Below are 57,671 nucleotides of genomic sequence, written 5' to 3' on the forward strand. Positions count from 1 at the left end.
GATCACGCAGACCCGAGTTGACGATCGCGTCGGCCATCTGCTTGATCAGCGACTCACTGATGTTGCAGCCGAAGGTGTTCCAGCTGTTCCACCCCATCGGCGGCGTACGCGCCACACCGTTCTCCAGCGCCTGCGCCGGGGCGGCGGCGGTCACCGCCGCGACGCTCGACGCGAGGACCAGGGCCGCGGTGGCGGCGGGGGCCAGAATGGCGCGTATTCGTTTGCTGTTCAATGAGCGCTCCTCGGGGGGTGGGGCGGCCGGTTCCCGCCGACGGGCCGGACGGGGGCCGCACCGGACCAGCGACTTCTCGGTTGTTAGCGCTAACAACCAGACGCGCGGGCGTGGGTGGTCCAGTGGACCTTGCTTCGGTCCCGGACCTGTGTCAAGCATGGATCAAGCCGTGATCATGCGAGCTGCGCCGACGCCGCACCGCGGCTGAAAATTACAGTGAGGACCCGCGGTGTGCTCGGGACCGCCGCGGCCCGCCGGCGTCGCGGGCTCAAGGCGCGACCGCGCTCCCCGCCCTGACCGCCGGCCCGATGCTCCGCCGGCGGCGGCCGGGAACGGCTCAGCGCTCCGGCAGAGGGGCTCAGTACTCCGGGAGGGGAAGGTACTCGAACCAGTCGAAGTCGGCGACGTTGCCGGTGGGGTGGCCTTCGCCGCTGAGGTACATGCCTATGTAGGCGCCGATGAAGCCGCCCGCGAGGGTGGTGCTCAGGACGCGGCCGTCGACCGGCTCGCCGAGCAGGCGCCACTCCCCCGGCCGGGTGCCGTAGAGCATCTGGTACTCCTGCCCGTGTGCCTCCACGCCGAGCCACAGCCGGCCGGGAGGTACATCGGCCTGGACCAGGGTGTGGTCCACGCCGTCCTCCCTCCTGATCACCGTCAGGCCGCCCGTGGTCATGACGAGCAGGATGTGGAAGTCGTCGTTCTGCAGCAGGACCAGGCCGGCGCGTTCGCGGTTCTCGGGGATGAACTCCATCGAGGCGTGCACGGCGAAGTGCACGTGCTCCTGGCGGCGGGCGATGAGGCTGGGGTTGGCCCGTTCGGTGATCGACTCCGGGCGGCCGCGCAGCCGCAGGAAGCCGGGGCGCTCGGTGAGGGTCCAGTACGGCTCGCGCGGTGTGCGCAGGTGGTTCCATTGGGGCAGCAGGCGCACGGTGTCGAAGTCGTCGCAGGCGGGCGGGGTGGGCCACCGGCACGTGGCGAGGGCGGGGGCCTCGCCGGACGGCTGGACGAGGCCGGCGACCGGCCAGCCGTCCTCCCAGTGCACCGGGGTCAGGAAGGTCTCCCTGCCGAGGTTGTAGTGGTATCCGCCGCCGTAGGGCCGCATGGCCAGCAGCACCATCCACCAGTCGCCGGCGGGCGTGCGCACGAGGTCGCCGTGGCCGGTGCCGACGATCGGGTGGTCGCGGCCGAGGTTGCGGTGGGTGAGGATGGGGTTGCGGGAGCTGCCGGTGTAGGGGCCGGTGACCCGCTTGGCGCGGGCGACGCTGATGGCGTGGTCGTGCTCGGTGCCGCCCTCGGACACCAGCAGGTAGTAGGTCCCGTCCGCCTTGTAGATGTGCGGCCCCTCGGCCCAGACGGCCCCCTTGACGGCGCCGTCCCACAGCACGTGCTCCTCGCCGGCGGGCTTCATGCCGTTCAGGTCCAGCTCGCGGAGCCACACCTCGGTGTGGCCCTCGAACTGCGGCTGCCGGGCGGGGCGCGCGCCGTGCACCCACGCCCGGCCGTCGTCGTCGAAGAACAGCGACGGGTCGAAGCCCTCGGTCTCGGGCAGCCAGTAGGGGTCGCTCCACGGCCCGGCCGGGTCGGCGGCGGTGACGATGAAGTTGCCCGACTCCATCAGCCCGTCGACGAGCGTGGTGATCATGTAGAAGAGGCCGTTGTGGTGCCGCAGCGTGGGCGCGTAGACGCCGCCGCTCGGCCGCACGCCGTCGAGAGGCAGCTGCGAGGCCCGGTCGAGCACGTGCCCGAGCTGCCGCCAGTGGACCAGATCCTTGCTGTGGAAGATCGGCACACCGGGGAACCACTCGAAGCTCGACGTCACCAGGTAGTAGTCCTCGCCCACCCGGCAGATCGAGGGGTCCGGATGGAACCCCGGCAGGATCGGGTTGCTGAAGCGCACCACATACGGCCTTTCTACTTACGGACGGCACGATCCGCACTACCTGCCCAGTTCGAGCACTCCCCATCCGGCCGTGCTCACATAGGAGCGGCCGGAGGAGTCGTTCCACGTGACGGCGCCGGTGCGGGCGGCGCCCGTCGCGTCGTTGACCTGGACGTCGAACCCGAGCAGGCCGCCCTGGGCGGGGGTGATCGTCGGCAGCGCGATGGACGCCTCGACGACGTACCCGCCCGGCACGACCTTGGCCGCGCTCACCAGGTTGTCCTTGACCCCGGCGGCGTCGAAGGTGCCGCCGACCGTCTGCTCGCCCGCGAACGAGACGCGGTACTGCCCGTCGTCATCGTCGTATCCCTTGGTCTTGCCGTTGCCGGGGTCGACGAAGATCTCGACGGAGTCCCGCTCCCACGCGTTCTGCGACTCCTCGCTGAGGGCGGCGTCGGTGACGCGCGCGAGGACGTACAGGTGGCCGGCGTCCCACAGGGCGCGCACCTTGGCCGTCGCGCCCGGGCCGCCCTGGATCCAGGTGGCGGTGGTGACCTCGGGCGCCTTGGACCAGGCAGCGTCGGCGACTCCGTCGATGACCGGGGCGCCCTTGGCGGCCGTGGTCAGCCTGACCGGCGCGGTCAGCGTCAGCTCGCCCTTCCAGGACACGTCCTTGCCGCTCTTGCCGTCGTGGACGACCAGCTCGAAGGGCAGCCTGCCGCCGAGCGCCGCGGAGGCCGGAAGCAGGGCCTCGGCCCGGTACCCGTTCTTGACGGCCGCGGTGCGGTACCAGGGGGCGTGGCCGTCCCGCCTCATCACGCGGTCGGCGCCGCCGAGCCGCACCGTCGCGGTGTCGGCCTTGTCGCACGTCCGGTCGTCCACCTCGGCCCAGACGGCCAGCCCCGCGGGCGACCAGCGGGCCTGGAAGCGGGCGGCCAGGTCGCCCACCCGGGCGATCGGCGTGTCGGGCAGCAGGTCCCACTGCTGCTCGCGCTCGGCGTCGACCTTCACGGTGGCCTTCGGCGCGTCGAGGCGGCGGGTCAGCGGCGGCAGCCTGGCCGGGTCGACGACGCCCCAGTACGCCGGCTTGGCCTGCAGCTCGTCGTCGAACAGCAGCGGCGGGTTGAGCCGGGTGATCGGGAAGGTCGACAGCCAGGTGTCGTCGTCGGCCAGGCCCCACACGGTGACCGAGGACAGCCGGGCGGCCTGGCGGCGGAAGACGTCGAAGATCTCCTTGTAGCGGTGTCCCTGCTCGGCGAGCACCGCCTCGGGCACGGTGGTGTAGGAGGAGACGAAGTCGGTGTAGACGCTCACGTCCAGCTCGGTGACCTGCTGGTCCACGCCGAGCGCCGCGAACGTCTCGATGGTCTTCTCGATCTCCGAGGCGGGGGGCCGCTCGATGTTGACGTGGAGCTGGTGGCCGACCGCGTCGATCGGCACCCCTTCCGCCTTGAGCTTCCTGACCAGGTTGTACAGCGCCTGCCGCTTGCGCGGGAACTCGGTGTTGTAGTCGTTGATCACGAGCTTGGCCGCCGGGTCGACCTCGCGGGCGACGCGGAAGGCCGTGCGGATGAAGTCGTATCCGGTGACCTGGAACCAGGGGCTGCGGCGCATGCCGTCCGGCTGGTTCTCGTCCACGACCTCGTTGACGACGTCCCAGGTCTGGATCCTGCCCTTGTAGCGGCCGGCCACGGTCCTGATGTGGTTCTCCAGCCGCCCGAGCAGCAGCGCCTTGTCCGCGGGGGTGGCGGTGAGGTCGCGGTCGCCGTCCTTGAAGACCCAGGCGGGGGTCTGGCTGTGCCAGGCGAGGGTGTGGCCGCGGAACCTCAGGCCGTGGTCGGCGGCGTAGGCGACCAGGTGGTCGGCTTCGTCGAAGGTGAACTCGCCCTCGCGCGGCTCGGTGGCGTCCCACTTCAGCGCGTTGCCCGGGGTGACGCTGTCGAAGTGCCTGGTCAGCAGTTCCCCGTGCCCGCCGATGGTCTGGGCCCTGGAGATCGCGGCGCCGACCTGGAACGGCAGCGTGTCCTTCACCGGCGGGATGTCGGTCTGGACGGGCTTGGCGGGCACGTACGACAGTGTGAAGTCGTCGATGTAGAACGGGAAGGTCCCGCTCGGCGACTCTACGTACACGCTGAGGAAGTCCACGTCGTAGGCCAGTGTGTATGAACCTTTCAGCTGCGTCCAGCCGCCCGCGGTGATCGCGGTGGGCGCGGCCACCCGGTCGTAGGCCGCCGTCCCGTTCAGCCCGCGCTCGACCGACAGGCCGAGGTCGCCCGAGGTCGTGTCCGGCCCGAGCCGCACCCACACCGACAGCGCGTACTTCGATCCCTTGGTCATCTTGCCGAGGACGCGCAGCGCGGGGCCGTCCCAGGAGGCGCTCCTGGCGGTGGAGAGCAGGCTGGCGGCGCCGCCGTGGGCCTGGCCGGCGACGACGGTCAGCGAGGCGGAGGCGCGCGGCGCCCATCCCTGGGCGGTGCCGGTCTCGAAGTCGCTGGTGACGCCGGACGTGCCGGGGTCGGTGTCGGCCGTGATGGTGATGTCGTCGAGGTAGAAGGCCGCGGTCGCCTCCGAGCTCTCGGCGTAGAGCTGCAGGTCGGGCGAGTCGGCGGTGAAGGAGTAGGTGCCGCTGATCTCGACCCAGGCGGCGTCGGTGACCGTGCCCGCGCCGACCCGCTCGTAGGTCGTCGTGCCGCCGTCGGGGGTGCGCTGCACGGTGAGCGCGACCGTGTTGGCGGGCGTCCCCTGCGCCAGGCGCGCGTGGGCGGTGATCGAGTACGTCACCCCCTTCTCCAGGGGCGGGGTGATGGAGGCGCCGTGCCAGGTCTCCGTGCGGCCGGTGGTCAGCAGGGACGCGCCGCCCGAGTGGGCGGCGTCCCGCGCGGCCGCGACCGACACTCCGGAGCCGCGCGGCGTCCACCCCTGGGCGGTGCCGTCCTCGAAGTCGTAGGCCGCTATCGGCACGGGCGCCGCCGCCCGCGCCGTCCCCGCCGCCACGGGCGACAGGACGGTCAGGACGGCCAGTGGAAGGCATGACGCGGCGGCCGCCGCCCACGAACGCGGGAAGCGCATGCTGGTCTCCTCAAGGTCAGGTCGAGCGAATCCAGGTGCGAAAGAGCCCGGTCAACAGCGATCGCCGGGACCGGGCACGGTCCCGGCGATCACGCGCCGGACGTTCGGGCGGGCCGTCCGCCTGCGGGTCCTCCGAGGTCAGGTGCCGGAGGCCGGACGGGGGGCCGGTCCCCGGCATGAGGCGCCGGAGGAGCGGACCAGGTTGCGGCGAAGGCCCGGGGACGTCGTCGTTCTCGGAGGCGGCCGGCCTCGCCGTCAGGCGGCGCCGGAGGTGAGGTTGGAGGTGAGCAGTTCGATGAGCGGGTCGCGCCGCACGCAGGCGCCGAGCGCGAAGGAGTCGGCCAGGGCGAGCAGCTCGCCGTCGTCCAGGCCGCCGAGCAGCGCGGCGTACTCCGGCACCAGCGCCTGGGCGATGAGGATGTGCCGCAGGAGGTCGTCGGTCTGGTAGCGGGCGCCCCACGGGTAGGGGTCCCAGTGGGGGAACTCCTCCTCGACGAGCCGGTGCAGCGGCGCGAGCTCGTCGGCGGACTCCTCCATCGTCGAGCCCCACCGGTCGGCGCCCAGCCGCTTCTTCTTGGCGACGAAGTCGCCGAAGCGCCGCATGTAGGGCCCGTCGGGGTCGGCGTGCACCAGGCCCTGGAGCCCGACGTCCTTGTAGGTCCACAGCGACCAGCCGGCCTGGTAGCCGTCGAAGATCTCCAGCTGGTCGGCGAGGATCTGGTAGCGCTGCCGGTCGATCGCCGGGTCGCCGGTGTAGACCGGGCCGAACTCGCCGACCCACAGCGGGGTGCCGGTCTGCCGCTGGAAGGCGGACCGCTCCTCGAAGGCGCGCTCCAGCTGGCCGCGGTCGACCCATTCGCCCCGCGTGTACCCCGGGTACGGGCCGCCGTGGGCGAAGCCGGCGAGCGCGTAGTCGTGGCACACGAAGACCGTGTTCTCGTACACCTCTCGGAAGATGGAGAAGTCGGTGGAGTAGGTGTTGCCGTCGAGGAACAGGACGTGGCCGGGGTCCACGGCGCGCAGCGCCTTGACCAGGCGGTCGTAGAACGGCCCGATGACCCGTCCGCCGACGTCGCCCGGCTCGTTCATAGGGTTGTACCCGGCGACCCACGGGTTGTCCTTGTAGCGGTCGGCGATCACCTCCCACAGGTGGACGGCGCGGTCCTGGAAGTGCCGGTGCTGCCAGAACGACGCCACGTGGGTGGGGTTGTCGGAGTGCCAGTGCTGATTCTGCGCGCCGGGCAGGGCGTGCAGGTCGATGACGCTGTAGATGCGCTGCTCGGCCAGCAGCGCGATCACGCGGTCGAGGTGGCGGAAGCCGTCCTCGATCACCTCCAGCGGCCGGTCGTCGGACTCGAAGTGCCGGTAGTTCACCGGAATGCGCACGCAGTTGGCTCCCATGGCGGCGAGCAACGCGGCGTCCTCCGGTCCGAAGAAGGAGGTGAGCAGCCGGTCGAAGAACAGCGCGGCCCGATCCTCCCCCAGCACCTCTCGAACGGCGCCGCGCATGGCCGACTCGTTGGCGGGGTAGCCGGTGATGAAGTTCTCCATGTTCATCCAGCCCCCCAGACCCACTCCGCGCAGCCGTACCGGGGTACCGTCGGCGGCGACAAGATTGGATCCGGACACACGCAGGGTCATCAGCGCTCCTTCGGGGATGGCCTCATCGGCCGTGGAAGCTCGGTGTACCGTGCAGGCGGGTCACCCCTTCGTCGCTCCCGCGGTGAGGCCGCCGATGAGCTGGCGCTCGGCCACGGCGTAGAACGCGAGGGCGGGCACCATCGCGAGGACGATGTAGGCGAGGATCCGGGCGGTGTCGGCGGAGTACTGCCCGGTGAACTGCTGGACGCCCAGCGGGATGGTCCACCAGTTGGGGTCGTTGAAGATCACCAGTGGCAGGAAGAAGTTGTTCCAGCTCGCCACCACCGCCAGCACCGACACGGTGGCGAGGGCGGGCCGGGCCATCGGCAGCAGGATGCGCCAGAAGAAGCCGAAGGGGGTGCAGCCGTCGATCGTCGCGGCCTCCTCCACTTCCCGGGGGATGGTGCGGAAGAAGGCGCGCAGGATGATGATCGTCATGGGCAGTCCGAAGGCGGCCTGCGGCAGGATCACGCCGAAGGGGTTGTCGAGCAGCCCCATGATCCGCAGCAGGACGAACAGCGGCAGGATCGCCACGGCGAAGGGGAACATCAGCCCCATCGCGAACAGCGTGTAGAGGAACTCCCTGCCGCGGAAGGCGAAGCGGGCGAACACGTACGCCGCCATGGCCGACAGCCCGACGACGATGAGCGTCGTGGCCCCCGCGACGAAGACGCTGTTGACGAGCTGGCGCCAGAACGAGCCGGAGAACAGCACGTCGGTGTAGTTCGACGGGACCCACGGGTCGGGCAGGCCGAACGGGTTGACCGACAGCTGGCCGGTGTCCTTGAACCCGCCGATCACGGCGAACAGCAGCGGCACCACGACGAACGCGCCAAGGATGATCACGACCGTGTGCAGCGAGATGGAGCGGAGCCGGCCGAGGCGGGGCCCCGACTGCTCCCTGGTGTGCGCGGTCATCGCTGGTCTCCCATGGTGGTGATCGCTCCCTGTGTGTCCCGGCGCATGACGAACCGCTGATAGCCGAGCGCGAACACCAGGCTGATCAGGAACATCACGACGCTGATGGCGCTGCCGTAGCCGATCTGGGAGCGCTTGAAGCCGAACTGGAACATCGTGACGGCCATGGTCTCGGAGGAGTGGATGGGCCCGCCGGAGGTGAGCACCCACACCAGGTCGAAGAGCTGGATGGCCCCGATGATGGACAGGAACACGCTGATGCGGATCGTCGGCCCGAGCAGCGGAAGGGTGACGTACCGGAACTGCTTCCAGGGGCCGGCGCCGTCGATCGAGGCCGCCTCGCCGAGCTCCTTGGGGATGGACTGGCGGCCGGCCAAATAGAGGATCATGTGGAAGCCGAAGTACTTCCAGATCATGACCAGGAACAGCGACATCATGACCGTGTCCGGCTCGGCCAGCCAACTCGACTGCAGGCTTTCCAGGCCGATGGCGCCGAGGATCTGGTTGGCCAGGCCCGCCTCCGGCGACAGGATCATGGAGAACAGCACACCGGTGATCACTTCGGAGAGCACGTACGGGGCGAAGAACAGCAGCCGGTAGAACGCCCGGCCGCGCATCTTCTGGTTGAGCAGCATCGCGATCGCCAGAGCGAGCGGGAGCTGGATCACCAGGGACAGGACGATCAGCAGCGCGCCGCGGCGGAGGTCGCCGAGGAACACCTCGTCGGCGAACATCCGGGTGTAGTTGTCCAGCCCGATCCAGTTGTCCGGCAGACCCCCGAGCCCGTTCCACTTGAACAGGCTGGTGTACGCGGCCACCGCGATCGGCGCCAGCACCAGCAGCACGAACAGCACGAGCCCGGGCAGCAGGAACAGCGTGATCGTCGCCAGACCCCTGAACCGGCGACGGCGCGCGGATGGAGCGGGGCGCGGGCTCGCCCGGCGCGGCGGGTCGGCCGCGTCCGAGGGCCGGTCGGTCAGCGCGGGTCGTGTCATCGTCTTCCCCCAGCGTGGAGCCCCGGGCGCAGCCCTGGGGAAACGCGGCACGGTGCCGCTCGGTGGTCGGTGGTGATGGCGGGCCGCGGGCGGGAACCACGCCCGCCCGTCCCGACGTGCGTGGTTCCCACTTCGACGTCCGCGTTCTCGCTACTCGGACTTGGCCGTCTCGGTGATGGCCTGGGTGACCTGCTCAGGGGTCTTGGAGCCGGCGATCAGCGCGGCCACGCTGTCGTTGACCTCCTGGCCGACGGCCGGCGGGTAGGCCTGGTCGAGGTAGAGCTGGAACCCGGTGGCGCCGGCCAGCTGCTTGGCGACGACGGCGAGGTTCGGGTCCTTCACGGCGCCCTCCTCGCCCTTGAGCACGGGCTGGATGGCGCCGGTGGCCACCGCCGCGCCGTGGACTTCCTTGCTGGAGAGGAACTTCAGGAAGTCAACCGCCGCAGGCGGGGCGTTCACGCCGACCGCGTACCCGCCGCCGCCGCCGAAGGCGTCGGTGGCCGAGCCCTTGCCGCCGTCGACGGCCGGGAAGGGGAAGAAGCCGAGCTTGTCGCCCAGGCCCTTCTTGCTCGCGTCCTTCTCGACGGTCGGCGCCCACTGGCCCATCAGTTCCATGGCGGCCTTGCCGTTGCCCATGAGCGCGGCCTGGCCGTCGGGGGTGGAGTAGGCGGCGCCGAGGAAGCCCTTCTGGAACGGCTGCAGGTCGGCCAGCTCCTTCAGCTTCGCGCCGGCCGCGATGAAGTCGGGCTTGTTGAAGTCGTCGTCGACGGCCGCCTGCTTGAGCGCGTCCAGGCCCGCGATGCGCATGGCGAGGTAGGCCCAGTAGTAGTGGCCGGGCCACTTCTCCTTGCCCGCGAGAGCGATCGGGGTGATGCCGGCCGCCTTGAGCTTCTTGGCCGCGTCGATGAACTCGGTCCAGGTGGCGGGCGGCGCGGCGATGCCGGCCTTCTCGAACAGCGTCTTGTTGTACCAGAAGCCGACCATGCCGATGTCCTGCGGAATCGCGTAGGTCTTCTGGTCGAACTGGTAGGCCGCCAGCGAGGCCGTGGTGAAGTCGGCGATCCAGGTGGCGGCCTCGGAGGAGAGGTCCTTCACCAGCCCGGCGTCGATCTGCTGCTTCAGCACGCCACCACCCCAGGTGGTGTAGATGTCCGGGGTCTTGCCGGACTGCGTGACCGTGGCGAGCTTGGCCTTGAAGGCCTCGTTCTCGATCGGCACGTTCTTGATCGTGATGTTCGGGTGCGCGGCCTGGTACTCCTTGACCTTCTGCGCGTAGAAGCTTTTCATGGGTTCAGTGGTGGAGATGTTCCACCACTCGACCGTGACCTTGGCCGCGGACGCCGCTCCGGTCGCCGTCCCACCCGCGTTCGTCTGCCCTCCTCCGCACCCACCCGCGAGCAGCGCCGTCGCCGCCGCTAGTAACACCACACTTCGCCGAGTCAACGACATCGTGGTTTCCTTCCTTCTTCGCCTTCTTCGCGCGCCCGCCTGAGAAGCTACGACTCCCCCGCCGAGAACTCTGAAACTTTCTTTGACACCCCCGAATATTTCGTGACCCGGAGAGTACGTAAAGCCCCCGTAACACGTCAATAGCCACGACAGAACGGGTTCGCTGTGTCGAGGACAGCATGGCGCGCGAGGGGTCGCTCAGAACAGTGGCCCCGGCGGCGAAATTCCGAAAGCTTTCGGATACACTCCGTCGCATGTCAGCGAAGAGGCGGGTCACCATCGCTCTGATCGCCGAGGAGGCCGGAGTCTCGGTCCCGACGGTGTCCAAGGTCGTCAACGGCCGCCCCGAGGTGGCGCCCGAAACACGCCGCCGGGTCGAACGCCTGCTCCACGAGCACGGCTACCGGCGGCGCACCGGTCAGGGAGACGGTCCTGTGGGCCTCATCGACCTGGTCTTCGCCGAGATCGAGAGCCCGTGGGCGATGGAGATCATCCGCGGCGCCGAGACGGCGGCTCGCGAGGCCGACGCGGCGGTGGTGGTCTCGGTGCTGCACACCCATTCGGGGCCGGGGCGCGACTGGCTCGACCGCATCGCCGCCCGCCGCACCGACGGCGTGGTCCTGGTCGCCTCCAAGCTGACCCGCCGGCAGCACGGCCAGCTCCTCGCCCGCTCCATCCCCTTCGTCATCGTCGACCCCGAGGGCGAGCCGGCGCCCGACGTCGCCTCGGTGGGCGCCACCAACTGGCACGGCGGCCTCGCCGCCACCCGTCACCTGCTGGAGCTCGGCCACCGCCGCATCGGCATGATCGGCGGGCCGCCCGAGATGCTCTGCAGCCGGGCGCGCATCGACGGCTACCGCGCCGCCCTGGAGACCGCGGGGGTGGCCGTGGACCCCTCGCTGATCCGCTACGGCGACTTCCTGGTGGACTCCGGCCACGTCCACGGCAAGGCGTTCCTCGAACTGCCCGACCGGCCCACCGCCGTCTTCGCGGGCAGCGACATGCAGGCGTTCGGCGTGTTCGAGGCCGTGCGGCGGGCGGGGCTGCGCGTGCCCGACGATCTCAGCGTGGTGGGGTTCGACGACCTGCCCCTCGCTCGCTCGGCGTGGCCGCCGCTGACCACCGTGCGCCAGCCGCTGGAGGAGATGGCCGCGCTGGCGACGCGCATGGCGCTGGAGATCTCGCGCGGCGACTCCCTGGAGACCCGGCGGGTGGAACTGGCCACCGACCTGCTCATCCGCGACAGCACGGCCTCGCCGACCTCGTGAGTCCCGGCGCTGCCCCGGCGGCCGGCCCCTCAGGGGCGCCGGCCGCGGCCGCGCGAGGCGGATTCCGCCCTCCGCACGGCGGCCGGACGGTCTTGACGTTTATCGTCTGCCCGTTTTAGGTTCGGGAACGAAAACTTCCGCTGAACTTTTGAAACGTTTCGGAGGCCCGGGTGCCGAGCCGGCCACGGGTCTCCACCTGCGGGAATCCGCCGTGCCCGCCGTCGGCGGGACACGATCGGATCACGGCGGCGCGGAGCGGCACCCACGCCGCCGTGATCTCCCGGCGCCGCTCCGGCCCGCACGTGCGACACGGGCCACGAGGAGTTCACCGTCCTCGGTCGCGAACGGCCGAGGCGGCACGCGCAGGCGGGCGATCACCGGTGGCCGGGAGGCGGGAATCGTCGCCGGCCCGTCCCCCCGGCCGGGCACGACGGCTCAGGGGACGGAACGGATCTTCCACACCAGGCCCGCGCCGAGCAGCGTCAGCGCCGCGGCGGTGAGGTACAGCACCGGATAGCCGCCCAGCCCGGACACGATGGGGCCGGCGATCACCGGCCCGAGCACCTGCGGACCGGAGTTGGCGATGTTGATCACACCGAGGTCCTTCGCCCGGCCGGCCGCCGCGGGGAGCACCTGGGTGACCAGGGCGTTGTCCACCGAGAGATAGACGCCGAACCCGATGCCCATGATCACGGCGGCGACCAGGACCATCGTCCACTGGGGCCAGAAGGCCATGATCACGGCGGGGACGGCGCTGACCACGCCCGCCACCGTCACGAGCTTCTTCCGCCGGCCGATGCGGTCGGAGATCACGCCGCTGATCACCGCGGTGAGGACCACCGCGACGGAGTAGACGACGACGAGCACCAGCAGGCCGTCCTCGGCCTTGCTCCCGGGGAACAGCCGCTCGTAGCCCACCGCGTCGGTGAGGAAGTACAGCAGGTAGAGCAGGGCGATGGAGTTGCCGAGCTGCATCAGGAATCGGGTCAGCCAGGCCCAGGCGAAGTCGGGGTGGGCGCGCGGGCTCACCCAGAACCCCCGCAGGAAGCTCCCGAGGTCGAACGGCGGCCGGTGCGCGGCGGGAAGCCGGGGGTCGGGCGTGGTCAGGACGAACGGCAGCACGCCGAGCGGCACGAGGACGCCGATCAGCAGGTATCCGGACCCGGTGGTCGTGACGACCATCGTGACCAGCACGACCGCCAGCACCACGCCGAGCGTCTGCGGGACGCCGATCCATCCGGACACCTCGCCCCGCTGGCGGACGGGGACGTGGTCGGGGACGCCGGCGGTGAGCGCGGCCTGCATGGCGTTCAACCCGGCCTGCGCCAGGCACCAGCCGATCAGCACGCCTGCGACGGATCCCTGGAACGCCAGGAAGACCAGGCCCAGGCCACCGGCGAACGCGCCCAGCAGCGTCCACGGGTGACGCCGGCCGAAGCGGCCGGCCGTGCGGTCGGACAGGGCCCCGGCCACCGGGTTGAAGACCATGGCCACCGCGGCGCCGACGCCGGTCACCCAGGCCAGGGTGCTCTCTTTGCCCGCAGGGGCCGCCAGCGCGATCTGCTGCGGCAGCAGCACCTGGAGCGGGCCGAAGTACCCCATCCACAGGACCAGGTTGGCCAGCGAGATGAACCCGACCCAGCGCGGGCCGACCCGTCTGACGGGCTCGGCGAGGGCGAGAGGTAGATCGTGTGACGGTGTGACGGGGGGGACGGTGCTCACCGGCGCGGCTCCAGGGTGACGAGACGTGTTCGGATCGTAGCCGTCCGCACCGCCCCGAGAAAGACCCACTTCACCCTCCCGAGAAAGAACCCCTTCACCTCTCCGGGGAGAGCCCACATCACCGTCCCGGGAAGACACCACTATCCCCGGGAAGAGCCCACTCCACCGTCCCGATAAGACATCACCGCCCCCGAGGGAGAGCCCACGTCACCGTCCCGACAAGGCATCACCGCCCCCGGGAAGAGCTCAGATCACCGTCCCGAGAAGACTGTCACCGGGGAGAGCCCGCTTCACCGTCCCCGGGAAAGATCCGCTTCCCGTGCGCGCCGCGACCGGCGTCCTGGGGCGGCCGTGGCGGCGGCCGGGGGCTAGGACCTGCGGGCGGTGAGGACCTCGGTGGTGACCTCCTCGTACCAGGTGCCGCCCGGGTTGGCCTCCGTCAGCGCGGCGCCGAGGGCCTCGGCGAAGTCGGGCAGCCGGTCTCTCAGGCGGGCGGGCGTGGAATGGGAGAAGGAGAACTGCAGCCCGATCACCTGCTCGGTGTCGCGCCGCACCGTGCGGTGGAACGACGCCGCGGAGATCACGCTGAACGCCGACTCGGCGAGCACGTCGATGTGATGGCGGCCGGACTGCTGGAAGGACTCGCCGCTCACCCTCCACTCCAGCTCGAACCGCCGCCGGACCGCCTGCACCACCGGCTCCCACGGCGGCTCCACGGGCGCGCGGCCCGGTCCCGCGAGCACGACGGCCCCGTCCGGCGGGAGCATGGCGTCCAGGTCGGCGAGCACGCCGGCGCGCTTCATCCAGTGGAACGAGCGGCCCATGACGACGTGGCCGACGCGCCCGAGCGGCAGATCCGCCAGACGGCTGGAATCGCCCTGGATCCACTGGATGTTCGAGGGGGCTCCGCGCGCCCCCTCGGCGAGCATGTCCTCACTCGGGTCGACCGCGACGATCGCGCCGGCGAACCGGGACAGCGGGATGGCCAGGGTGCCGGGGCCGCAGCCGAGGTCGAGCACCCTGGACCGCTTGCCGAGGGCCAGCTCGCGCGCGATATGACCGATGACCTCGTCGCCGTACCCGTTGCGGTAGCGGCGGTAATGCGCGGCCGCGCCGTCGAACAGCAGCCTTGGCTCCACCAGCCAATCCTAGTGCGCCTCTCCCCGCCGAGGTGGACCGACGCCGACGGCGCCGCCGCCGCATGCCGGGCGATCGGCCAAGATCCCACGGCCGCCGGCGCACCCCGGGCGGTCGGGCGAGACTCCGGGCCGCCGCACCGCTCGCACCCCTCGGCGACTCCACGGGGGCGCACAGGTGGCACCATGGCAGCGTCCGCAACGAACGATGGAAAGGTCATGTCCATTGACGTCCTGTCATGGCTGGAGGGCCCAGTGAGACGGCTGTTCACGGTCCTGCTGGTGGCCTGCGCGGCTCTGGCCGTGGCGATATCGCCGGCTCTGGCGCACAACGTGCTGACGGGCAGCGACCCGAAGGACGGCGCCCGGCTCGCCTCCCTCCCCGGCCGGGTGACGCTGACCTTCGACCAGCCCGTGCGGGCGGACTTCGCCCAGGTGGCGCTGACCGGGCCCGACGGGTCGATCTCCAAGGCTCCGGTCAAGGTCGTGGACACCAAGGTGACGGCCGAGCTTCCCTCCACGGGGGCGGCGGGCGCGTACGTCGTCGGCTACCAGATCGTCTCCAACGACGGGCACCCCGTCACCGGCAAGATCGGCTTCACCGTCACCGGACCGGCAGCCCCGGACTCCGCCACACCGCCCCCCGCGGGGGCCGCCGCGACGCCCGTCCCCTCGGCGGCGGGAGCGCCGTCCCAGGGCGCGCCGGGCGGGGCCGGGCAACCGGCCGCTCCCCCCGGCGCGGCGGACGGGGCGCCCGTGGACGCACGGCCGCTCGCCGGTTCGGCGGCTCAGGGAACCGGCGGCGGGGGCTGGGTGTGGGGGCTGCTCATCGCCGCCCTGCTGCTCTCGGGCCTCGGCATCCTGGTCGTCGCCCGCGGCCAGGCCCGCACGGCGGGGGGAGGCGGCGCATGAGCACCACGGAGGGGACCGGCGGCGGCACGGCGACACGCCCGTCCGCCCCGGACGACACGGCGCAGCCCGCCGAGCACACCGCGACGCCCCCGGACGACAACGCCACGGCGCCGCCCACCGGCCAGAACTCGACACCCCGGACCGACCACGACACGACGCCGCCCACCGGCCAGAAGGCGGCTTCGGCCACCGGCCAGGACGTGGCTTCGGCCACCGATCACGAGGTGGCGTCCCCGGGGGCCGGGGGCGACGCGGCGCCGGGCGGTGGGGGTGTGCGGCTCGGGCCGGTGTGGGGGCCGGCGGGGGCGGCACTGCTGGCGGTGCTGGTCGCCACCTGGTGGACCTCCTCGCCGGCGGTACCGGGGATCACGCTTCCCGGGCCGCTGGTGGAGTACGGCCTGCCGGTCACCCGCCTCGCCATGCAGCTGTGCGCCCTGGCCGCCGTCGGGCTCAGCCTGCTGCCCAAGCTGCTCGGCTTCGACGACCCTGACCGCACCGAGCCCGTCCTGTCCGGCGCGCGCGCGTGGGCGGTGCTCGCGGCGTTCGGCTGGGCCGTCACGGCGCTGGCCGCCATGGTGCTCAGCGCCGCCGAGCTCTCCCCCGGGCGGGCGCCCGACCCGGGAGCCTTCGTGGAGGCGCTCGGCTCGGGCCAGGGTCTGGTGATCAGCGCCGCGTGCGCTCTGGCCTACACGTTCTTCGGCCTGCTGGCCGTGCGCTTCGGCGAGAACGTGCCCGCCGAGATCCGCATCGTCGTCGCCGTGTTCGGACTGCTGCCGCTGCCGGTCAGCGGGCACGCGTCGAACTGGTACTGGCACGAGCTGAGCATGGTCTCCATGGAGTTGCACGTCGTGGCGGCCGCGCTGTGGACGGGCGGCCTGGTGGCCATGGCCGTGCTGCTGGCGCGGCACCGCGACCTGCTGGCGCGGGCCCTGCCGAGGTTCTCCCGCCTCGCCACCGTGGCGCTGGTGGTGGTGGGCCTGTCCGGGCTGTTCAACGGGCTGGTCGAGCTGGCGCTGTCGCCGATCACACGGCTGCCGGGGTCGCTGTTCACGACGCACTACGGCCAGCTGGTCCTCGCCAAGATCGTCTGCGTGGCGGCGATCGCCCTGCTGGGGGCCAACATCCGCTGGCGCCTGATGCCGGCCGTCGCCCGGCGCAGGCCGGCGGCGTTCGCCGCCTGGGCGGCGCTCGAGCTGACCGTGATGGGCCTGGCCTACGGAGTGGCCGTCGCCCTCACCCGCGCCCCGGTCGCCTGACCCCGCACGGCCGCCGGCCCGGGGTGCCGGGCCGGCGGGGGGTCACGAGGCCGCGGGGCCGGGGGCGGCGGGGGTGCCCAGGGGGAGGGCCGCGGGGGTCTCGGGCTCGCTGGAGCGGCGGCGGCGGTACCACTCGGCGCCGTACCAGGCCGCTCCGAGCGCCACGAGGGTCACCGGGGCCGAGGCCAGGAGATACGGCGGGGCCTCCAGCAGCCGGTCCTGCACGGCGAGGCCTCCGTAGACGCCCGCGGTGACCAGGACGGCCCCGAGGACGGCCCGCACGGCCGGCAGCCGCACCATGAACGCCACGTCCACGCAGACCGCGGCGGCGAGCAGGAAGAACGGGACGGCCGACGGCGGGAAGTCGGCGGCGACCAGCAGCGGCCAGATGAGGGCGCGGAAGCCGACGTAGACCCCGGCCACGGCGGTGGCGCTCCAGTTGCGCCCGATAAGCGCCCGCGCCAGGACCAGCACCATCATCGCCGCGATGCCGAACCACATCGGGTACACCCAGTCGGGAACGGGCAGCGAGAACTTCTCGGCCATGGTCAGGTCGATGGGCCGGCCCATCTGCTCGGCCGCGAACCGGAGGAGGTCGTCCTCCGCGTAGGGCTTCCCCCGGACGAAGGAGGCCAGTTCGAGCACGCCGTACTCCTGGTGCTCGCTCGGGAAGAGCGTGTTCTCCAGGAAGAAGACGAAGAAGGCTCCGAGCATGACGGTGCGCCGCCGTCCCGGGAGCGCGTAGAGGTACCAGCCGCGGATCACTCCGGCGATCATGAAGGCGGTGCCGACGTACAGCAGCATGTGGGACGGGCTCCACGAGGTGATGTCGACCCCGTTGATCCGGTGGTTGATCAGGTCGATGGGCACGGCGATGAGGAAGGCGCCGGTGCCCCACTGGATCAGCCGCTGCGCGGTGCGGTCGACTCCGTACCCGGTGTAGCTGTGCACGATCGTGAGCGCGAGGACGATGGCGGTGCCCGCGCTGTTGAGCAGGTGCGGCGGCGCCAGGTCGTCGCGCAGCCACTTGAAGTGCCACGAGACGTCCCACGAGGCCCCGAGGACCTTCAGGACGAAGGCGCCGATCCAGCTGAGGTAAAGGACGCGGAGCAGCTCTGGCGGCGTCTCGCGGCCGGCCTCGCCCCGCGTCCAGTAGGGGCGGGCCCACTCGAAGGCCTCGACCGCCTTGCCCCTGCCCCACCGCCATGGGAGCAGCACGCGTCCGCCCGCTGGGATGTCCTCGGCCTCGTTACCTGCGCCTAGCTTCACGCCATGCATGATGCCTGCCGCCGGACATGCTCCGCAATCGGGAGTTACCCCGAGAAATCCTGTAGATACCTCGGGGTCGGTGTCTCAGCGGTCTCTCAGCGGCGGGTAAGTAGGCTCTCCGCATGAGGGTTCGGGGGAGACGGCGGGTGGCGCTGGTCGCCGTGGTGCTCGCGGCGGCCGGCGCCGTGGCGTGGGCCGTGTGGCCGTCGCCGCCGGTGCGGGCGTTCGACCAGATGATCTCGGTCGTGGACGGGCCGGCGAACGACCAGAAGGTGATGCTCGACACCACCTTCTTCCCGCCGGCCACGGGAGGGAAAGGTCCGGCCGTGCTCCTCGCGCACGGCTTCGGCGGCAGCAAGCGCAGCGTGCGCGACGAGGCCGTCCGGCTGGCCGGCGAGGGGTACGCCGTGCTCACCTGGTCGGCCAGGGGCTTCGGCGCCTCCACCGGGCAGATCGCGCTGAACTCCCCCGACTACGAGGTCAAGGACGTCAAGCAGCTGATCGACTGGGTGGCCCGGCGCCCTGAGGTGCTGCTCGACGCGGCGGGCGACCCCCGCCTCGGCCTCGCGGGCGGCTCGTACGGCGGGGCGATCACGCTGATGGCGGCCGCCTATGACGGCCGCGTCGACGCCATCGTCCCGCAGATCACCTGGTACGACCTGGCCGACGCGCTGTTCCCGGACGCGACGGGCGAGGGGCCCGGCAAGGGCGTCTTCAAGCGCATGTGGGCGGGCCTGTTCTTCAGCCGGGCCGCCGGCTCGCCTCTCGCTCCGGGCGCGGACGCCCAGGGCCTGCTCGCCGGCGGCCAGGGGTCGGGCGGCACGGGCGCCCCCGATGCCGCGAACACGACGAGCGGCCCGAGCGCGACGAGCGGACCAAGCGGGACGAACGCGACGAGCGGGACGAGCGGCGGCACCTCAGGCGGGACGAGCGGGCCGGGCGGCGGCGCGTCGGGCTCCGGCGGGCCGGACGCGGCGGCGCGAGAGGCGCAGTGCGGGCGTTTCCTGCCGGCGATCTGCGACATGTACCAGCAGGTGGCCGAGACCGGGCGTGCCACCCCGGCCGCCGTCGAGACCCTCCGCGCGTCGAGCCCGATCTCGGTGCCCGGCAGGATCCGTGTGCCGACCCTGCTCATCCAGGGCAAGTACGACTCGCTGTTCCCGCTGTCGCACGCCGACGCCAACGCACGGGCGATCGCCGCGACCGGCGCCCCGGTGCAGGTGGCGTGGTTCGACGGCGGCCACGACGGCGGGGACGGCGAGCCCGACTGGGTGGCCGAGCGCACGATCGGCTGGTTCGGCCACTGGCTCAAGAAGGACGGCACGCCGCTCGGCGACGCCTTCACCGTGACCAGGAACGGCGGGCGCGACCCGGGCACGCGCCGCCCGGTCCTGCTGCACGCCGCCTCCGGCCGCTATCCCGGCCTCGCCGGCACGGCGTCCTCGTCCGTCCCGCTCTCGGGCCCCGAACAGCAGGTGGCCGCCCCTCCGGGCGGCTCCCCCGCCTCGATCTCCACGGTGCCCGGCATGGGCGGCCTGCTGAGCAACCTCGGCGGGGCCGGCGTGGCGATCGACATGCCGGGCCAGGCCGCGGCCTTCGAGTCCGCGCCCCTCACCGCCCCCTTGCAGGTCACCGGCACTCCCACGGCGGGCGTGAAGGTGTACGGGCAGGGCGAGGTCACCCTGTTCGCCAAGCTGTACGACGTGGGCGGGCAGCGCCCGACGCTGCCGCAGGGCCTGGTGGCGCCGTTCCGGGTCACGGCGACGCCGGCGGGCACGCCGGTGACCGTCACGCTGCCGGCCATCGACCACCGGTTCGACGCCGGGCACCGGCTCCGCCTCGTGCTGAGCACCACCGACATGGGTTTCGCCTCGCCCACCGCCCCGGCCGTCCACCGCGTGGGGCTGGCCTTCCCGGCGTTGACCGCGCCCGCCGACCCGGGGCTGCGCGGGGCCGGCGGCGGCCTGAGCTGGTGGACCCTGGCCCTCCCGCTCGCCGCGCTGGTCGTCGCCGCCGTGATCTTGCTCCTCGGGCGGCGCGGGCGCGCGGACGAGCCCGACGCCGCGCTCGCCGGGGTGCCGCTGCGCATCACCGGCCTGAGCAAGAGGTACCGCGACGGCGAGCCCGCCGTGGACGACCTGTCGTTCCAGGTGGACAAGGGCCAGGTGCTCGGCCTGCTCGGGCCGAACGGCGCCGGCAAGACGACCACCATGCGCATGATGATGGGGTTGATCCACCCCGACGCGGGCGAGGTCCGCATCTTCGGCCACCGCGTGACGCCGGGCGCGCCGGTGCTGTCCCGCCTGGGCTCCTTCGTCGAGGGGCCGGGTTTCCTGCCCCACCTGTCCGGCAGGGAGAACCTCGATCTCTACTGGCGGGCCACCGGGCGGCCGCGTGCGGACGCCCACATGGACGAGGCGCTGGCGATCGCGGGCCTCGGCGCGGCGCTCGACCGGGCGGTGCGCACCTATTCCCAGGGCATGCGCCAGCGCCTGGCCATCGCCCAGGCGATGCTCGGCCTGCCCGACCTGCTGGTGCTGGACGAACCCACGAACGGCCTGGACCCGCCGCAGATCGCCGAGATGCGCCGCGTCCTGATCCGCTACGCGCGGGCCGGTCGCACGGTCATCGTCTCCAGCCATCTGCTGGCCGAGGTCGAGCAGACCTGTGACCACGTGGTGGTGATGCACCGTGGCCGGCTGGTCACCGCGGGGCCGGTCAGCGGCCTGCTCGGCGGCGCGGCGGCGTCCAACGGCTCCCCAGGGCGTCTTGAGGACGTCTTCCTCGACCTGATCGGAGAGAAGGCATGACCTCGCTGGAGACGGAGGCCGCCGGAGTCCGCGACGCCCGGGCGGCCACCGCGTACGCGCCGGGGCGCACGCTGCCGCTCCGGGTCGAGATCGTGCGCCAGCTCAAGCGGCGCCGCACGGCCGTGATGTTCGGGCTGCTGCTGGCCCTGCCGTGGGTGCTGGTCGTGGCGTTCTCGCTCGGCCCGGCGCCGGCGCAGCAGAACTCGCTGCGGCTGTCCGATCTCGCCACGCAGGGCGGGCTGAACTTCGCGGCGTTCACGCTGTCGGTGTCGGCCACGCTGCTGCTGGTGGTGGCGGTGGCGCTGTTCTGCGGTGACACCGTGGCCAGCGAGGCGAGCTGGTCGTCGCTGCGTTACCTGCTCGCCGCGCCGGTGCCGCGCGGCCGGCTGCTGCGCCAGAAGCTGATCGTCGCGCTGGGGTTCTCGGCCGCGGCGGTCATCACGGTGCCCTCGATGGCGCTGCTCGCCGGCACGGTGACCTTCGGCTGGAAGGACGTGCGGCTGCCCGGCACCGGGGAGGTCATCGCGGCGACCGCGGTGCTGCCGCGGTTCGCCATCGTCGTCGGCTATGCCCTGGTGAGCCAGCTCGTCGTGGCCGCGCTGGCGTTCCTGCTGTCGGTGAGCACCGACTCGCCGCTGGGCGCGGTCGGCGGCGCGGTCGGGCTGGTCATCGTCAGCAACATCCTGCAGGCGGTGGAGGCGCTCGGTGTGCTGCGCGAGTACCTGCCGACGTTCTGGAACACCGCCTGGCTGGACGCCCTGGTGCCCGAGCTCGACTGGAGCGGCATGGCCAAGGGGGCGGCGCTGTCGGTGACCTACGCGTCGATCCTCATGGCGCTGGCCTTCCGCCGCTTCCGCCGCAAGGACGTCGTCTCCTGACGACGCGAGGGCGCCGGCGCCGCGCCCGGCCCGGCCGCGTGCTCATCTCAATGGTCGGCCGCGGCGGTGGAAAGCGAGACGGTGGCGGCGGCGGGGCCGGCCGGGGCGGGGCGGGCGGGCACCAGCAGCGCCGCGAACGCCGCCGTCGCGAGGATCGCGGTGCCGGCCCACAGGGCCGGGTGCAGCCCGGAGACGAACGCCTCGGCGGAGCCGTATCCGCCCGCCGTGGCGAACACGCCGGACAGCACCGCGACGCCGATGACGATGCCGATCTGCCGCATCGCGTTGTTGACCCCGGAGGCCACGCCTTGCTCCGCCTTGGACACGAAGTCGAGGGTCTGCCGGGCGGCGAGGGCGAAGAACAGGCCCATGCCGACGCCGGCGACCACCATGCCGGGCAGCAGCAGAGAGTAGGAGACGGCGGGAGAGATGACCAGGGCGAACCAGGCGAGCGCCGCCCCCTGCAGGACCGTGCTCGCCACCATCAGCCGGCGCACTCCGAGCCGCTCGCCGAACACCCCGGTGAGCGGTGCCACCAGCACGGGCATCATCGTCCACGGCAGGGTGCGCACCCCGGCGTCCAGCGGTGAGTAGCGCAGGACGTTCTGCAGGAACTGGGTCAGCAGGAAGACCGCTCCGAGCATGCCGCCCTGCACCAGCAGGGCCACCAGGTTGGACAGGGCGAAGCCCCGGCTGCGCACGAGATGCGGTGGGATGACGGGGTTGGGAGCCCTGCGTTCCCACAGCGCGAAGCCGGCCAGCACCACCATCCCGGCCACGATGGGCGAGAAAACCTGCGGGTCGGTCCAGCCGAGGGTGGTGCTGCGGATCAGTCCGAAGACGAGGCCGAACAGCCCCGCCATGATGAGCAGCGTGCCGCGCACGTCCAGCCGGTTGTAGGGGCCGCGGCTCTCGCCGAGGAACCGCGCCGCCGCCGGCAGCAGGAGGATCCCCAGCGGCACGTTGATCCAGAAGATCCCCTGCCAGTCGCCGTATCGGATCACCGCGCCGCCGATCCAGGGACCGAGGGCGATGCCCAGCCCGATCATGCCGCCGAAGCCGGCGATCGCGGCGCCGCGGCGCTCCGCCGGCACCGCGGTGACCACGAGGGTGAGCGCGAGGGGGATGATCACCGAGGCGCCGACGCCCTGGACGGTCCTTGCGGCGAGGAGGACGCCGATCGAGCCGGCCAGGCCGGCCGCCGCCGAGGCCGCGGTGAACAGCACGACGCCGATGATGAAGACGCGGCGCCTGCCGAACCTGTCGCCCACCACCGCGGCCGCCAGCAGGCAGACGGCGTAGACGAGGGTGTAGACGTTCACCGTCCACTCGAGGCTCTCCAGTGACGCGCCGAGATCCTCGCGCAGGGTGGGCAGGGCGGTGGTGACGACCAGAGTGTCCAGCGCGGCCATGAAGGCCGCCACGCCGGCGATGAGAAAGGTGAGAACGCTGCCACCCCGCACGCTCATGGGGCGCCTCCTCCGGACGGATGCCAGTATAGATAGTGGATAGTAACACTATTCACTATGGGGCGACAGTGCCTCGCGCCCCCGCCGCGTCAGCGGCCGCTCTCGTCGCCGAGCGGGGACCACGGGTACGCGCGGCCGGCGCCACCCGCGATCTCACTGTGCTTGTTCACGGCGTCGAGACGCGAGACCGCCCCCAGCTTGTTGAAGATGTTGCGCAGATGGCGCTTGACCGTCCCTTCGGTGACCGACAGGCGGGCGGCGATCTGCCGGTTGCTCATCGCCGCGGCCACCAGCGCGAGAACCTCCTGTTCCCGCTCGGACAGCGGTCCTGAGTACCCGCTCTCTATGTTGACGAAGGTCTCCCGGGACACCGCCAGCGTCACCTGCTCATCGGTGCTGGTGACACTGCGGAGCGCGGCCACGAGGTCACGCCTGCTGATGCCCTTGTGCATATAGCAGCGGACGCCGACCTCCAGCATCGCCCTGACGAGCTGGATGTCGTCGTACATGCTGAGCACGGCCAGGACGGAGTCCGGAGACACGTCGCGCAGACGCCGGACGACGTCGATGGGCCGGCTGTGCGGCGTGTCGATGTCGAGCAGCACGACATCGGGGCGGGCTCTGGCCACCAGGTCGACGATGGAATCGGTGCCGTCATCCACCACGGAGAAGTCCTCCTCGGCCAGGAGGACTTCTCGTAGCACCTCCCGCGGAAGGGTGTGCTCGTCGGCGATGACGATGCGAATGCGGTCGCGTCCCTCCCCGAGACTCGCGACCGGCCTCCACTCACGTTGGGATATCACCTTTGACGACGGACTCCTTGACGAGGTTCCTGCTCTCACTCAGATCTCCCCCGAGGCGGAATATCAAGCGTTCAGCAAACAAAGGGTCGCGTGACATCTCCTCCATGCTCCAGCCGGCTACAGCCCCCCTGATTCGGCCTAGACGCCGCCGATAGCCCGCCTGGATTCAGCAGTGATAGCACATCATACCTAAGACACCCATAAGCCGGAAATTGGTTTGGCAGCAAATTAGCCAGAATCACGTTCTATTTCAGATACCCCCAGTTCACCGCCCTCATCCTGTCACCGCGATATACATGAGGTCGCCTCAATTCAGACTGAGCGAGGCTCATAATTATCTCGACTCTAAGTGTCCGAAACCTGTATTTCAGTCGCCCGAAACCTCGTACAGCTGCACCTTTCCACGAGGTTAAATGTCGCGGAGCGCAATATCACGAGCACAAGAAATTCTTAAGCGTTTGTTTCACGACATTCACCGCACCGGCGGCCGGATTCCGCAATCTTTCTCTGGGACACGGCGGAACCGTGACCCAAGGGGGCCACGGTTCCGTGCGGGCACGACGAAACCGCCCCTCATCCATCGTCACGGAAGAGGGGCGGCCGGGTGGGTCAGGCTCCTACCGACGAACTCGACGGTTTGCGGGCAGATGGAACAAAGGGCGCAGAGACTTCACTTTCCTCCGGAATTCCATGTCGTTCCCACCAACGGGCGAGCGGGGCCGGCGACCACCACGCCCAGCGACCGAGCAGTCGCATGGTGGCGGGCACCAGCAGGCCGCGGACGACCGTCGCGTCCACCACGAGGGCGATCACCACGCCGATGCCGATCATCTTCAGGACGGTGACGTTGATGGTGACGAACGCTCCGATCACGACCCCCAGCAGGAGCGCGGCGGCGGTGATGATGCGGGCCGTGTGCTGGACGCCCACCGCCACCGACTCCACCGGGTCGTGCGACCGCAGGTAGTGTTCGCGGATCCTGGCCAGCATGAACACCTCGTAGTCCATCGCCAGCCCGAACGTGACCGCCGCGATCATGACGGGCATGTTCGCGTCGATGAAGCCCGGGGCCTTGAAGCCCAGCGGTCCCGACAGGAAGCCGTCCTGGAAGATCAGGACCATGGCCCCGAAGGCCGCCGAGAGCGACAGCAGGTTCAGGATCACGGTCTTGATCGGCAGGATCACCGAACCGAAGGCCAGGAACAGCACGATGAACGTCACGACCGAGACGATGAGCAGCATCCATGGCAGCCCCCTCGCCAGCATGTCCAGCATGTCAACGATGGAGGCGGGGCGGTTGGTGAACTGCGCGACGGCCCCGGCGGGCGGCGGCTCGGCGCGCAACTTGACCACCACATCCCTGATCTCCTTGCCGTACGGGCTCAGGGAGTATCCGAGAGTGATCCTGGCCAGGTTCCCCTCGGTGCCGGTGACCGCCGAACGCTCGACGCCGTCGATGCGCCCGAGCCGCTGGGCGAAGTCGTCCAGCGCGGCCTTGGCCTGCGGGGTGCCGGCCGATCCGGGCATCCGGACCACCGTGGTGATCACCTTGGTGGGGTCGTACGTGAACTCCTGGGCCAGCTGACGCGTCACGACCACGCTGTCGGTGTCGTCGGGCAGGGCCCATTCGGCCGGCCGCGACCAGACCGCGCCGATCAGGGGCAGGCCGAGCGCCACCAGGACGACGGTGATCGACACCACCGACATGAGCGGCCGGCGCATGACCGCGTGCGCGGTGCGGTACCACCCGGTTCCCACCTCGCCGCTCCGCCGCCCCGGCAGCGGGATGCGGAGCGAGTTGATCCGGTGGCCGGCGACGCGGAGCAGGGCGGGCAGGACCAGCAGCGCGCTCAGCACCGCGAACAGCACCACGCTCGCTCCGGCGTACGCCAGGGAGGTCAGGAAGCGCGAGGGGAACACCACCAGGCCGCCCAGCGTGACGGCGACCGTGATGCCCGAGACCACCACGGTGCGGCCGGCCGTGGCCGTGGACCGCACGACGGCCTCTTCGACGTCGAGGCCCGCCTCCAGCTCCTCCCGGAATCTGCTGACGATGAGCAACGCGTAGTCGGTCGCCAATCCCAGCCCGAGGATCACCACCACGTTGATCGCGGCGGTGGACAGGTCGACGAAGCCGCCGACCACGCGCAGCACGCCGAGCGAGCCGATCGCGACGAGGATGGCGATGGCCAGCGGCAGAGCCGCCGCGACGACACTGCGGAAGATCAGCAACAGCAATATCAGCAGCAACGGGAAGGAGATCAGCTCGGCCCTGCTCAGGTCGCGGTTGCTGATCGCGTTGAACTGCACGGCCACCGCCGTGAGGCCGCCGAAACGCTCGGTGAGGTCCGGGGCGTCGAGCACCTTCACGATGTCCTGGTAGACCTTGACCTGTTCCTCCTCCACCGCGCCCGGCAGCTGGAGGGTGACGTAGGTCTTGTGCCGGTCGGCCGAGACGAAGTCGGCCGAGCCCGTGGACCAGAAGGTCTCCATCCAGGCGTAGGCGTTCTTCGGGAGCTTGGAGGTCGCCCCTTCGACGCGCTGGCGGAACTGCGGGTCGTCCACCGTCATGGTGGGGCTCTCGTAGATGACCACCACGTCTGCGACGTGGCGCCCGAGCGTGGTCGCCAGGAGCCGGTTCGCCTCGGCGGACTCTCCGTTGGGATTGTCCAGGCCGGCGCCACCGCCGAGAATCCCGCCGGCGCCCGAGCCCCAGGCACCGCCCAGGACCACGAACAGCACGGCGGCAACCAGCACCCATACTCGGCGTCTGGCAACAAACCGCCCAATAGTCGCGAACATCTCCATCTCTCCCTCGGAGCGGCGCGCAAGGAGAACGCCACTCACTGTCGGTACCTGGTGGATCCTGAATGACCGCGGCAGAATGAATAGTAGAGATATCCACTATCGATCGCAACCACTCAGACGTCATGGCGGGCGGGGCGCGCGGCCAGACCGCCGAGCAGAGCGCCCAGGCCCGCGACGAGCACGATGGTCCCGGCCCACAGCTCGGCCGGCCACCGCACGCCCTGCGCCAGCTCCAGACCGGCGAGCTGCCCGGCGCACACCAGGCCCGCGTACACCGCCCCCGCGAGCGGCAGCCGCAGCGGCGCCTCGGCCCCGCGCGCCGCGTCCAGCCGGACGAGGGCCAGGTCGGCGAGCAGCGCGCCGCAGACGGCGACGGCACAGACGGTGAGGTACGGGGAGGGGAACTCGTTGATCACCATCAGGCGCACGGCGATGCCGGCGACCAGGGCGGCTCCCGCCCCGAACGTCGCTCGGCGCCGGTGCATGAGCAGGAGCGGAACGGTGAGCAGCAGCGTGGTGATGATGTAGCTCGACACGCCCTGGACCGCGAGGAACTCCTGGGGGGTGTCGATGATCCCGCCGTAGTCGCCGAGGACCGGCTCGTACGGACGGGCGGGCGCGATCGTCATGAACGACGCGCCGTAGTTGAGCATGACCAGGGCGCCCATGATCGCGTAGGTCATCGAGAGCACCCCGGTGAACGACCGCACCCCGCCCTCGCGTGAGGCCCACCACGACCGCAGCGGGCTGGTGCCGAGGATGATGCCGCCGATGGAGGCGACGATGTGGGTGGGGCTGAAGGACGGCAGCAGGCCGATCTCGATGCCGATGGTCTGGTGCCAGATCATGTCGCCGAATCCGCCGACGAAGAAGATCAGCGCGCCGATCGCCCCGAGCCGGTACCCGCTCGGCCAGCCGTCCCGCCACCACACCGGAGCGCGATCCCGGCGCCGGTACGCCAGCAGGAAGGTCCACGCCGCGGTGCCGGCGTAACCGAGGTAGAGGACGCCGTGATACGGGGTGAAGAAGCCTTCGAGGGTGTCGATGACGTTCTTGTGGGCCCATCCGTCGATGGCCAGGCCCGAGATCATGATCGTGCCGAACAGCATGGTCACGAGGTCTTCGCGCGTCGACGCGACTTCCTTGACGCTGACGTCGGTGCCAGATCTGCCCCATTCGAGAATGCTGGTGACCGCCACCCTTCAACTCCTTCTGCGGCGTAAGGACGCGTCGGTCAAGGCAGGGGGCTGCCAGCCGGCGTCGGCGGTGTTGATGGTCAGGCCCGGCGGCACGATCTCGTCGATCCGGTCCAGCACGTCGGCGGGAAGCTCCGCGTCCGCGGCGGTGAGCTGGCTCTCCAGGTGCTCCATGGTCCGGGGACCGATGATCGCCGAGGTCACGCCCGGGTGCTGGAGCACGAAGCGCAAGGACATCTCGATCAGCGACAGCCCGCTCTCGTCGGCGAGCCGTGCGAGCCGCTCGGCGGCCGCGAGCTTGCGCCGGTTCTCCGGCAGGGCCATGTCGTAACGGTGAGGGACCAGCACCGACCGCCGGCTCTCGGGCAGTTCGGCGCCTTCGCGGTACCGGCCGGTGAGCCAGCCGCCGGCCAGCGGGCTCCAGGCGAGCACGCCCATGCCGTGCGCCTGGCAGACGGGGAGCACATCGGCCTCCACCCCGCGGGCGAGGATCGAGTAGGGCGGCTGCTCGCTCACGAACCGCTCCCTGCCGCGCCTCTCCGCGACCCACTGCGCCTCGACCACCTGGTGCGCGGGGAACGTCGAGCTTCCGATGTAGCGCACCTTGCCCGCCCGGACCAGGTCGGTCAGGGCGCCAAGCGTCTCGTCGACGTCGACGAGCGGGTCGGGACGGTGGATCTGGTAAAGGTCGATCCAGTCGGTGCGCAGCCGGCGCAGGCTGTCGTCGACCTCCCGCATGATCCAGCGGCGGCTGTTGCCCCCCTGGTTGGGGTCGTCGCCCATCGCGCCGTGCACTTTGGTGGCGAGGATGACCCGGTCGCGCAGGCCGCTTTCCGCGAGGAACCTGCCGATCAGCTCCTCCGACTCGCCGCCCGAGTAGATGTCGGCGGTGTCGATGAAGTTGACCCCCGCGTCGATCGCCCGCTGGAGGATCTTCGACGACTCGTCGTACCCGTTCTCACCCCACCAGCCGAGCATCATGCCGCCGAGACAGATGGGGCTGACCTTCACACCGGTCCGTCCGAAAAGGCGATACTTCAATACGATCATCTCCTGGGATGCGAGCCCAAAATAGATACGAGAACTGTCTACTATCCTTTTGGTAGACTCGCAAGGTCTCGCGTTTCCGCCCGACGAGACGACCAGAAGGAGGACTTGTGCGCATCGCCGAGCTGAGTCGACGTGCCGACGTACCCGTGCCGACGATCAAGTACTACCTGCGCGAAGGCCTCCTCTCCCCCGGCGAGCGCACGAGCCACAACCAGGCGCAGTACGACGAGACCCACGTGCACCGGCTGAAGATGATCAAGGCGTTGATCGACGTGGGCGGGCTCAGCGTCGCCGCCACCCGCGAGGTCCTCGGCAAGATGTACGCGCCCGGCATGAGCGTCATCGACTCGGCCGGCAAGGCGCAGTTCGCCATGACCACCCCGCGGCCCGTGATCGAGGACGAGGCGTGGGCCGAGGCCACCGAGCAGACCGAGGCGCTGATCAAGCGGCTCGGCTGGCAGGTCCGCCAGACCAACCCGGCCAGGCAGACCCTGACCTCCGCGCTCGCGACCCTGTACCGCCTCGGGCAGACCGGGCAGCTCGAGCTCCTGGACGAGTACGCCCGCACGGCGCGGCAGGTCGCCGAGGCCGAGCTGACCCTGCTCGCGCGAGAGCCCGACCCGCACACGCTCCTGGAGACCGCCGTGATCTGGACGGTCCTCGGTGACATCGTCTTCAGCGCGCTGCGCAGGTTCGCCCAGGAGGACGTCGCCTACGGAGGGCCGGCCGAGGGCCGGCACTCCGCCGAGGACGGCGGAGTGCCCGGGGCCGCCGCCCGCGCGTAGCGTTCCGCCGCGCGCGTAGCGTTCCCGCCGCCCGCGCGCGCGTAGCGGCCCGCCGGCCGTCGGCCGCGGGCGGCGGATGCCTCAGACGGTCACGCTCCCGGCCAGCATGCGGCCGAGCTCCTGGATCGCCTCCTCGGTGTCGGTGAACCGCACGGCCCGCCAGCCGGCCTCCTCCGCGCCCGCGCAGTTCTTGGCGAGGTCGTCCACCAGCACGCACTCGTCGGGACGCACGCCGGCGCGCGCCGCGGCCAGGTCGAAGATCTCCCTGTCCGGCTTGCGAAGCCCCACCACGGCCGAGTTGACCACGTCGTCGAACAGGCCCTCGGGAGGCACCATGCGCCGCCAGTGCTCCTCCCACGCCGGAGGCATGTTCGACAGCATCCCGACGAACAGGCCGAGGTCTTTGATCCGGTGCAGCTCGGTGAGCCACCGGGTGTTGGTCTCCCTGCCGTCGAACCAGGTGTCCGCGAAGCTGACCATCTCCACCTCGACGCCCTCGGCCGCGGTGTAGGCGTCCGCCACCTGGCGGATCCACTCCTCCTCCGTCACCAAGGGCGTGTCCAGCGGCAGCATGACGTCGTCGGTGCCGTAGCTCGCCGTAACCGTGAGAACCGCCTTCAGCAGCGGGTCGGGTTCCAGCCCCGTCTTCTCGCAGAACGCCGTGAATGTGTGGCCGACCGGCGGGGTGAGAACGCCGCCGAAATCCGTCCAGACCGCTTTGATCATTACCGGTCTCCGATCGTTTCAACGGATAATCGGCATTCACCCTTTCATATGAGGGTCAGCAGGGTCTCAGCGCCACGTCATTCCCTGATCACGCGGGCGTCACGCGCTCTTGACGTGGCGTTTCCCCCTGCCTCAAAGCCAGAACAAAAGGATTGCCGCCTTTTCCGGGGGCTGTATAGATTGCCCAGATGTCGGCCCAGCCGGTCATTTGTCATTCGGCCAGAGGTGGTAGCAGGTGCAGACAATCCCAAAAGCTTCGACGCTCACCGAGTTGATCGCGCTTCGTGCCGCGGAGAGCGGCTCGAACATCGCCTATAGGTTTCTCCCCGATGGTGAGCACGAATCACATTCGCTCACCTTCGCCGAGCTGGAGCTGGAGATCCGCGCTCTCGCCACCCGGCTGCGAAGGCATACCGAACCCGGCGACCGGACGCTGATCCTCGCCCCGGACGCCGGCGACTTCGTCCGGGCCTTCCTGGCCTGCCAGTACGCCGGCGTCATCGCCGTTCCCGTGTACCCGCCCATGCCGTTCGACGCCCGGCGCGGCACCGAGACCATCCGGGCGATCGCCCGGGACTGCGGCGCGTGGACGGTGCTCTTCGCCGGCCACGAGGCCTACCGCGACATCATCCGCGAGGCCGCCCCCGAGCTCGCCGAGCTGACCTGGGTCGACGCCGGCCAGGTCGCCGGCGTCGACACCGGCGGCTTCGCGCCCGCGCCGGTGAGGCCCGAGGACGTGTCCTTCCTGCAGTACACCTCCGGCTCCACCTCGCTCCCCAAAGGCGTGATGGTCAGTCACCGGGCGCTGATGCACCAGGAGGAGCTCATCCTCCGGGCGGGCGGCTTCACCGCCGACGACGTCATCGTGAGCTGGCTGCCGCTCTTCCATGACATGGGGCTGATCGGCAACGTGCTGCTCGCCCTGTACGTGGGGTGCGAAGCCGTTCTGATGCCGCCGCTGTCGTTCGTCCAGCGGCCGATCCGCTGGCTGCGCGCGATCTCGCGGTACCGCGCGACCGTCTCCGGCGGGCCGAACTTCGCCTACGAGCTGTGCGTCCGCCGCATCCCGCCGGAGGACAGGGAGGGCCTGGACCTCAGGAGCCTCAAAGCCGCCTTCAACGGCGCCGAGCCGGTGCGGGCCGCCACCCTCGAGGCGTTCACCGAGGCCTACCGCCCGCACGGGTTCGACGAGCAGGCCCTCTACCCCTGCTACGGGCTGGCCGAGGTCACCCTGATGGCCACCGGGTCCCCCCTCGGCACCGGCGCCGTCATGCTCGACGTCGACCTCGGCGCCCTGCAGGAGGGGCGCCTGGTCACCGGCGGCGACCACAGGATCGTCGGGTCCGGCACACCGAGGCTGCACCGCCGGCTGGAGATCGTGGACCCGGCGACCTGCGAGCGGGTGCCGCCGGGCGGCGTGGGCGAGATCTGGCTGGCCGGTCCGGACGTCGCCGACGGCTACTGGGGCCGGCCCGAGGAGACCGAGGCCACGTTCGGCGCCCGCATCGCCGGCACCGGCGAGGGCCCGTTCCTGCGCACCGGCGACCTCGGCGCGATGCACGAGGGGAACCTGTTCGTGTCGGGCAGGCTGAAGGACCTCGTCATCGTCGGCGGCCGCAACCACTACCCGCAGGACATCGAGGCGACGGCCGAGGTCGCGCACCCGCTGGTCAGGCGGGGCTGCGTCATCGCGTTCTCCGCAGAGCACGACGGGGCCGAGCGGCTCGTCGTCGTCGCGGAGGTGAAGCCGGCCGCCGGCGAGGCCGACCTCGACGACATCCGCCGCTCGGTGCGGACGGCCGTCAGCTCCTGCCACGGCGTCCAGGTCGGCGACGTCTTCCTGGTCGACGCCGGAGGGGTTCCGAAGACCTCCAGCGGCAAGCTGCGGCGCCGCACCTGCCGCGCCGCGTACGAAGGCGGCGACCTGGTCGCCGCCGCCCGGCAGCTGGAGGGGGCCCTGTGACCCGCAGACAGGAGGACGTCGCCGAGTGGCTCATCACCCGCGTCGCCGAGATGCTGTCGGTCGAGCCGGCCACTCTGTCGCCTGACGTTCCCTTCACCCACCTCGGTCTCTCGTCCATGCAGGCGGTCGAACTGTCGGACGACCTGCAGCGCTGGACCGGGCTGACCATCTCCCCCACCCTCGCCTTCGACCACCCGACGATCGCCGCGGCGGCCCTGCACATCGCCGAGGCCACCGCTCCCGCGCCGGAGGCCGAACGGGCCCCGGCGAGCACACCGGCGCCCGCCGAGGTCGCCGAGCGCATGCCGATCGCCATCGTGGGCATCGGCGCCCGCCTGCCGGGCGGCGGCGGAGCCGAGGGTTACTGGAAGGTCCTGCGCGAAGGCGTCGACGCGGTGGGCGAGATCCCCGCGAACCGGTGGGACGGCGACGCGCTCTACGACCCCGACCCCGACACCCCGGGCAGGATGAACACGCGCTGGGGAGGCTTCCTCGACGACGTCGAGGGGTTCGACGCCGACTTCTTCGCGATCTCCTCCCGCGAGGCCGCGCGCATGGACCCCCAGCAACGCGTCATGCTGGAGGTCGCCTGGGAGGCGCTGGAGGACGCGGGCATCGCCCCGAGCGGCCTGTCCGGCTCGCTCACCGGGGTGTTCGTCGGCGCGGCCACCTTCGACCACGGCGCGGGGCTGCTCAGCTCGGGGGTCGAGGCCGAGGCCTACGACGGAACCGGCTCGGCCCTCAGCGTCATCGCCAACCGGCTCTCGTACTGCCTGAACCTGCGCGGGCCGAGCATCGTCGCCGACACCGCCTGCTCGTCGTCCCTGGTCGCGGTGCACCTCGCCTGCCAGGCGCTGCGCTCGGGCGAGGCCGAGCTCGCGCTCGCGGGCGGCGTCAACGTCATCACCAGCCCCCGCATCGCGCTGAGCTTCAGCAAAGGCAGGCTGATGGCGCCCGACGGCCGGTGCAAGGCCTTCGACCACCGGGCCAACGGCTACGTGCGCAGCGAGGGCGCGGGGATGGTGGTGCTCAAGCCGCTGGCCCGCGCGCTCGCCGACGGCGACCGCGTCTACGCCGTGATCAAGGGCGGGGCCGTCAACCAGGACGGCCGCACCAACGGGCTGGCCGCGCCCAGCCGTCCCGCGCAGGAGGCGGTGCTGCGCGCGGCGTACGCGGCGGCGGGCGTCGATCCGGCGGGCGTCGACTACGTCGAGGCGCACGGCACCGGGACCGCGGTGGGCGACCCGATCGAGGTCGGCGCCCTGGCCTCGGTGCTCGGCCGGGGCCGCCCGGCCGGACGGCCGCTGCGCATCGGCTCGGCCAAGTCCAACATCGGGCACGCGGAGGCCGCGGCCGGCGTCGCCGGGCTGATCAAGACGGCGCTGTCGCTGCACCATGGCGAACTCCCGCCCACCGTGCACTTCGAGAAGCCCAACCCGCTGCTCGGCCTGGACCGGCTGCCGATCGTCGTGCAGAGCGAGGCCGGGCCCTGGCCCGAGCGTCCCTCGGGCCCGGCGGTCGCCGGGGTCAGCTCGTTCGGCTTCGGCGGGACCAACGCCCACATCGTGCTCACCGCCGCGCCGTCCGCCCTTCCCCCCGGCTCCACCGAAGCCACGGGAACGACCGGGACATCCCGGCACACCGGAACGACCGGCTCCGCCCCTTCGGACGGGACCGCCACATCGGACGGAACCGTCACGCCGGACGCGGCCGCCGTTCACCTGTTCCCCGTCTCCGCGCGCTCGGAGGCCGCGCTGCGCCGCAGGGCCGCGGCGTGGGCCGAGACCGCCCGCCGCCACGAGGGCGACCCCGGCTGGCCGGCCAGGGCGGCCGCCGCCGCCGCGCTCAGGAGCGACCACCACCGGTACCGGGCCGCCGTCGTCGCCTCCGACGCCGGCGAGCTGGCCGAGGCGATGACCGCGCTCGCCGAGGGACGGCGCGCCCCCGGCGTGTCCGGGCCGCATGCCGCCGGCCACCGCTCCCAGCGGCCCACGCTGGTCTTCCCGGGACAGGGCGCCCAATGGGAGGGCATGGGCAGGCGGCTCGCCGAGACCGTCCCCGCCTTCCGTGACGCGATCCGCCGCTGCGACGCCGCGATGTCGCGCGTCCTCGGCCGCGACCTGTGGGACGACGAGACGGGGCTGATGGCCACCGGCACCGCGCACGTCCCTCCCGCCCTGTTCGCCTACCAGGTCGCGCTGGCCGAGGCCTGGCGATCGTTCGGCATGGACCCGGTGGCCGTCATCGGTCACAGCATGGGCGAGATCGCGGCGGCGCACGTCGCCGGAGCCCTGTCGCTGGAGGACGCCGCCCGCCTGGTGTGCGTGCGCAGCGCGCTGCTCACCGAGATCTCCGGGCGCGGCGGGCTGGCGCTGGTCGAGCTGGAGGCGGGCGAGGCGGCCAAGACGATCGAGGGCCGCGAGCACGAGCTGTCCGTCGCGGCCGTCAACGGCCCGCGCGCGACCGTGCTGTCCGGCGCCCCGGCCGCGCTGGACGAGGTGATCACGAGCCTGGAGGCGCGCGGGGTGTTCGCCCGGCGCATCGCCGTGGACTTCGCCGCGCACAGCCCCGAGGTCGAGCCGTTGCAGCCCCGCCTCAGGGCGGCGCTGGAGGGCATCGAACCCCGGACGGCCGCGACGATGATCTACTCGACGGTCGCCGGTGAGCCGGTCGCCGGCACCGACCTCGGCCCGGCCTACTGGGAACGCAACGTGCGCGAGCCCGTGCTGTTCGCCTCGACCCTCTCGCGCCTCATCGCCGACGGGCACGAGAGCTTCATCGAGATCGCGCCCCATCCCGTGCTCAGCCGCTCGGTCGCCGAGCTGGCCGACCACCTCGGCAACCAGGTCACGGTCGTCTCCTCGGCCCGCCGCGACGAGGACGAGGCGCGCGCGCTCCTCCAGGCCGTCGGCGAGATGTACACCCGCGGGGCGGCCGTGCGCTGGCCCGCCGTCCACCAGGGCGCCGCGCACGTCGACCTGCCACCGCACGGGTGGGAGCACCAGAACTTCCCGCTGCTGCGCGCCGGCGCGCGGCCCGCGGCCGCGCCGCGCGGCACGCCGTGGCGCGGCGGCCTGCTCGGCGAGCGGGTGCGGGTGGGCGCGGAGCCCGGCCTGCGCCTGTGGCCGCTTCCGCTGGACCTGGACGGCGCGCCCGAGCTGGCCGACCACGTCGCCGACGGCGTGCCGCTCGTGCCGGGCGCGTACTGGCTGGTCGCGGCGGCGCAGGCCGCCGGCGCGGGCCCGGTCGCGCTGGAGGACGTCGGCTTCGCCCAGCCCTGCCCGATCGGCGGGACCGCCGGCACCGCCGACGCCGACCTGCAGCTCACGCTGCGCCGGGCAGGGCAGGGACGAAGCGTCTTCCTCATCACCTCCGACCGCGGCGCCGGCCCCGTCGTCCACGCGGAGGGCGTCGCCCTCGAGGACGGCGGGCAGGCGCCGCCGTACCCCGCGGTCGAGGAGCTGACCGGCAGGTGCGGCGCCGCCGCCGAGGCCGGCGCGCTCTACGACCGGCTGCGCGAGTCCGGTCTGGACTACGGGCCCCGCTTCAGGGGGCTGACGGATCTGTCGGTGGGCCGCGGCGAGGCTCTGGGCCGGCTGCGCCTTCCGGCCGGCCTGGACGTGGACTGCGCGCCGCTGCATCCCGCCCTGCTCGACGCGGCCTTCCACACCGTGGCGGCCGCCGCGGGCGACCGGCTGCGGGGCGGCGTGCTCCCCCTGCCCGCCGGCGCGAGCCGGGTGTGGGCGCGCGGGCACTCCGGCGCGCTTCGCGACGGCTGGGCCCACGCCGTCGTCCGCTCGTTCGGGCCGCGCGAGCTGATCGCCGACGTGACCGTCCTCGACGAGGAGGGCCGGACGGTCTGGTCGGTGTCCGGCCTGCGGCTCGCCCTGATCAGCCGTAGGACCTCCGAGGAGGGCCGGCTCTACAGCGTGCGCTGGCAGCCGGTGAGCGTCGGCTCCGCCGAGCGCGTGCGCGGCGGCCGGCTCGTCATCGCCGGTCGCGGCGGCCTCGGCCGCGAACTCGGCGACCGGCTGGCCGCCGCGGGCGAGCCGTGCCTGGTCGCCGTGGAGGGGCCCGCCACGGCCCCCGGCGAGCGGTCGATGGACTCCTGCTCCTACGAGGACCTGCTGGCCGAGGCCGAGGCGATGGGCGGCGGCCTGCACGGCGTGGTGGACGCGCGCGCGGTGGCGGCGGGCGCCCCCGCGATCGACACCCTGCACGACTGCGCGTCGGCCACGGTCGGGCTCGCGCGGGCGATGGCCCGCAGGGCCTGGCCGCGGGACCCCGCCCGGCTGTGGCTGCTGACCTCCTGCACCGACGCCCCGGCAGGCGCCGTCGTCTCCGGGCTCGGCATGGTGATCGCCAACGAGCATCCCGAGCTGGCCTGCTCGCTCATCGACGTCGACGCGGACGGGCTGGACGGGCTGGTGGCGGCGCTGCGCGCCCCGCGGACGCCGGCCCGGCTCGTGGTGCGCGACGGCGTCCTGCTGGAACCGCGGTTCGTCGCGTTGGCGGCCGGCGGCGGCGGCGCCCCGATCAGGGCGCAGGCCGACTACCTGGTCACCGGCGGGCTCGGCTCGCTCGGGCTCCAGGTGGCGCGGTGGCTGGCCGGCCGGGGCGCGCGCAGGCTCGTCCTGCTCGGCCGGGGCGAGCCGGGGCCCGAGGCGCTGCGCGCCATCGAGGAGCTCCGCGAGACCGGCGCCGAGGTGAGGGTCGAGCGGGCCGACGTGGCCGACGCCGCCCGGCTCCGCGAGGTGCTGGACGGCCTGCCCGCGCTGGCGGGCGTCTTCCACCTCGCCGGCGTGCTCGAGGACGCCCTCATCGACACCCTGGGCGAGGACGTGCTGCGCAGGGCCCTGGCCGCCAAGGCGGTCGGGGCGTGGAACCTGCACAGCCTCACCCTGAACAGGCCGATCGAGCACTTCGTGATGTTCTCCTCACTGGCCGGCCTGTTCGGCTCGCCCGGCCAGGGGGCGTACGCGGCGGGCAACACCTTCCTCGACGCGCTCGCGGTCCTGCGCGCCGGGCGGGGGCTTCCCGCGCAGAGCATCGACTGGGGTACGTGGGCCGGGTCGGGCCTCGCGGTCGAGGCCGGCGGCGTCGCCCGGCTGGCCACGCGCGGCATGCCGCCGCTGAGGCCGGACGTCGCCATCGAGCTGCTCGACCAGGCCGTGGACGGCGGGTACCCGCACCTGGCCGCCGCCGCGTTCGACTGGGCGGAGTTCGGCAGGGCGGGCCTCGGCCCCTCGCTCCTGGGCCTGCTCGAGGGCTTCGTGAGCACCGACGGCGCGGGGTCCGCGTCCGTCAGAGGCGCTGTGCGCGACGCGGTGGTGGCCGCCGGCGGCGCGGGCGAGCGTCTGGACATCTTGCGGCGGTTCCTGCTGGAGCAGGTGAGCACCGTGCTCGGCAGGTCGGAGAAGGGCCTGGACACCTCGGTGCCCCTCCAGGAGCTCGGCTTCGACTCGCTGATGGCGATGGAGCTGCGCACCAGGCTGGAGGCGGGACTGGACATCCGGCTGTCGGCGACGGTCGTGTACACCTACCCGACCGTGGAGGCGCTCGCGGCCGGCCTGCTCGACCGGCTGGGCGTGGTTCCCGGCGCGCCGGTCCAGGCGGCTCCCGGGACGCCGGTCCAGGCGGCTCCCGGGACGCCGGCCGAGCAGGACGGCGACCTGGCCGGGCTCGACGACGACGAACTGGCCGCGCTGCTGTCCCAGGAACTCGATCTGCACGGAGGGACGCAATGACCGACCAACGCAAACTTCTCGAACAGGCCCTGCATCAGCTGCGCGACACCCGGACGCGGCTCGCCGCCGCCGAGCGGGCGCGGCGGGAGCCGGTCGCGGTGCTGGGCGCGGGCGTGCGCCTGCCCGGCGGCGTCCTCGATCTGCCGTCGTACTGGGATCTGCTGCGCGACGGCGTGGACGCGGTCACGCCCATGGTGAGCAACGCCGACGGGCACCGGCCGCCGGCCGGGGAGCGCCCCGAGAGCGGCCACTGGGCCGGGCTGCTGGACGAGGTGGACCGCTTCGACGCCGGCTTCTTCGGCATCTCGGCGGGCGAGGCCGACCGGATGGACCCCCAGCAGCGGCTGGTCCTGGAGGCGGCCTGGGAGGCGATCGAGGACGCCGGCCTGCCCATCGACCACCTCCAGGGCAGCAGCACCGGGGTCTTCCTCGGGGTGTACGGCAGCGACTACCTCAGCATGCAGTTCGCCGAACCCGGCACGATCAACACCTACACCGCGCCCGGCGGGGCGCACAGCATCCTGGCGAACCGGCTGTCCTACCTGCTGGACCTCCAGGGCCCGAGCCTGGCCGTGGACACCGCCTGCTCCTCGTCGCTGATGGCCGTGCACCTGGCGGTGCGCGCGCTGCGCCAGGGCGACTGCGACATCGCGCTCGCCGGCGGGGTGAACCTCCTGCTGTCCCCGCTGTCCACGCTGGTCACCGAGAAGGTCCTGCCGATGGCGCCCGGCGGCCGGTGCCGCACGTTCGACGCCTCGGCCGACGGGATCATCCGCGCCGAGGGGTGCGGCGTGCTCGTGCTCGTGCGGGAGTCCTCGGCGGGCGGCAGGCGGGTGCGCGGTGTCATCCGCGGCACGGCGGCCAACCACGACGGCCGTACCAACGGCCTCACGGCGCCGAACCCCCGGGCGCAGGCCGGGCTGCTGCGCAGGGCCCTCGCCGACGCCTCGGCCGAACCCGGCGAGGTCGGGTACATCGAGGCGCACGGCACCGGCACCCCGCTCGGCGACCCCATCGAGATGGAGGCGCTGCGCGAGGTCTACGGCCCCGGCGACATGCCGTGCGCGGTCGGCTCCGTCAAGACCAACTTCGGCCACCAGGAGGCCGCCGCCGGCATCACCGGGCTGATCAAGGCCATGCTGGTGCTCGAGCACGGGCAGGTCCCGCCCAACCTGCATCTGCGGCGGATGAACCCCGAGATCGACCTGGAGGGCAGCCGGCTGCGGGTGCCCACCAAGCTCGTCCCGCTGCCCAAGAGGGACGGCGCGCCGCTCGCGGCCGTCAGTTCCTTCGGGTTCGGCGGCGCCAACGTCCACGCGATCCTGCAGGCCGCCCCGCCTCCGCAGGACGCCGGACCGCGCCCGGACAAGCTGGTGCTTCCGCTGTCGGGCAGGGGGACGGGGGCGCTGACAGCGCTGGCCAGGGCCTATGCCGACCGGCTCGCCGGCGCCGGCCGCGCGGAGGCCGCCGAGGTATGCGCCGCGGCGGCGACCCGGCGCAGCGGCCTGAGCCACCGCACCTGCCTGATCGCCGACGACCCCGCCGACCTGGTCGGCCGGCTCCGCGAGCTGGGCGGGCACGACTCCCTCCCCGACCGTCCCGTGCCGGTCCGCCGGCCGCGGGTGGCGTTCGTGTTCAGCGGCCAGGGCTCGCAGTGGGCCGCCATGGGCGCGGAGGTGCTCGACCGCGAGCCCGTGGTGCGCGCCGAGGTCGAGGCGTGCGACGCCATCGTGCGCGAACTGGCCGGATGGTCGATCATCGAGCGGCTGACCGGCCGGGACGACGACCTGCGGGAGACCGAGGCCGCCCAGATCTGCATCGCCGCGCTGCAACTCGGGCTGGCCGCCCTGTGGCGGTCCTGGGGCATCGCGCCGTACGCGGTGACCGGCCACAGCATGGGCGAGATCACGGCGGCGCGCGCGGCCGGGATGCTGAGCCGCGACCAGGCGTTCGAGCTGCTGCTGCACCGGGCGCGCCTGACCGAGGAAGGCGCCAGGAAGGGCGCCATGACCAGCATCGGCCTGCCGGTGAGCGAGGTCGGGCCGCTGCTCGCCGCCGAGCCGATGGCGGGCATCGGCGCGGTCAACGGCCCGAGGTCCACCGTCGTGTCCGGCGAGCGGCGGGCGGTGGAACGGGTCGGCGCCGCCGCCGAGCGGCTGGGCGCCCGGACGCGGCGCCTGCACGTCGGCTACGGCTTCCACAGCCCCCTGCTCGACGGTCACGCCGACAAGCTTGCGAGCAAGGTCGCGCACATCGCGGCGGACAAGGGCGACGTGCCGTTCATTTCCACCGTCACCGGGACCCGCGTCACGGCCGAGCGGCTGGACGGCGAACACTGGGGCCGCAACCTGCGCGACGCCGTGCTGTTCTCCCCGGCGGTGGAGGCGGTGGCCGAGATGGGCGTGACGGTCTTCCTGGAGATCGGCCCCCACCCGGTGCTGCTGCGGGACATCAGCGAGACGCTGGAGGAGTCGGAGATCCGCCACCTGGCCGTGGGGAGCCTGCGCCGCGACCAGCCGCTGACCGCCACGCTCGACCGCTCGCTGGCCGAGCTGTACCGCGCGGGCCTGGACGTCGACTGGGAGGCCGTGCTCGGCGCCCCGTCGCGTGACGTCGCGATCCCCACCTACCCGTGGCAGCGCGAGCGCCACTGGCTGCCCGCCGGCACGGTCGACACCGCCGGCCTGACCTGGCGGGAGCCTGCCCTGGCGGCGACCACGACCGCCGCCGGCCCGCCGGCCGTCGCGAACGCCGCCCCGGCCACGGCCGAGCCGCTGGAGGAGCGCATCGACGCGATCGCGCTCTATGTGCGGCGGCGCATCGCGGCGGCGCTCAACGCCGAGGACGTGGACGAGGTGCCCGCCGACCGGCCGCTGGAGGAGTTCGCCCTGGACTCCCTGGTGATCGTCGAGCTGAAGAACCAGGTGGAGAACGAGCTGGGCGTGGCCGTCCCGCTCCAGGCGCTGCTCGGCGTGATGCACGGCGGCACGGCGCTCGACCTGGCCACCGCCATCGCCACCCGCGAGGGCAGGCGCGCGGAGCAGGCCGCGCTGCAGGCCGCTGAGCGAGCCGCGGACCAGGCCGCGCAGCAAGCCGCACAGCAGGCCGCGGACGCGCGTGCCCAGAACCCGGACCAGGCCGCGGACGCGCGTGCCCAGACCGCTGTGGCAGGAGTCGGATGAACGCCGTGGGGACGATCAACAGTGTCAGGACGACCGACGCGCTGAACTGCCTCGGCCAGCAGCCGGCGGCGGCGCTGCGCCTCGTGTGCTTCCCGCACTCGGGCGGCACCCCGGCGATGTACCGCCGCTGGACGGCCGGCCTCGCCCCCGACGTCGAGGTCTGGGGCGTGACGCTGCCCGGCCGGGCCAGGCGCGTGAACGAGCCGTTCGCACGGGAGTGGACCCCGCTGGTCGCCGAGCTCACCGAGGCCGTCCTGTCCGAGGTCCACGGCCCGGTCGCGCTGTTCGGGCACAGCCTGGGCGGCCTGCTGGCCTTCGAGGTGGCACGGGCGATGACCCGGGCGGGCGAGCCGCCGGCGCACCTGTTCGTGTCCGCGCGCGCGGTGCCGACGGCCCCGCACCCGCTGTCGCTCCCGGACGACGACCGGGAGCTGCTCGACGAGGTGGACCGGGTGTACAACGGCGTGCCCGGCATCGTGCGCGAGTCGCCGGACATGGTCCGCCACTTCGCGCCGATCCTGCGCGCGGATCTCCAGCTCGCCATCTCCTACGTCTTCCGCCCCGGGCCGCCCCTGTCGTGCCCGATCACGGCGCTCGGCGGCGCCGACGACCCGACCGTCTCGGCCGCCGGGCTGCGCGAATGGGACGGATACACCAGCGGAGACTTCGCGTCCCGCCGGTTCCCCGGCGGCCACTTCTATCTGGACACGGCCGAGCGCGAGGTTCTCGGAACCGTATGGCAGCACATCATCTGAGGAGTCCCGAGATGCTGACCCCCGAACGTGTGAGTCCCGCGCTCAGCGAGCTGCTGAGCTTCGAGCAGACCATGCCGCGCGCCCTTGCCCACCGGCAGGCGGTGGGCGAGGTGTTCGTGACCGATTCCGCCAAGGGCGCCGAGGGCGAGTACCTGGTCGCCGTGCAACTCCCCCGGGCGCACAGCCTCTGGTTCGACCGCAAGATCGCCTTCCATGACCCGTTCTCCACGGCGGAGGCGGCGCGGCAGGGCTCGTTCGTCGTCCTGCACCGCTATTTCGGCGTGCCGGTCGGCCTGCCTTTCAGCCTGCTGCGGTGGCAGTTCCGCGTCGAGGACCTGGAGTGCTACCGCGACGACGAGGCCACGCCGCTCCAGGGCGTGCTGCGCTACCGCGTGGACGACAAGGGCAAGCCCGGCGCCGACCTCGGCGACATGACCCTGTACGGCGAGCTGGTCATCGACGGCAGGACCGCCATGACCCTGAGCGGCGACGTGGTGTTCTTCGACCGCGACGACTACAAGGCGCTGCGCGAGTTCCAGCTCTCCAGGAAGCCCGCCGCGGCCGCGGGCGCCCCCCGCCCGAAGCCGCTGGACCCCGCGCAGGTGGGACGGACCGATCCGCGCAACGTGGTCGTCGGCGAGCCGGTCGAGCACCGGTTCCCCTACGTCATCGACACCACCCATCCGTCCTACTTCGATCACGCCTACGACCACGTTCCCGGCCCGTTCATCGTCGAGGGCTTCCGGCAGGCCGCGCTCGTCACCGCGACCAGGGCGGGCAGGCTCGCCTCGCCCGTCGCCGCGGTGACCGGCTGCGCCACGACGTTCCGCAGCTTCGGCGAGTTCGGCTCGGTGCTGGAGGCCTCCGCACGGGTGTGCGAGCGTGACGAGGCCGGGCGGGTCACCGTCGAGCTCGCGCTGCACCAGGACGGCAAGCAGCTCGCCGAGGCCAGCGTCGAGCTCAGTCCCTACCCGGCGGCCTGACGCCCATGGCGATCACCCCGCCACCCGGCGTCGTCGCGGTCGTCCCCTCGCGCCCGGCCTTCGAGACGACCGGCGGGGGGCCTTCGCGCGGGCGCCGTGAGCCGGCCACGGCCGCGCTGATCGCGTTCACCACGATGCTCACCCTGACCGTCGCGAGCCTCGCGCTCCCGGCGGTCGAACGCGACCTCGGCACGGTGCCCGGCGTGAGCCTGTGGGTCCTGCTGGGGTACGCGCTGCCGAGCGTCCTGCTGATCCCGCCCGCGGCACGACGACTGGAGCGGGCCGGGCCGCGACGGACGCTGCTGCTGGGCGCGGGGGGCTTCGCCGCCGCCACCGTGCTGTGCGGCGTGGCCCCCCACATCGTCGCGCTGATCGCCGCACGGGTCCTCCAGGGCGGGTTCGCCGCGCTGCTGCTGGTCCTGGCGCCCGTGCTCGCCCTGCGATCGGCGCGCCCCGTGAGCGCGCTCAGTGTCACCGCCGTGTGCGGCACGCTCGGCGCGTTCACGGGGCCCACGGCGGGCGGCGGCCTGCTCGCCGTGATCGGCTGGCGCGCCCTGCTGGTCGTACAACTCCCTCTCGTCGTCGTCGTCCTCATCGCCGGGGCGCGGGCCCTTCGCTCGGCCCGGTCGCCGGAGCCCTCCGCCTTCCCCGCCGAAAGGGCGGGCGGCGCGTCGCGGCGGCCGGTCGCGCCGGCCGCCCTGGCCGCTCTGGCCGCCCTGGCGGCGTTCGACGGAGCGGTCATCGCGCTGTACCCGTTCTTCCTTTTCCAGGGAGGGGTGCAGCAGAGCCCGCTCGCGGAGGTCGGGCTCGCCATGCTGGCGCTGCCCGCCGGCGTGACCGTGGCGGGCCTGGCGGCGGGGCCGCTGGCCCGGCGTTTCGGGACGCGTGCCGTCGCCCTCGCCGGAGCCGTCGTCGCGGCCGGCGGCATATCGCTCATCCTGCCCATGTCTCCTCGATGGACGGCCGTGGACGTGGCCGTCCGCCTGCTCGCCGCGGGCGTGGGCATGGGCCTTTCCTGTGGGACCGCCCAGGGTGTGGCCCTGACCGCCGCGCCCTCCCGATTGATCGTCAAGGTCGCCTCGCACGTGCAGATGGCGCGGGGCGCCGGTTTCGTCCTCGGCTCCGCGCTGGCGTCCATCTCGTGGGGCGCCTCGGTCTACTCGCGGGCCGGGTTCGGCACGGCTCTCCTGGTGGACGTCGCCGCGGCCCTGCTGGCCGTCGTCGCGCTCGTCACCGTCAGATCGGTCACCCGACATCCTTCACAGTGAGGAATTGCGATGAAGAACCAAGCGATCCACGACCTGATCAACGAAGCGACACTGCGGCCATGGCTGCAGCCGATGCCGGTGACACCCGTCTCGCACGTGTCGCCGGAACGGTCGGCGTCCGGCAAGAGCACGACAGGGCGCCACGTCTTCCACCGCCCCGTGCGTTTCGCGGACATCGACGCCCACGGTCATGTCAACAACGTGCGGTTCCTGGACTACCTGGAGGACGCACGCATCGCGCTGTTCTTCGACTTCCTGCGCAAGACGCGGAACGACGCCCATCCGGAGACCTCGATGGTGAGCGTCGCCGTCGCCCGGCACCAGGTGGACTACCGGCGGCCGCTGCTGTTCCGGCACGGCGTCGTCCAGGTCGAGTCGTGGGTGACCAAGATCGGCCAGGTGCGGTTCGAGCTGGCGGCGGAGATCCGCAACGAGGAAGAGGTGTTCGCCGAGGCCCGGTCGCTCATCGTGGCCTATGACCCCGAGACCGCCGGGCTGCGCCGCTTCACCGCCGAGGAGCACGCCTTCCTGCGGCGTTACGTCGCCTGACCGGACGATGAAGCGACTCGCGGCGCTCGTCCTGCTCTGCCTCACCGTGCTCGTCATCGCGCCGGCGGCGGCCCCCGCGTCGGCGGACGCCATCGTCGCCGGCGCCGACACGAGCCTCGCCCAGACGATCGCGGGGACCGAGCTCACGGTGGTGATCAGGAGCACGCCGAAGGTTCCCGCCGCGCTCCCTGTCGTCGTCTTCGCCCATCAGCCCGTGCCCGACCTGACGATCGCCCTCACGGTCCGCTCGACCGAGACCGGGCGCGTCGCCACGGGCGCCGTGCGGCTGGTGCGCGGCCGGGCCGGCGCCTATCCCGCCGCGATCCGGGTCCAGGAGACCGGGCCGCACGAACTGGAGCTGAGGGCCGCTCGCGAGTTCTCCGTCCTGCCGTTCCGCGTGCTGGTCGCCCGCGCCTCACCGTGGGAGTTCGTCATCCACGGAGGCCTGTACGCGGCGGGGGCCCTCCTGATCGGCGGGATGCTCACCGGCGGGCTCGCCAGGCGGGCGTCCGCGGCGGCGGTGGGCGGTGGCGCCGCGATCGGCGTCGCCGCGATCACCGTGGCGCTGCTGTCGTCGCGGCTGCCGCCGTCCCTGCCCGACGGCGCGGCTCCGGCGCCGCCCTCTCCGGTGGCCGGACGTCCGTACGCGATGGCCGCGATCCACACCACGCCGGAGCGGCCGGTCGCCGGGGCGGAACTGGTGGTGAGGCTGGACCTGGTCGACGGCTCCACCGGCCGCCCCGTCGACGACCTCGCCGTCCACCACGCCGCGCCGGCCCACCTCGTGATCACCAGCGAGGACGGCGCGTTCTTCCGGCACCTGCACCCGCTGCGCACCGCGCCCGGGCGTCTGGAGGTGCGCCTTCGCCCCGACCGGCCGGGCCGGTACCTGGCCTACGCCGAGATCGAACGCGACGGATCGGGCGGCCAGCTCCTCCAGAGGCGCTTCACCGTCGCCGCCGCGCCGGGCCGGCCCGCCGTCCAGGACGAGCCGGAGCCGGCCACGGCCCCCGGCGGTCTCGTCGCCGTGGCGGGCACCACCCCCGCGGATGAGCCCGGCGCCACCCCGGATGCCGGCGCCACCGCGGACCCGTCCGGTGCCGCGGGGGGCCCGTCCGCGGGCCCTCCCGGCGGCTTCGCCCGGCCGGTGACGACTCCCGCCCCGCCGGTGGCGGGCCGGCCCGCGACCATCGAGCTCGACGTCGGCGGCGGCCGGCTCCAGCCCTGGCTCGGCATGGCCGGCCATCTCATCGTGCGCGACCAGGACGGCGGCTTCATGGGACATGTCCACGAGATGGGCTCGATGGCCCAGACCTCCGCTCAGCCCGACGAGGGCTCGGCGGTGTACGAGCCGAGACTGCGGTTCACCTTCAGCTTCCCCGCGCCCGGCCGTTATCTCGGCTGGGTGCAGTACGCCAGGGACTTCCGCGTCGTCACCGTGCCCTTCAGCGTCACGGTCGCACCCGGCGACGGCGCCCGATGAGGCGGCTCCTGATCATGGTGGTGCTGGCGGCGGCCATCGTCGCGCTCGTCGTCGCGGGCCGCTCCCGCTCGGGCCCGGTGCGGCTGCGGGCCACCGGCGCTCACTACTCGGTCACCGTGACCCTGGACGAGCCGGCCGTCCACCCCGTGGCGGCCGAGGTCCGGGTGGAGCCGGGCACGGCCGGCTCGGTCTGGCTGTCGGCCGTGATGCCTGCCATGGGTCACGCCACCCCCGAGATCACGGCGCGGCGCCAGGGCCCCGGCCGCTTCACCGCCACCGGGCGGCTGTTCACGATGGCCGGGGTGTGGGAGCTGTCGGTGCGCGTGCGCGGCGCGGCCGGCGAGGAGGTGGTGGTCGTCAGCACCCTGGTCACGGGCTGAGGAGGAGGTGGTGGTCGTCAGCACCCTGGTCACGGGCTGAGGAGGCGCGCGGGCGGGGTGAGCGGGTTCTCCGGAAGGCCCCCCCGGAGAACCCGCTCACCCCGCCCGCGCGCTCACAGCAGGGCCAGGGCCCTCACCGGCGCGCCGAAGCCGCCTCGCAGCTTCGGCGCGCCCACGACCAGCGTCGCGCCCCGATCCGGCACGGTGTCGAGCGCGGCCAGGTTCTCAAGCCCGTACCGCCCCGTGGTCAGCAGCATGCGGTGGACCAGCGGCTCGCGCCGCGTGCCGACGTCCAGGCTGCTGGTGTCGGTGCCGAAGCCGACGATGGACCGCTTGTCGATCAGGAAGTCCGCCGCCTCCGGGCTGACGCCGGGAAAGCGCATCACCTGGGCGAGCGCGTCGAACTGCAGGTAGGCCCGCGCGTCGCCCACGCGCTTGTACCAGCCGCTGTCGGAGGCGACGAACGCGCGGTCGGGAAGGGGGCCGTTCTTGCGCTCCCACTCCTTGATGTCCTTGACGGTGAGCTCGGTGATGTTGTCCCGGGCGGCCCGCGCGGCGATGCGGATGACGCACAACGGCGCCACCAGGTCCTCGACCCGGATCAGGTCCACGGTCGGCAGGCCCCTCTTGGAGTGCGCCGGCACGTCCATGTGCGTGCCGGTGTGCTCGTTGAAGGTCCACTCCGAGGTGTTGAACCCGATGACGTCCTCGAACATCACCTGCCGGCGCACCGGCTTGCGCACGTACAGCTCGAAGACCGGGAAGTCGGGGCTGAGCGGGTGGGTCAGGTCCAGGACCCGCTGGGCGCGGCGCGAGGCGGCCCGGGCGGGCCCGGAGCCGAGCGCCATCGCGCCCCCGAGCCCGAGGGCGCCGGCGACCGCGGCCCGCATCGCCTGCCGCCGGCCGGGCGGCCGTGGCGCCCGCTCGACGGGGCCGGCGTCCCCGGGATGACGGCAGGAGCCGTGATCGGGCACGCCTTCGAGCGCGGCCATGATCGTCTCTGGCGAACACATGAAGGGCGTCTCCTCGTTCTCAGCGGTCCGCGGTCGTGTCCGAGGCGACCGCGATCGTCTCGGAGGCGACCGCGGTCGTTTCCGAGGCGGCCACGGTCGTTCCCGGGGCGGCCGCCACGGGCTCGCGGGCGCCGGTGCCCAGCACGTCGATGAGAGGTTCGACGTCGAACGTGGCCGAGGCGCCGGCGACGTACCCGTCGGGGCGCACCAGGACGAGCTTGCAACCGCTCAGCGCACCCTGGGGTGCGTAGCCGTCGGGAAGCTCGTAGACCTCCCCGGCGGCCGGCGCGGCGGCCGGGGAGGCTTCCCGGCCGCCGGGCCCGCCGACCAGCACGCGCACCACCAGCCGGTCCGCCAGCGGCGCCGCCGCCGACACCGCCGCGCGGACCGGCGCGGAGTCCGCGCCGTCCGCACCGGCGAGCACGAGCAGGATGTGCCTGTCGTCGGACAGCACCTGACGCAGTCGCACGTGTCCTCCGTCGGCCGCCCGCGTGACCACGGTGTCCGGCAGGCCCCGCGCGCCAAGGGCGCGGCGGCCCCCGTGCGGGCCCACGACCGGACTGCGGCGGTAGTCCAGGTCGTCCTGCGCCAGTTGCGGGATGAACCGGCGTTGCAGGATCCCGGTCCTGCCGAGGGTGCTCAGCAGCCTGTCGCGCAGGAACCGCGCGACGGGCGAGCGGACGGTCCACAGCCGTGTCTGCAGGTGGGCCCCCTTCAGCACCTGCGCCGCGACGGGCGAGCGCTCGGCCTCGTAGCTCTCCAGCAGCCGATCGGCATGGCCGCTGCCCTGCAGGATGAGCGACAGCTTCCATCCCAGGTTGGCCGCGTCCTGGATGCCGGTGTTGAGGCCCTGCCCGCCCGCCGGGCTGTGGACGTGGGCGGCGTCGCCCGCGAGCAGGCATCGCCCGGACCGGTAGCTCGCCGCCTGGCGCATGTGCACCAGGAAGCGGGTGCTCCAGCGCAGCTCCTTGATGTCGAGCCGGTAGGGCGCGCGATCGTCGGCCAGCCGTTGCAGGTCCTCGATGGTCGGGGAGGCGTCCAGCGCGCCGACCTTCGTCGCGTCGGCGAACACCCGCAGGTCCCCGCTCGGCAGCGACACCACGACGAGCACGCCGTCAGGGTGCAGGTGGTAGTGGGCCTCGCCGCGCGGGACGGGACCGTCGATCGCGCCGTCGCCGAGCACGAAGCTGCGCGAGTAGGTGCGCCCGGCGAAGGGGATGCCGCAGAGCTCACGGACGCTGCTGTGCGCGCCGTCGCACCCGACGACCCAGCTCGCCGTGAACTCCTCTTCTCCGCCGGGTCCGGCCAGGCGCACGAGGACCCTGTCTCCCTGGTCGGCGAGCGTGACGAGCGTGGTCCGCCACTCCACGTCGAGGCCCAGCTCGGCGAGCCGGCGGATCATGACGGCCTCGACCGCGGGCTGGGTGATGCCCAGCATTGCCGGTCCGCCGCCAGGGGCGTCCCCGAAGGACACCGAGGCGACGTTCTTGCCGCGTGACCAGTAGCGCGCGGCGTTCATCCGCAGTCCGGCGTCGACCACCTCTTCCGCTGTCCCGTGCCGTGCGAGCACGTCGAGGGCGCCGGGCCACAGAGTGAGGGCCCGCGCCTGGTTCGCCGGGCGGTCGCTCGCCTGGTCGATGATCCGGCACTCCAGTCCCCGCTTCCGCAGCTCGGTGGCCAGGGCGAGGCCGGTGGGGCCGGCGCCCACCACCAAAACAGGCAAGGAATTCTTCACTTGTCATACTCCGTTCACTTACAGTGGCGAATGGCGCACAACCTGGAATTCTCGCCTGCGACAGTAGCCGCCCATCCTGACGAGGCCATTCCTGCAAAGGAGGACATCGCGCGGAACTAACGATCCGCCCGGTACCTCCAAAGAGACATAGGCCTTCCGCTTTGGATCAGTCTCGCGGACACAGGGCCCTTGACCTGCGGTTGCCCGGTATACCATGCCGACGAACGACGAACAGCTCATCATGGATTGTCAGCACAACTTAAGAAATGGGGAAGTGATGATCCGGTTCGGTGTTCTCGGTTCTCTGGAGTTGAGAAGCGATGGGGGTGTCCGTTCCCCGAAAGGCCCCAAAGCACGTCAGGTGCTCGCTTTGCTGCTGTTACGGGTCAACGAGGTCGTCGACGTCGAAACGCTCGCGGAGGAGCTGTGGGACGTCAACCGCTCGCGCGGCGGAGTAGGGGCGATCCGCACGCACGTCTACAACCTGCGCTCGTCGCTGGCCGCCGACGAGACCACGCGCGAGGCCGCCGACATGCTGATGACCGAGTCCACCGGTTACGTGCTCCGCATGGAGCCCGAGCGGCTGGACGCCACCATGTTCGCCGAGTTCGTCGCCGAGGGCCGTGATCTCCTGAACGCGGGCATGCCCGAGAAGGCCGCGCAGGTGCTGCGCGAAGGGCTGGACATGTGGCGGGGACGGGCCCTCGCCAACGTGAGCCCGGGTCCCGTCCTCAGCCGGCACCTCACCTACCTGCAGGAGATTCGCTACCGCGCCATCGAGCTGCGCCTGGAGGCCGACATGCTGCTCGGACGCCATCGCGAGCTGGTGGCCGAACTGCGCTCGCTCATCGCGGTCTGCCCGCTCAACGAGTGGTACCACACCCGGCTGATCGAGGTCCTGTTCCGGTCCGGCCGCAGGGGCGAGGCGCTGATGGCCTTCCACGACCTGCGCCGGGTGCTCGACCAGGAGCTCGGGCTGGAGCCCTCGGCGGACGCCCGCCGCCTGCAGCAGGAGATCCTGTCCTCCGACACCGACCGCAACCCGATGGAGGCACGCGTGCCGTGTTTCCACGCGCATTCCTGATCGCCGCCCGCTGAGCGTGGCCGGACACGGCTCGGCGGGTGCTCCTCCACGCCGGGTCCGCGCGGTCCGCTCGTGACCCCCGAAGGCCGGCGCGCGCCGTCCCGGGGTGGCGCCGAGCGGGCGTGAAGCCTGGGGCGGGTGTGCACGGTGACTTTCCGGAGACGAATGTTCATTGGCGTGAACAACCGGGCGATACTCTGGAATGATCCTCTCGGTAATCCTGTCGGACATCGAGAATGACGGACAGAGACTGATGCCCCCCATCGAGCAGATATCAACGTTCGCAGCCGAACATCCGGGTCAAGCGGCCATCATCTGTGTGTCCGCCCTGGTCGTCCTGGTTCTGGCTTTCTTCATCCTTCGCGCCGTCTACCACGTGTGCGCGCACGCCTTCCGCAGGTTCGCCGAGAACCGCCCGGCGGAGGACATCCTCACCATCGTCGCCGCCAGCATCGCCACCGGGGTGTCCGCGCAGGGCATGTGGCGGTTCTCGGGCGACGTGCTCGGCTTCGACGGGCCACTGCGGCTGCTGCTGTTCGCGTTCATCGAGGTCGCGGTGATCACCAGCGCGGTGCGCGCCCGCCGCAACATGCGCGAGAACTTCTCCGCCGGCATCGACGGCATCGCCGTGTGGGCGCTGACGAGCCTGTCGGCCGTGCTGTCCAGCCTGGACGCCCGCAGCATGGCCGAGGCCATCTTCCGGCTCGCCGCCCCGCTGGTCGCGGCCTGGCTGTGGGAGCGCGGCATGGCCATCGAACGGCACCGCATCACCGGCCGCTCGCGCATCAAGTGGCGGCTGACGCCCGAGCGCGCCATGGTCAGGCTCGGGCTGGCCGAGGTCAGCGACCGCACCGCGAGCGAGGTCGACGCCCACCGCAGGCTCACCCGCGTCGCCCTGGCCGCCAAGCGCGCCCGCGCGCTGCGCGAGACCGGCGCCTCCGACCGCAAGATGCGCACGGCGCTCGCCCGGCTCGACCGCATGATGGACCAGGCCGTGGAGCACACCGGCCTGGCGGTGGACGCCGGCCGCCAGGAGGCCCTGCTGCAGCAGATCGGCGCCCTGTACAACACCAGCGCGCTGATCGACCTGCGTCCTCCGGTGCCGTGGGGCCCCGAGCCCGAGGAGGACCGGCGGCACGCGCTGCCGGTGGCCTCCTCCCCGGTGGCGGCGTACATCGCCGACGACGACGAGGAGGCCGAGATCATGGACTCCGAGCCGGTCCCGCAGGTGGTCGACACCGCCCAGCGGGCCGCCCTGCTGCGCGCCGCCCGGTCCTTCTGGGACAACCAGATCGAGCGCAAGATCGTTCCGCGGGCGGCCGACATCGCCAGGGAGGTCGGCATCTCGCTCACCACGGCCAGGGAGTACCGCGCGCTGTGGAAGCTGGAGCCCCGCGCCCACGCGCTGATCGAGATCGCCTACAACGAGCACGGCATCGTCGACACCGGCACCTTCCCCGCGATCGTGGTGCCGGACAGCGCCGAGCGGCCTGAGCGCGAGCGCGTGCTCAGCGTGAACGGCTCGGCCGCGACGGCCGGCCCGGCCGGCGCCTGAAGCCGGCCGGAGCCGCCGGGCGCCGGAGCCGCCGGTAAGGCGACGGGCTCCGGGAGCCCGGGCTCCCGGAGCCGCCGGTAAGGCGACGGCTCAAGGTAACGGCCCCAACGGCTCAAGGTAACGGCCCGAAGGCCTGTGGGTCTTCGGGCCGTGACGGACGTGTGGTGGGCTCCGCGGACGCGGAGCCCCGGGCGACGGTGTCAGTCCCAGTGCGGCGGGCGCTCTTCCAGGAGATGTGACACGTCGTCCGACGAGCGCCACTCGCCCCACCCGGAGTCGGTGTCGTCGCTCGTCTGGTCAGGCAGCACCGGCAGCCCCTCGTCGAAGAGGTCCACCGGACGCAGGTCATCCGGCTCATGCGCAGTCACGGCACAATGCTACGCGCCCGGCGGGCGGTGCGACCGCCACTCCCAGCCGTACCTTCCGCCCCTCCGGTCCCTCTGATCTCACAACGGGCACGTACATCTGCGGCGCAAGGACATCCAACCGCCCGCACGGGTACGATGCGGGAGCAGGCAGCACGCCGGAACGACCCCCCGTGAGGCGGCCCATGGCAACCCCGGCAGGATGGCGCAGAGAGGGCAATCTCCCCGCCGAGCTCACCAGCTTCGTCGGCAGAGAGCGGCTACTGGCCACCATCAGGCAGCGCCTCCAGCAATCCCGCCTGGTCACCGTGACCGGCATCGGGGGCGTCGGCAAGTCGCGCACCGCCTTGCGCATCGCCCACCAGGTGGGCCCGCAGTTCGCCGACGGCGTCTGGTACGTCGACCTGTCCAGGCTGCAGGACGCGACGATGGTGCCGCACGCCGTCAACGCCGCGCTCGGCATCGCCGACCAGTCCGCCCGTTCAGAGGTCGAGACCCTCACCGAGTGGATGACGCCGCGCAACGTGCTGCTCGTCCTCGACTCCTGCGAGCACCTGCTGGACCAGTGCGCCGGGCTCGTCGAACAGGTGCTGCGCGACGCCCCGCACGTACGGGTGCTGGCGACCAGCAGGCAGTCGCTCGGCGTGCCGGGCGAGCAGACCATCCCCGTCTCCCCCTTGCTGGTGCCCGGCGACGACGGCGAGAGCCCGTTCGTCAACGAGTCGATCCAGCTGTTCGCCGAGCGCGCCTCCGCGGTCGTCCCCGGTTTCACCGTCGATGAGGACAACATCGCGGCGGTGTCGGAGCTGTGCCGGCGGCTCGACGGCATCCCGCTGGCCATCGAGCTGGCCTCGGTCCGCCTGCGCGCGCTGTCGGTGGAACAGATCCTGGCGCTGCTGACCGACCGCTTCAGCCTGCTCGCGGGCGCCAGCCGCACCGCTCTGCCCCGCCACCAGACACTGCGCGCGGCCATCGGCTGGAGCCACGAGCTGTGCGAGCCCGCCGAGCGGCTGTTGTGGGCGCGCCTTTCCATCTTCTCCGGCGACTTCGAACTGGAGGCCGCCCGCTTCGTCTGCGCCAGCGAGGACCTCCCCGCCGAGAACGTCATGGACCTGGTCACCGGCCTGGTGGAGAAGTCGATCCTGCTCAGCAACAACGACCGCGCGGGGGTCCGCTACCGGCTCATCGACACGCTGAGGCACTACGGCAAAGAGTGGCTGGACAAGCTCGGCGACAGCGACCGGGTCCGGCGCCGCCACCGCGACTACTACCTGCAGCTCGCCGAGCGGGGCGAGCACGCGTGGTCGGGGCCGCGGCAGGTCTACTGGTTCGGGCGGATGCGCAACGAACACGACAACATCCGCGCCGCCCTCGACTACTGCCTGAGCGACCCCGCCGAGGCGCGCACCGGTCTCGAGCTGCTGTCCTCCCTGTGGTTCATGTGGGTCGCCTGCGGGTTCGCCCGCGAGGGCCGGCTGTACCTGGAACGGGCGCTGCACGCGAGCTCCCAGCCCAGCAAGGAACGCTGCAAGGCGTTGTGGGTGCTCGCCTACGTCCGCAGCGCCCAGGGCGACACGACGGGCTCGCTGGACGCCGCCGAGAAGTGCGCCGCCGACGCCGTGCGCGTGGGCGACTCCATCGCGGTGATCCTGGCGACCAAGATGCAGGGCACGTCCGCCTTCCTGCAGGGCGACCTGCACAAGGCGACGGCCCTGCTCGGCGTGGCGATCGAGTTCCACCGCAGCGGGCGCGAGCTGAACCCGGGCCTGCTGCCCGCGATCGTCGAGCTGGCGGTCGTGCTCACCCAGCAGAACGAGCTGGCCGAGGCCGAGTCGCTGCTGCGCGACTGCCGCCAGCTGTGCACCGAGCGCGGCGAGCTGTGGCTGCGCTCGTACGCCGTGTGGGCGACCTCGGCGATCGAGCGGATGACCGGCCGCACCGAGGAGGCCGTGCAGAGCGCGCAGGAGTCACTGCGCATCAAGCGGCACTTCCACGACGTGCTGGGCGCCGTCCTGGCGATGGAGACGCTGTCGCAGCTCGCCGCCGACCAGGGCGAGCCGGCGCGGGCGGCGCGCATCCTCGGCGCCGTCCAGGCGAACTGGCGGCTGTTCGGCATGCCGCAGTTCGGCTCGCCGTTCTTCAGCACCGAGCACGAGCAGTGCGTCAAAGAGTGCAAGCGCATGCTCGGCGAGGACGTCTACCTCGAGAGCTACCAGCAGGGCTCCCGCATGAACTTCGAGGAGGCCGTCAGCTACGCCATGGGCGAGATCGACCCCGGCGAGCCCAGCCCCTGACACACCGGTGACGCCGCCCCCTGACCCCGCGTCCACCGGTCGGCGGGCGCGGGGTCAGGTGGTCGCGGGGTGGCCGGCGGGGGTCAGCATCTGTCCCTGCCACGCCTTGGTGTACCTGGTGCTGGTGAGCGAGTAGGCGACGCTGCCGCTGATCCAGTGCTCGAGTCCGCGGACGTAGGCCGAGACGGCGACCGAGCCGAACGTGTCCAGCACGGCCCGCAGGGCGACCATCCGCATGACGGCCGCGTCGCGCATCCTGCCGATCTGGTTCATCGACTGCTGGATGGATCGGTGCCGGTGGCGGGCGAGCACGTTGACCAGGTTGTTGCGGGCGTTGACCCCGTGCCGCTCCTTGGCGTACGAGAGCAGGTCGTTGTCCCAGACGACCACGTCGTTGGCCCTCTCGGTGATCTCGCGCAGGTCCTTGTCGCGCCACTCGTCGGGGGTGAGGGGATGACCGGTGGCGAGGTCGATCAGCGCGAAGACCGTCAGCATGGCGCCCGTCCTGCGCCGCATGAAGATGTAGTCGCCGTAGGTGGGGACCACGGCGTCCTCGCGGTTGGCGGCCTCCCACACCTGGGCGAACAGGTAGTCCTTGGTGACGGTGCGCCAGCGGTCGAGCTGGTCGGCGCTGCCGGCGGCGCGCACGCGGGCCTTGACGTCCAGCATGGCGCGGGCGAAGGGGTTCTCCAGGGACGTGCCCGGCACGGGGTCCTCGTCCAGGACGGCGAGCAGCTGCGGCAGCGCCCGGGCGATCTCCGCGGCGCGGCGGTCGGACTCGCAGAAGGCGTCGTCGAAGGCGAACAGCCAGACGCACCAGTCGGTCACCAGGCGGAGCATGTCGTGGGCGGCGTAGGGATAGGTGCGGGCGCCCAGCCAGCCGTATCCGGCCTCGCGATAGCGGTCAAGCTCGGCGGAGTCGTCGATCATCCGGCTCTTGACGAGCCAGGAGAAGGTCTCGGCGTCGACCTGCTCGGCGTAGGGGCTGACCAGGCTGGGGAACGGGCACGACAAAGAGGGAAGAAGGAGCTTGGACGGCGCGAAATCAGCCATCTCCACATCATGACAACAAAGAGGCCATATAACTACAAGGCGATAGTGCCGGATGTGAGCGGTTAATTCATTTTGTGCGCGAACCATTCCAGGAATAGTGTATGCCCGAACATCCGGGCCGTCTCCTGAGCGGACGGGACGCCCTCCGCCGGGTCGGCCCCCGCGTCGAGCAGGGCCCGCACGACCTCGGGCTCTTTCTTGAACACCGCGCCCGCGAGCGGGGTCTGGCCGCGGTCGTTGACCCGCGACGGATCGGCGCCGCGCTCGAGCAGCGCGCGGACGGCCGCCGCGTGCCCGTGGTAGGCGGCGAGCATCAGCAGCGTGTCGCCCTTGTCGTTGTGGAGGTCGACGGGCACGCCCGCGTCCACATAGGCGCACAACCGCTCGGCCTGCCCCGCCCTCGCCATCTGGAACAGCCGGGTGGCGAGCTCCTCGACGTCCGCGTCCTCCCCCATCCCTCTATTGTGCACCGGCCCCGGCGGGCCCGGCCGGCGACGCGGACGCGGGTGGACGTGGGGTTCCGGGACAGCGGGCGACTCCCCGGCGGAATCCTCAGCGCATCCCATAGGTTCTGTGTTGAGAGACGATAGAAAGGCTGGGACCCAAGGTGTTCGACCCGACGGATCTTTACCGGCTCAGCGGTGATGTCCCTGAGCTGACCGATCCGGTGCTGCTCTACCACTTCGAGGGGTTCGTGGACGCCGGAGGAGCCGGACGGCTCGCCGTGGGCCACCTGCTCGCCGAGCTGGAGCACCGGGTCGTGGCGACGTTCGACCTCGACCGTCTCCTGGACTACCGCTCCCGCCGCCCATTGATGACCTTCGACACCGACCGCTGGGTCGACTGCGAGTCGCCCGAGCTGGTGGTGCACCTCACCCAGGACGCGGCCGGCACGCCGTTCCTGCTGATGAGCGGGCCCGAGCCCGACCGCGAGTGGGAGCTGTTCGTCGAGGCGGTCGGCACCCTGGCCACCCGGCTCAACATCGCCAAGCTGGTCACCGTGCACGGCATCCCGATGGCCGCGCCGCACACGCGCCCCCTCGGCCTGACCGCGCACGGCACCCGGCCCGGCCTGATCACCGGCCCTGGCAGCCCGTTCGGCAAGATCCAGGTGCCGGGCAGCGCCGCCTCGCTGCTGGAGCTGCGGCTCGGCGCCCGCGGGCACGACGCGCTCGGCTACGCCGTCCACGTCCCGCACTACCTCGCCCAGGCGGAGTATCCGCGGGCGGCGGTGACGGCGCTGGAGGCGATCAGCCGCGGCACCGGGCTGGTGTTCCCGCTGGACGGCCTTCGCGACGCCGCCGAGAAGACCACCGCCGAGATCGAGGAGCAGATCATCGCCTCGGCCGAGCTGTCGACGGCCATCCAGGGCCTGGAGCAGCAGTACGACGCCTTCAACGCCGGGGCCGAGCGCGAGAACCTCATGGCCGAGAGCACCCCGATGCCGACCGGTGACGAGCTGGCCGCCCAGTTCGAGCGCTTCCTGGCCGAGCGCGACGAGAAAGACTCATGATCGATGTCGGCCTGGTCGGGTACGGCCCGGCGGGGGCGTTCTTCCACGCGCCGCTGATCGCGGCCACGCCCGGCCTGCGCCTTTCCGCCGTGGTGACGCGCAGCCCCGAACGGGCGGCGCAGATCGCGCGCGAGCATCCCGGCGCCGAGGTCGTCCCCACGGCCGAAGACCTGCTCGGGCGAGCCCCCGGCCTGGTCGTCGTCGCCTCCCCCAACCGCACCCACGTGCCGCTCGCGCGGCTGGCCCTGTCGGCCGGGGTCCCGGTGGTGGTGGACAAACCCATGGCCGCCACCGCCGCGCAGGCCCTGGAGCTGGCGGAGCTGGCGCGCGCACGCGGCCTGATGCTGACGGTGTTCCAGAACCGCCGCTGGGACGGCGACTTCCGCACGCTGCGCACGCTCGACCTCGGCGAGGTGCGCCGCTTCGAGTCGCGGTTCGAGCGCTGGCGACCGGCGCCCAAGGGCGGGTGGCGCGAGAA

At 72.1% G+C, this 57,671-nt stretch carries 40 protein-coding genes and 1 pseudogene (1 of these 41 running past the window's edge); 20 read left to right on the forward strand and 21 right to left on the reverse strand.

Features of this window, described 5'->3' with window-relative positions; translation table 11 throughout:
• From ACFO60_RS29765 to ACFO60_RS29795, 7 genes and pseudogenes are all read right to left on the reverse strand, one after another.
• Window positions 1-232, reverse strand: a pseudogene (locus tag ACFO60_RS29765) (alpha-galactosidase); the annotation flags it as partial.
• 358 nt (window positions 233-590) lie between these two features.
• A complete protein-coding gene (locus ACFO60_RS29770) occupies window positions 591-2,132 on the reverse strand; it encodes a glycoside hydrolase family 43 protein (protein ID WP_380846666.1) in 1,542 nt (513 codons plus the stop codon).
• A gap of 36 nt (window positions 2,133-2,168) precedes the next feature.
• Entirely contained in the window at window positions 2,169-5,180 is a 3,012-nt protein-coding gene (locus ACFO60_RS29775) for an endo-1,4-beta-xylanase (RefSeq protein WP_380846669.1), read from the reverse strand.
• Window positions 5,181-5,435: 255 nt separating this feature from the next.
• Window positions 5,436-6,821, reverse strand: coding sequence for a glycoside hydrolase family 5 protein (locus ACFO60_RS29780; protein ID WP_380846672.1), 1,386 nt, complete (start codon window positions 6,819-6,821; stop codon window positions 5,436-5,438).
• A 60-nt stretch (window positions 6,822-6,881) separates the two neighbouring features.
• On the reverse strand, window positions 6,882-7,739 hold the full coding sequence (locus ACFO60_RS29785; RefSeq protein ID WP_380846675.1) for a carbohydrate ABC transporter permease: 858 nt from the start codon (window positions 7,737-7,739) through the stop codon (window positions 6,882-6,884).
• Window positions 7,736-8,734, reverse strand: coding sequence for a carbohydrate ABC transporter permease (locus ACFO60_RS29790; RefSeq protein ID WP_380846678.1), 999 nt, complete (start codon window positions 8,732-8,734; stop codon window positions 7,736-7,738). Before ACFO60_RS29790 ends, ACFO60_RS29785 begins: the two co-directional genes overlap by 4 nt.
• Window positions 8,735-8,884: 150 nt before the next feature.
• Window positions 8,885-10,162: an extracellular solute-binding protein gene (locus ACFO60_RS29795; RefSeq protein ID WP_380846681.1), complete on the reverse strand. Its 1,278-nt coding sequence runs from the start codon at window positions 10,160-10,162 to the stop codon at window positions 8,885-8,887.
• 275 nt (window positions 10,163-10,437) lie between these two features.
• Here ACFO60_RS29795 and ACFO60_RS29800 point away from each other — a divergent pair, with 275 nt between their 5' ends.
• Window positions 10,438-11,451 (forward strand): LacI family DNA-binding transcriptional regulator, encoded by a 1,014-nt coding sequence (locus ACFO60_RS29800; protein WP_380846684.1) that lies wholly within the window; start codon window positions 10,438-10,440, stop codon window positions 11,449-11,451.
• Between the two features lie 435 nt (window positions 11,452-11,886).
• On the opposite strand, the gene ACFO60_RS29805 is transcribed toward ACFO60_RS29800, so the two are convergent.
• Window positions 11,887-13,173 (reverse strand): MFS transporter, encoded by a 1,287-nt coding sequence (locus tag ACFO60_RS29805; RefSeq protein ID WP_380846687.1) that lies wholly within the window; start codon window positions 13,171-13,173, stop codon window positions 11,887-11,889.
• A 368-nt stretch (window positions 13,174-13,541) separates the two neighbouring features.
• Complete coding sequence (locus ACFO60_RS29810) at window positions 13,542-14,312, reverse strand: class I SAM-dependent methyltransferase (RefSeq protein WP_380846690.1); 771 nt, start codon at window positions 14,310-14,312, stop codon at window positions 13,542-13,544.
• Between the two features lie 216 nt (window positions 14,313-14,528).
• Here ACFO60_RS29810 and ACFO60_RS29815 point away from each other — a divergent pair, with 216 nt between their 5' ends.
• Window positions 14,529-15,221, forward strand: a complete 693-nt coding sequence (locus ACFO60_RS29815) for a copper resistance CopC family protein (RefSeq protein ID WP_380846693.1) — start codon at window positions 14,529-14,531, stop codon at window positions 15,219-15,221.
• Entirely contained in the window at window positions 15,218-16,477 is a 1,260-nt protein-coding gene (locus ACFO60_RS29820; protein WP_380846695.1) for a copper resistance D family protein, read from the forward strand. The genes ACFO60_RS29815 and ACFO60_RS29820 overlap by 4 nt, the downstream gene beginning before the upstream one ends.
• Window positions 16,478-16,519: 42 nt before the next feature.
• On the opposite strand, the gene ACFO60_RS29825 is transcribed toward ACFO60_RS29820, so the two are convergent.
• Entirely contained in the window at window positions 16,520-17,746 is a 1,227-nt protein-coding gene (locus ACFO60_RS29825; protein ID WP_380846698.1) for a hypothetical protein, read from the reverse strand.
• A 122-nt stretch (window positions 17,747-17,868) separates the two neighbouring features.
• Here ACFO60_RS29825 and ACFO60_RS29830 point away from each other — a divergent pair, with 122 nt between their 5' ends.
• Both ACFO60_RS29830 and ACFO60_RS29835 read left to right on the forward strand, forming a co-directional pair.
• The gene (locus tag ACFO60_RS29830) at window positions 17,869-20,556 is read left to right on the forward strand and encodes an alpha/beta fold hydrolase (RefSeq protein ID WP_380846701.1); all 2,688 of its coding nucleotides are present in this window, start codon (window positions 17,869-17,871) and stop codon (window positions 20,554-20,556) included.
• Window positions 20,553-21,434: an ABC transporter permease gene (locus ACFO60_RS29835; RefSeq protein ID WP_380846704.1), complete on the forward strand. Its 882-nt coding sequence runs from the start codon at window positions 20,553-20,555 to the stop codon at window positions 21,432-21,434. Before ACFO60_RS29830 ends, ACFO60_RS29835 begins: the two co-directional genes overlap by 4 nt.
• 47 nt (window positions 21,435-21,481) lie before the next feature.
• Here ACFO60_RS29835 and ACFO60_RS29840 read toward each other — a convergent pair whose 3' ends face one another.
• The 5 genes from ACFO60_RS29840 to ACFO60_RS29860 form a co-directional block, all read right to left on the reverse strand.
• On the reverse strand, window positions 21,482-22,903 hold the full coding sequence (locus ACFO60_RS29840; RefSeq protein WP_380846707.1) for a DHA2 family efflux MFS transporter permease subunit: 1,422 nt from the start codon (window positions 22,901-22,903) through the stop codon (window positions 21,482-21,484).
• A gap of 89 nt (window positions 22,904-22,992) precedes the next feature.
• Complete coding sequence (locus ACFO60_RS29845) at window positions 22,993-23,706, reverse strand: LuxR C-terminal-related transcriptional regulator (protein ID WP_380846710.1); 714 nt, start codon at window positions 23,704-23,706, stop codon at window positions 22,993-22,995.
• A 609-nt stretch (window positions 23,707-24,315) separates the two neighbouring features.
• A complete protein-coding gene (locus ACFO60_RS29850; RefSeq protein ID WP_380846713.1) occupies window positions 24,316-26,463 on the reverse strand; it encodes an MMPL family transporter in 2,148 nt (715 codons plus the stop codon).
• A gap of 164 nt (window positions 26,464-26,627) precedes the next feature.
• Window positions 26,628-27,713, reverse strand: a complete 1,086-nt coding sequence (locus tag ACFO60_RS29855; RefSeq protein WP_380846716.1) for a hypothetical protein — start codon at window positions 27,711-27,713, stop codon at window positions 26,628-26,630.
• A gap of 3 nt (window positions 27,714-27,716) precedes the next feature.
• Window positions 27,717-28,721, reverse strand: coding sequence for an aldo/keto reductase (locus tag ACFO60_RS29860; protein WP_380846719.1), 1,005 nt, complete (start codon window positions 28,719-28,721; stop codon window positions 27,717-27,719).
• Window positions 28,722-28,867: 146 nt separating this feature from the next.
• On the opposite strand from ACFO60_RS29860, the gene ACFO60_RS29865 reads away from it, so the two are divergent.
• Entirely contained in the window at window positions 28,868-29,545 is a 678-nt protein-coding gene (locus tag ACFO60_RS29865; protein ID WP_380846722.1) for a MerR family transcriptional regulator, read from the forward strand.
• Between the two features lie 81 nt (window positions 29,546-29,626).
• Here the strand turns inward: ACFO60_RS29865 and ACFO60_RS29870 are convergent, their stop codons facing one another.
• Entirely contained in the window at window positions 29,627-30,271 is a 645-nt protein-coding gene (locus ACFO60_RS29870) for an HAD family hydrolase (RefSeq protein WP_380846725.1), read from the reverse strand.
• A gap of 235 nt (window positions 30,272-30,506) precedes the next feature.
• Between ACFO60_RS29870 and ACFO60_RS29875 the strand changes: the two genes are divergently transcribed.
• The 9 genes from ACFO60_RS29875 to ACFO60_RS29915 are packed head-to-tail and all read left to right on the forward strand — an operon-like array spanning window position 30,507 to window position 46,581.
• Window positions 30,507-32,234: a fatty acyl-AMP ligase gene (locus ACFO60_RS29875; protein ID WP_380846728.1), complete on the forward strand. Its 1,728-nt coding sequence runs from the start codon at window positions 30,507-30,509 to the stop codon at window positions 32,232-32,234.
• On the forward strand, window positions 32,231-37,981 hold the full coding sequence (locus ACFO60_RS29880) for an SDR family NAD(P)-dependent oxidoreductase (protein ID WP_380846731.1): 5,751 nt from the start codon (window positions 32,231-32,233) through the stop codon (window positions 37,979-37,981). The genes ACFO60_RS29875 and ACFO60_RS29880 overlap by 4 nt, the downstream gene beginning before the upstream one ends.
• The gene (locus ACFO60_RS29885; RefSeq protein ID WP_380846734.1) at window positions 37,978-41,163 is read left to right on the forward strand and encodes a type I polyketide synthase; all 3,186 of its coding nucleotides are present in this window, start codon (window positions 37,978-37,980) and stop codon (window positions 41,161-41,163) included. Before ACFO60_RS29880 ends, ACFO60_RS29885 begins: the two co-directional genes overlap by 4 nt.
• Window positions 41,160-41,918 carry a thioesterase II family protein gene (locus tag ACFO60_RS29890; protein ID WP_380846737.1) on the forward strand — a complete coding sequence of 253 codons (759 nt, stop codon included), beginning with the start codon at window positions 41,160-41,162 and terminating at the stop codon, window positions 41,916-41,918. The genes ACFO60_RS29885 and ACFO60_RS29890 overlap by 4 nt, the downstream gene beginning before the upstream one ends.
• A gap of 11 nt (window positions 41,919-41,929) precedes the next feature.
• Window positions 41,930-42,901: an AfsA-related hotdog domain-containing protein gene (locus ACFO60_RS29895; protein ID WP_380846740.1), complete on the forward strand. Its 972-nt coding sequence runs from the start codon at window positions 41,930-41,932 to the stop codon at window positions 42,899-42,901.
• Between the two features lie 5 nt (window positions 42,902-42,906).
• Window positions 42,907-44,169, forward strand: coding sequence for an MFS transporter (locus tag ACFO60_RS29900; RefSeq protein ID WP_380846743.1), 1,263 nt, complete (start codon window positions 42,907-42,909; stop codon window positions 44,167-44,169).
• Between the two features lie 9 nt (window positions 44,170-44,178).
• Complete coding sequence (locus ACFO60_RS29905; RefSeq protein ID WP_380846746.1) at window positions 44,179-44,718, forward strand: acyl-CoA thioesterase; 540 nt, start codon at window positions 44,179-44,181, stop codon at window positions 44,716-44,718.
• Between the two features lie 7 nt (window positions 44,719-44,725).
• The gene (locus tag ACFO60_RS29910; RefSeq protein WP_380846749.1) at window positions 44,726-46,201 is read left to right on the forward strand and encodes a hypothetical protein; all 1,476 of its coding nucleotides are present in this window, start codon (window positions 44,726-44,728) and stop codon (window positions 46,199-46,201) included.
• The gene (locus ACFO60_RS29915; protein ID WP_380846752.1) at window positions 46,198-46,581 is read left to right on the forward strand and encodes a hypothetical protein; all 384 of its coding nucleotides are present in this window, start codon (window positions 46,198-46,200) and stop codon (window positions 46,579-46,581) included. The genes ACFO60_RS29910 and ACFO60_RS29915 overlap by 4 nt, the downstream gene beginning before the upstream one ends.
• Before the next feature lie 113 nt (window positions 46,582-46,694).
• On the opposite strand, the gene ACFO60_RS29920 is transcribed toward ACFO60_RS29915, so the two are convergent.
• A complete protein-coding gene (locus tag ACFO60_RS29920; RefSeq protein ID WP_380846755.1) occupies window positions 46,695-47,594 on the reverse strand; it encodes a cyclase family protein in 900 nt (299 codons plus the stop codon).
• 19 nt (window positions 47,595-47,613) lie between these two features.
• Window positions 47,614-49,329, reverse strand: a complete 1,716-nt coding sequence (locus tag ACFO60_RS29925; RefSeq protein ID WP_380846758.1) for an FAD-dependent monooxygenase — start codon at window positions 49,327-49,329, stop codon at window positions 47,614-47,616.
• Window positions 49,330-49,606: 277 nt separating this feature from the next.
• Here ACFO60_RS29925 and ACFO60_RS29930 point away from each other — a divergent pair, with 277 nt between their 5' ends.
• Together ACFO60_RS29930 and ACFO60_RS29935 are read left to right on the forward strand one after the other, a co-directional pair.
• Window positions 49,607-50,413, forward strand: coding sequence for an AfsR/SARP family transcriptional regulator (locus ACFO60_RS29930; protein ID WP_380846761.1), 807 nt, complete (start codon window positions 49,607-49,609; stop codon window positions 50,411-50,413).
• A gap of 319 nt (window positions 50,414-50,732) precedes the next feature.
• Complete coding sequence (locus tag ACFO60_RS29935; protein ID WP_380846764.1) at window positions 50,733-51,968, forward strand: hypothetical protein; 1,236 nt, start codon at window positions 50,733-50,735, stop codon at window positions 51,966-51,968.
• Window positions 51,969-52,168: 200 nt separating this feature from the next.
• On the opposite strand, the gene ACFO60_RS29940 is transcribed toward ACFO60_RS29935, so the two are convergent.
• Complete coding sequence (locus tag ACFO60_RS29940) at window positions 52,169-52,336, reverse strand: hypothetical protein (RefSeq protein ID WP_380846767.1); 168 nt, start codon at window positions 52,334-52,336, stop codon at window positions 52,169-52,171.
• Window positions 52,337-52,518: 182 nt separating this feature from the next.
• On the opposite strand from ACFO60_RS29940, the gene ACFO60_RS29945 reads away from it, so the two are divergent.
• The gene (locus ACFO60_RS29945) at window positions 52,519-54,627 is read left to right on the forward strand and encodes an ATP-binding protein (protein ID WP_380846770.1); all 2,109 of its coding nucleotides are present in this window, start codon (window positions 52,519-52,521) and stop codon (window positions 54,625-54,627) included.
• Between the two features lie 54 nt (window positions 54,628-54,681).
• Here ACFO60_RS29945 and ACFO60_RS29950 read toward each other — a convergent pair whose 3' ends face one another.
• Both ACFO60_RS29950 and ACFO60_RS29955 read right to left on the reverse strand, forming a co-directional pair.
• Complete coding sequence (locus ACFO60_RS29950; protein ID WP_380846773.1) at window positions 54,682-55,680, reverse strand: 4-epi-cubebol synthase; 999 nt, start codon at window positions 55,678-55,680, stop codon at window positions 54,682-54,684.
• Window positions 55,681-55,742: 62 nt separating this feature from the next.
• Window positions 55,743-56,135, reverse strand: a complete 393-nt coding sequence (locus tag ACFO60_RS29955; protein WP_380846776.1) for an ankyrin repeat domain-containing protein — start codon at window positions 56,133-56,135, stop codon at window positions 55,743-55,745.
• A gap of 152 nt (window positions 56,136-56,287) precedes the next feature.
• Here ACFO60_RS29955 and ACFO60_RS29960 point away from each other — a divergent pair, with 152 nt between their 5' ends.
• Window positions 56,288-57,193: a proteasome assembly chaperone family protein gene (locus ACFO60_RS29960; RefSeq protein WP_380846779.1), complete on the forward strand. Its 906-nt coding sequence runs from the start codon at window positions 56,288-56,290 to the stop codon at window positions 57,191-57,193.
• Window positions 57,190-57,671, forward strand: the 5' end (the start) of a protein-coding gene (locus ACFO60_RS29965; protein WP_380846782.1) for a Gfo/Idh/MocA family oxidoreductase. 580 nt of this gene lie beyond the right edge of the window; the window shows 482 of its 1,062 coding nt (coding positions 1-482); its start codon is at window positions 57,190-57,192; its stop codon lies off the right edge, out of view. Before ACFO60_RS29960 ends, ACFO60_RS29965 begins: the two co-directional genes overlap by 4 nt.

This window comes from Sphaerisporangium dianthi (genome assembly GCF_042654065.1).
Lineage (GTDB): Bacteria > Actinomycetota > Actinomycetes > Streptosporangiales > Streptosporangiaceae > Sphaerisporangium > Sphaerisporangium dianthi.

What these genes read in the sequence shown, in the direction of transcription:
- ACFO60_RS29775 (WP_380846669.1), bottom strand. Translation starts at nt 5,180, where the DNA reads ATGCGCTTCCCGCGTTCGTGGGCGGCGGCCGCCGCGTCATGCCTTCCA.
- ACFO60_RS29780 (WP_380846672.1), bottom strand. Translation starts at nt 6,821, where the DNA reads ATGACCCTGCGTGTGTCCGGATCCAATCTTGTCGCCGCCGACGGTACC.
- ACFO60_RS29785 (WP_380846675.1), bottom strand. Translation starts at nt 7,739, where the DNA reads ATGACCGCGCACACCAGGGAGCAGTCGGGGCCCCGCCTCGGCCGGCTC.
- ACFO60_RS29790 (WP_380846678.1), bottom strand. Translation starts at nt 8,734, where the DNA reads ATGACACGACCCGCGCTGACCGACCGGCCCTCGGACGCGGCCGACCCG.
- ACFO60_RS29800 (WP_380846684.1), top strand. Translation starts at nt 10,438, where the DNA reads ATGTCAGCGAAGAGGCGGGTCACCATCGCTCTGATCGCCGAGGAGGCC.
- ACFO60_RS29815 (WP_380846693.1), top strand. Translation starts at nt 14,529, where the DNA reads ATGTCCATTGACGTCCTGTCATGGCTGGAGGGCCCAGTGAGACGGCTG.
- ACFO60_RS29820 (WP_380846695.1), top strand. Translation starts at nt 15,218, where the DNA reads ATGAGCACCACGGAGGGGACCGGCGGCGGCACGGCGACACGCCCGTCC.
- ACFO60_RS29830 (WP_380846701.1), top strand. Translation starts at nt 17,869, where the DNA reads ATGAGGGTTCGGGGGAGACGGCGGGTGGCGCTGGTCGCCGTGGTGCTC.
- ACFO60_RS29835 (WP_380846704.1), top strand. Translation starts at nt 20,553, where the DNA reads ATGACCTCGCTGGAGACGGAGGCCGCCGGAGTCCGCGACGCCCGGGCG.
- ACFO60_RS29840 (WP_380846707.1), bottom strand. Translation starts at nt 22,903, where the DNA reads ATGAGCGTGCGGGGTGGCAGCGTTCTCACCTTTCTCATCGCCGGCGTG.
- ACFO60_RS29870 (WP_380846725.1), bottom strand. Translation starts at nt 30,271, where the DNA reads ATGATCAAAGCGGTCTGGACGGATTTCGGCGGCGTTCTCACCCCGCCG.
- ACFO60_RS29885 (WP_380846734.1), top strand. Translation starts at nt 37,978, where the DNA reads ATGACCGACCAACGCAAACTTCTCGAACAGGCCCTGCATCAGCTGCGC.
- ACFO60_RS29890 (WP_380846737.1), top strand. Translation starts at nt 41,160, where the DNA reads ATGAACGCCGTGGGGACGATCAACAGTGTCAGGACGACCGACGCGCTG.
- ACFO60_RS29895 (WP_380846740.1), top strand. Translation starts at nt 41,930, where the DNA reads ATGCTGACCCCCGAACGTGTGAGTCCCGCGCTCAGCGAGCTGCTGAGC.
- ACFO60_RS29900 (WP_380846743.1), top strand. Translation starts at nt 42,907, where the DNA reads ATGGCGATCACCCCGCCACCCGGCGTCGTCGCGGTCGTCCCCTCGCGC.
- ACFO60_RS29905 (WP_380846746.1), top strand. Translation starts at nt 44,179, where the DNA reads ATGAAGAACCAAGCGATCCACGACCTGATCAACGAAGCGACACTGCGG.
- ACFO60_RS29910 (WP_380846749.1), top strand. Translation starts at nt 44,726, where the DNA reads ATGAAGCGACTCGCGGCGCTCGTCCTGCTCTGCCTCACCGTGCTCGTC.
- ACFO60_RS29915 (WP_380846752.1), top strand. Translation starts at nt 46,198, where the DNA reads ATGAGGCGGCTCCTGATCATGGTGGTGCTGGCGGCGGCCATCGTCGCG.
- ACFO60_RS29920 (WP_380846755.1), bottom strand. Translation starts at nt 47,594, where the DNA reads ATGTGTTCGCCAGAGACGATCATGGCCGCGCTCGAAGGCGTGCCCGAT.
- ACFO60_RS29930 (WP_380846761.1), top strand. Translation starts at nt 49,607, where the DNA reads ATGATCCGGTTCGGTGTTCTCGGTTCTCTGGAGTTGAGAAGCGATGGG.
- ACFO60_RS29945 (WP_380846770.1), top strand. Translation starts at nt 52,519, where the DNA reads ATGGCAACCCCGGCAGGATGGCGCAGAGAGGGCAATCTCCCCGCCGAG.
- ACFO60_RS29950 (WP_380846773.1), bottom strand. Translation starts at nt 55,680, where the DNA reads ATGGCTGATTTCGCGCCGTCCAAGCTCCTTCTTCCCTCTTTGTCGTGC.
- ACFO60_RS29955 (WP_380846776.1), bottom strand. Translation starts at nt 56,135, where the DNA reads ATGGGGGAGGACGCGGACGTCGAGGAGCTCGCCACCCGGCTGTTCCAG.